65 protein-coding genes, 1 tRNA gene and 1 other annotated feature (1 of these 67 running past the window's edge) are annotated in these 56,942 nt (G+C 41.3%); of the genes, 58 read left to right on the forward strand and 8 right to left on the reverse strand.

Features of this window, described 5'->3' with window-relative positions; all coding sequences use genetic code 11:
- A protein-coding gene (gene asd, locus CSV75_RS01400) for an archaetidylserine decarboxylase (RefSeq protein ID WP_099674429.1) crosses the window boundary here: on the reverse strand, positions 1-723 show its 5' portion. It extends 57 nt beyond the left edge of the window; 723 of the gene's 780 nt are visible here — the first part of the coding sequence; the start codon lies at positions 721-723; the stop codon falls past the left edge of the window.
- 56 nt (positions 724-779) lie between these two features.
- On the opposite strand from asd, the gene pssA reads away from it, so the two are divergent.
- From pssA to recQ, 3 genes are all read left to right on the forward strand, one after another.
- Entirely contained in the window at positions 780-1,313 is a 534-nt protein-coding gene (pssA, locus tag CSV75_RS01405; RefSeq protein ID WP_099674430.1) for a CDP-diacylglycerol--serine O-phosphatidyltransferase, read from the forward strand.
- Between the two features lie 107 nt (positions 1,314-1,420).
- Positions 1,421-1,840 (forward strand): hemerythrin domain-containing protein, encoded by a 420-nt coding sequence (locus CSV75_RS01410; RefSeq protein ID WP_099674431.1) that lies wholly within the window; start codon positions 1,421-1,423, stop codon positions 1,838-1,840.
- Positions 1,841-1,867: 27 nt separating this feature from the next.
- Positions 1,868-3,640 carry a DNA helicase RecQ gene (gene recQ, locus CSV75_RS01415; RefSeq protein WP_233191607.1) on the forward strand — a complete coding sequence of 591 codons (1,773 nt, stop codon included), beginning with the start codon at positions 1,868-1,870 and terminating at the stop codon, positions 3,638-3,640.
- A 183-nt stretch (positions 3,641-3,823) separates the two neighbouring features.
- Here recQ and CSV75_RS01420 read toward each other — a convergent pair whose 3' ends face one another.
- Complete coding sequence (locus CSV75_RS01420; RefSeq protein ID WP_099674433.1) at positions 3,824-4,975, reverse strand: MFS transporter; 1,152 nt, start codon at positions 4,973-4,975, stop codon at positions 3,824-3,826.
- Positions 4,976-5,132: 157 nt separating this feature from the next.
- On the opposite strand from CSV75_RS01420, the gene CSV75_RS01425 reads away from it, so the two are divergent.
- The 5 genes from CSV75_RS01425 to CSV75_RS01445 all read left to right on the forward strand — a co-directional run bounded on the left by CSV75_RS01425 (position 5,133) and on the right by CSV75_RS01445 (position 10,773).
- Complete coding sequence (locus tag CSV75_RS01425; RefSeq protein WP_099674434.1) at positions 5,133-6,119, forward strand: diaminopimelate dehydrogenase; 987 nt, start codon at positions 5,133-5,135, stop codon at positions 6,117-6,119.
- Between the two features lie 48 nt (positions 6,120-6,167).
- On the forward strand, positions 6,168-7,253 hold the full coding sequence (locus CSV75_RS01430) for a M42 family metallopeptidase (protein ID WP_099674435.1): 1,086 nt from the start codon (positions 6,168-6,170) through the stop codon (positions 7,251-7,253).
- Between the two features lie 144 nt (positions 7,254-7,397).
- Positions 7,398-8,363, forward strand: coding sequence for an ornithine carbamoyltransferase (gene argF / locus CSV75_RS01435; RefSeq protein ID WP_233191562.1), 966 nt, complete (start codon positions 7,398-7,400; stop codon positions 8,361-8,363).
- Between the two features lie 105 nt (positions 8,364-8,468).
- Positions 8,469-8,927, forward strand: a complete 459-nt coding sequence (locus CSV75_RS01440) for a small multi-drug export protein (protein WP_099674437.1) — start codon at positions 8,469-8,471, stop codon at positions 8,925-8,927.
- A gap of 223 nt (positions 8,928-9,150) precedes the next feature.
- A complete protein-coding gene (locus CSV75_RS01445; RefSeq protein ID WP_099674438.1) occupies positions 9,151-10,773 on the forward strand; it encodes a long-chain fatty acid--CoA ligase in 1,623 nt (540 codons plus the stop codon).
- 246 nt (positions 10,774-11,019) lie between these two features.
- On the opposite strand, the gene sspI is transcribed toward CSV75_RS01445, so the two are convergent.
- Complete coding sequence (gene sspI, locus CSV75_RS01450) at positions 11,020-11,235, reverse strand: small acid-soluble spore protein SspI (protein WP_099674439.1); 216 nt, start codon at positions 11,233-11,235, stop codon at positions 11,020-11,022.
- Between the two features lie 83 nt (positions 11,236-11,318).
- On the opposite strand from sspI, the gene CSV75_RS01455 reads away from it, so the two are divergent.
- From CSV75_RS01455 to pheT, 3 genes are all read left to right on the forward strand, one after another.
- Complete coding sequence (locus tag CSV75_RS01455; protein ID WP_099674440.1) at positions 11,319-12,089, forward strand: TrmH family RNA methyltransferase; 771 nt, start codon at positions 11,319-11,321, stop codon at positions 12,087-12,089.
- A 53-nt stretch (positions 12,090-12,142) separates the two neighbouring features.
- Positions 12,143-12,377: a binding site (T-box leader), on the forward strand.
- Positions 12,378-12,452: 75 nt separating this feature from the next.
- Positions 12,453-13,490 (forward strand): phenylalanine--tRNA ligase subunit alpha, encoded by a 1,038-nt coding sequence (pheS, locus tag CSV75_RS01460; protein WP_099674441.1) that lies wholly within the window; start codon positions 12,453-12,455, stop codon positions 13,488-13,490.
- Positions 13,491-13,502: 12 nt separating this feature from the next.
- Positions 13,503-15,914: a phenylalanine--tRNA ligase subunit beta gene (gene pheT, locus CSV75_RS01465; protein WP_099674442.1), complete on the forward strand. Its 2,412-nt coding sequence runs from the start codon at positions 13,503-13,505 to the stop codon at positions 15,912-15,914.
- A 63-nt stretch (positions 15,915-15,977) separates the two neighbouring features.
- Here pheT and rnhC read toward each other — a convergent pair whose 3' ends face one another.
- Positions 15,978-16,898, reverse strand: a complete 921-nt coding sequence (gene rnhC / locus CSV75_RS01470) for a ribonuclease HIII (RefSeq protein ID WP_099674443.1) — start codon at positions 16,896-16,898, stop codon at positions 15,978-15,980.
- A gap of 173 nt (positions 16,899-17,071) precedes the next feature.
- On the opposite strand from rnhC, the gene zapA reads away from it, so the two are divergent.
- The 23 genes from zapA to CSV75_RS01585 all read left to right on the forward strand — a co-directional run bounded on the left by zapA (position 17,072) and on the right by CSV75_RS01585 (position 38,312).
- A complete protein-coding gene (gene zapA / locus CSV75_RS01475; protein WP_099629713.1) occupies positions 17,072-17,332 on the forward strand; it encodes a cell division protein ZapA in 261 nt (86 codons plus the stop codon).
- Positions 17,333-17,342: 10 nt separating this feature from the next.
- A complete protein-coding gene (locus CSV75_RS01480; RefSeq protein ID WP_099674444.1) occupies positions 17,343-17,882 on the forward strand; it encodes a CvpA family protein in 540 nt (179 codons plus the stop codon).
- Between the two features lie 85 nt (positions 17,883-17,967).
- Entirely contained in the window at positions 17,968-19,674 is a 1,707-nt protein-coding gene (polX, locus tag CSV75_RS01485) for a DNA polymerase/3'-5' exonuclease PolX (RefSeq protein WP_099674445.1), read from the forward strand.
- A 16-nt stretch (positions 19,675-19,690) separates the two neighbouring features.
- Positions 19,691-22,048, forward strand: a complete 2,358-nt coding sequence (locus CSV75_RS01490) for an endonuclease MutS2 (RefSeq protein WP_099674446.1) — start codon at positions 19,691-19,693, stop codon at positions 22,046-22,048.
- 63 nt (positions 22,049-22,111) lie between these two features.
- On the forward strand, positions 22,112-22,525 hold the full coding sequence (locus tag CSV75_RS01495) for a DUF350 domain-containing protein (RefSeq protein ID WP_099674447.1): 414 nt from the start codon (positions 22,112-22,114) through the stop codon (positions 22,523-22,525).
- A 407-nt stretch (positions 22,526-22,932) separates the two neighbouring features.
- Complete coding sequence (locus CSV75_RS01500) at positions 22,933-24,636, forward strand: long-chain-fatty-acid--CoA ligase (RefSeq protein WP_099674448.1); 1,704 nt, start codon at positions 22,933-22,935, stop codon at positions 24,634-24,636.
- Between the two features lie 89 nt (positions 24,637-24,725).
- On the forward strand, positions 24,726-25,310 hold the full coding sequence (locus CSV75_RS01505; protein ID WP_099674449.1) for a fatty acid metabolism transcriptional regulator FadR: 585 nt from the start codon (positions 24,726-24,728) through the stop codon (positions 25,308-25,310).
- Positions 25,311-25,336: 26 nt separating this feature from the next.
- Positions 25,337-26,110 carry an enoyl-CoA hydratase gene (locus CSV75_RS01510; protein ID WP_099674450.1) on the forward strand — a complete coding sequence of 258 codons (774 nt, stop codon included), beginning with the start codon at positions 25,337-25,339 and terminating at the stop codon, positions 26,108-26,110.
- Positions 26,111-26,134: 24 nt separating this feature from the next.
- On the forward strand, positions 26,135-26,908 hold the full coding sequence (locus CSV75_RS01515) for an electron transfer flavoprotein subunit beta/FixA family protein (RefSeq protein ID WP_099674451.1): 774 nt from the start codon (positions 26,135-26,137) through the stop codon (positions 26,906-26,908).
- A gap of 36 nt (positions 26,909-26,944) precedes the next feature.
- Positions 26,945-27,919 carry an electron transfer flavoprotein subunit alpha/FixB family protein gene (locus tag CSV75_RS01520; protein ID WP_099636481.1) on the forward strand — a complete coding sequence of 325 codons (975 nt, stop codon included), beginning with the start codon at positions 26,945-26,947 and terminating at the stop codon, positions 27,917-27,919.
- Between the two features lie 85 nt (positions 27,920-28,004).
- Positions 28,005-28,319, forward strand: coding sequence for a thioredoxin (trxA, locus tag CSV75_RS01525; RefSeq protein WP_099629723.1), 315 nt, complete (start codon positions 28,005-28,007; stop codon positions 28,317-28,319).
- Between the two features lie 51 nt (positions 28,320-28,370).
- Entirely contained in the window at positions 28,371-30,170 is a 1,800-nt protein-coding gene (uvrC, locus tag CSV75_RS01530) for an excinuclease ABC subunit UvrC (protein WP_099674452.1), read from the forward strand.
- 421 nt (positions 30,171-30,591) lie between these two features.
- A complete protein-coding gene (locus CSV75_RS01535) occupies positions 30,592-31,200 on the forward strand; it encodes a succinate dehydrogenase cytochrome b558 subunit (RefSeq protein ID WP_099674453.1) in 609 nt (202 codons plus the stop codon).
- 49 nt (positions 31,201-31,249) lie between these two features.
- Complete coding sequence (sdhA, locus tag CSV75_RS01540) at positions 31,250-33,004, forward strand: succinate dehydrogenase flavoprotein subunit (protein ID WP_099672814.1); 1,755 nt, start codon at positions 31,250-31,252, stop codon at positions 33,002-33,004.
- Complete coding sequence (gene sdhB / locus CSV75_RS01545; RefSeq protein WP_198166058.1) at positions 33,001-33,795, forward strand: succinate dehydrogenase iron-sulfur subunit; 795 nt, start codon at positions 33,001-33,003, stop codon at positions 33,793-33,795. Before sdhA ends, sdhB begins: the two co-directional genes overlap by 4 nt.
- Before the next feature lie 250 nt (positions 33,796-34,045).
- On the forward strand, positions 34,046-34,495 hold the full coding sequence (locus CSV75_RS01550; RefSeq protein WP_099674454.1) for an acyl-CoA thioesterase: 450 nt from the start codon (positions 34,046-34,048) through the stop codon (positions 34,493-34,495).
- A 75-nt stretch (positions 34,496-34,570) separates the two neighbouring features.
- A complete protein-coding gene (locus CSV75_RS01555) occupies positions 34,571-34,783 on the forward strand; it encodes a helix-turn-helix domain-containing protein (RefSeq protein ID WP_085428963.1) in 213 nt (70 codons plus the stop codon).
- Between the two features lie 192 nt (positions 34,784-34,975).
- A complete protein-coding gene (locus tag CSV75_RS01560; RefSeq protein WP_099630006.1) occupies positions 34,976-35,383 on the forward strand; it encodes a MarR family winged helix-turn-helix transcriptional regulator in 408 nt (135 codons plus the stop codon).
- 9 nt (positions 35,384-35,392) lie between these two features.
- Positions 35,393-36,181, forward strand: a complete 789-nt coding sequence (racE, locus tag CSV75_RS01565; protein ID WP_099674455.1) for a glutamate racemase — start codon at positions 35,393-35,395, stop codon at positions 36,179-36,181.
- Positions 36,182-36,307: 126 nt separating this feature from the next.
- The gene (rph, locus tag CSV75_RS01570; RefSeq protein ID WP_099674456.1) at positions 36,308-37,066 is read left to right on the forward strand and encodes a ribonuclease PH; all 759 of its coding nucleotides are present in this window, start codon (positions 36,308-36,310) and stop codon (positions 37,064-37,066) included.
- Positions 37,063-37,677, forward strand: coding sequence for an XTP/dITP diphosphatase (locus CSV75_RS01575; RefSeq protein WP_099674457.1), 615 nt, complete (start codon positions 37,063-37,065; stop codon positions 37,675-37,677). The genes rph and CSV75_RS01575 overlap by 4 nt, the downstream gene beginning before the upstream one ends.
- Positions 37,674-38,165, forward strand: a complete 492-nt coding sequence (locus tag CSV75_RS01580) for a metallophosphoesterase (protein WP_099674458.1) — start codon at positions 37,674-37,676, stop codon at positions 38,163-38,165. The genes CSV75_RS01575 and CSV75_RS01580 overlap by 4 nt, the downstream gene beginning before the upstream one ends.
- A 73-nt stretch (positions 38,166-38,238) precedes the next feature.
- Positions 38,239-38,312, forward strand: a tRNA-Arg gene (locus tag CSV75_RS01585).
- 148 nt (positions 38,313-38,460) lie between these two features.
- On the opposite strand, the gene CSV75_RS01590 is transcribed toward CSV75_RS01585, so the two are convergent.
- The 3 genes from CSV75_RS01590 to CSV75_RS01600 all read right to left on the reverse strand — a co-directional run bounded on the left by CSV75_RS01590 (position 38,461) and on the right by CSV75_RS01600 (position 40,496).
- Positions 38,461-39,573, reverse strand: coding sequence for a site-specific integrase (locus CSV75_RS01590; protein WP_099674459.1), 1,113 nt, complete (start codon positions 39,571-39,573; stop codon positions 38,461-38,463).
- A gap of 167 nt (positions 39,574-39,740) precedes the next feature.
- Positions 39,741-39,965 (reverse strand): helix-turn-helix transcriptional regulator, encoded by a 225-nt coding sequence (locus CSV75_RS01595; RefSeq protein ID WP_099674460.1) that lies wholly within the window; start codon positions 39,963-39,965, stop codon positions 39,741-39,743.
- Positions 39,966-40,091: 126 nt separating this feature from the next.
- On the reverse strand, positions 40,092-40,496 hold the full coding sequence (locus CSV75_RS01600; RefSeq protein ID WP_099674461.1) for a helix-turn-helix transcriptional regulator: 405 nt from the start codon (positions 40,494-40,496) through the stop codon (positions 40,092-40,094).
- 144 nt (positions 40,497-40,640) lie between these two features.
- Here CSV75_RS01600 and CSV75_RS01605 point away from each other — a divergent pair, with 144 nt between their 5' ends.
- From CSV75_RS01605 to CSV75_RS01705, 24 genes are all read left to right on the forward strand, one after another.
- Entirely contained in the window at positions 40,641-40,886 is a 246-nt protein-coding gene (locus tag CSV75_RS01605; protein ID WP_099674462.1) for a helix-turn-helix transcriptional regulator, read from the forward strand.
- Between the two features lie 76 nt (positions 40,887-40,962).
- On the forward strand, positions 40,963-41,286 hold the full coding sequence (locus CSV75_RS01610) for a DUF771 domain-containing protein (RefSeq protein ID WP_099674463.1): 324 nt from the start codon (positions 40,963-40,965) through the stop codon (positions 41,284-41,286).
- A gap of 5 nt (positions 41,287-41,291) precedes the next feature.
- On the forward strand, positions 41,292-41,420 hold the full coding sequence (locus tag CSV75_RS16620; protein WP_255406626.1) for a hypothetical protein: 129 nt from the start codon (positions 41,292-41,294) through the stop codon (positions 41,418-41,420).
- Positions 41,410-42,168 carry a hypothetical protein gene (locus CSV75_RS01615; RefSeq protein WP_099674464.1) on the forward strand — a complete coding sequence of 253 codons (759 nt, stop codon included), beginning with the start codon at positions 41,410-41,412 and terminating at the stop codon, positions 42,166-42,168. Before CSV75_RS16620 ends, CSV75_RS01615 begins: the two co-directional genes overlap by 11 nt.
- Positions 42,165-42,446: a hypothetical protein gene (locus CSV75_RS01620; protein ID WP_099674465.1), complete on the forward strand. Its 282-nt coding sequence runs from the start codon at positions 42,165-42,167 to the stop codon at positions 42,444-42,446. The genes CSV75_RS01615 and CSV75_RS01620 overlap by 4 nt, the downstream gene beginning before the upstream one ends.
- Positions 42,447-42,728 carry a hypothetical protein gene (locus CSV75_RS16085; protein ID WP_144034755.1) on the forward strand — a complete coding sequence of 94 codons (282 nt, stop codon included), beginning with the start codon at positions 42,447-42,449 and terminating at the stop codon, positions 42,726-42,728. It abuts the gene before it with no gap.
- Between the two features lie 5 nt (positions 42,729-42,733).
- Positions 42,734-42,898: a hypothetical protein gene (locus tag CSV75_RS16175; RefSeq protein WP_158231558.1), complete on the forward strand. Its 165-nt coding sequence runs from the start codon at positions 42,734-42,736 to the stop codon at positions 42,896-42,898.
- 139 nt (positions 42,899-43,037) lie between these two features.
- Entirely contained in the window at positions 43,038-44,555 is a 1,518-nt protein-coding gene (locus CSV75_RS01625) for an AAA family ATPase (protein ID WP_099675313.1), read from the forward strand.
- Positions 44,556-45,152 (forward strand): hypothetical protein, encoded by a 597-nt coding sequence (locus tag CSV75_RS01630; protein WP_099674466.1) that lies wholly within the window; start codon positions 44,556-44,558, stop codon positions 45,150-45,152.
- Entirely contained in the window at positions 45,149-45,415 is a 267-nt protein-coding gene (locus CSV75_RS01635) for an AbrB/MazE/SpoVT family DNA-binding domain-containing protein (protein WP_099674467.1), read from the forward strand. The genes CSV75_RS01630 and CSV75_RS01635 overlap by 4 nt, the downstream gene beginning before the upstream one ends.
- Positions 45,416-45,417: 2 nt before the next feature.
- The gene (locus CSV75_RS01640; protein ID WP_099674468.1) at positions 45,418-45,615 is read left to right on the forward strand and encodes a hypothetical protein; all 198 of its coding nucleotides are present in this window, start codon (positions 45,418-45,420) and stop codon (positions 45,613-45,615) included.
- A complete protein-coding gene (locus CSV75_RS01645) occupies positions 45,615-46,508 on the forward strand; it encodes a RecT family recombinase (protein ID WP_099674469.1) in 894 nt (297 codons plus the stop codon). Before CSV75_RS01640 ends, CSV75_RS01645 begins: the two co-directional genes overlap by 1 nt.
- Positions 46,509-46,564: 56 nt before the next feature.
- Positions 46,565-47,323, forward strand: coding sequence for an MBL fold metallo-hydrolase (locus CSV75_RS01650; protein ID WP_099674470.1), 759 nt, complete (start codon positions 46,565-46,567; stop codon positions 47,321-47,323).
- On the forward strand, positions 47,324-47,569 hold the full coding sequence (locus CSV75_RS01655; protein WP_099674471.1) for a hypothetical protein: 246 nt from the start codon (positions 47,324-47,326) through the stop codon (positions 47,567-47,569).
- 15 nt (positions 47,570-47,584) lie between these two features.
- Positions 47,585-48,439 (forward strand): replication protein, encoded by an 855-nt coding sequence (locus CSV75_RS01660; RefSeq protein WP_099674472.1) that lies wholly within the window; start codon positions 47,585-47,587, stop codon positions 48,437-48,439.
- The gene (locus CSV75_RS01665) at positions 48,417-49,697 is read left to right on the forward strand and encodes a replicative DNA helicase (protein ID WP_099674473.1); all 1,281 of its coding nucleotides are present in this window, start codon (positions 48,417-48,419) and stop codon (positions 49,695-49,697) included. Before CSV75_RS01660 ends, CSV75_RS01665 begins: the two co-directional genes overlap by 23 nt.
- 477 nt (positions 49,698-50,174) lie before the next feature.
- Positions 50,175-50,549 carry a MazG-like family protein gene (locus CSV75_RS01670; RefSeq protein WP_099674474.1) on the forward strand — a complete coding sequence of 125 codons (375 nt, stop codon included), beginning with the start codon at positions 50,175-50,177 and terminating at the stop codon, positions 50,547-50,549.
- Positions 50,546-51,103: a RuvC family protein gene (locus CSV75_RS01675; RefSeq protein WP_099674475.1), complete on the forward strand. Its 558-nt coding sequence runs from the start codon at positions 50,546-50,548 to the stop codon at positions 51,101-51,103. The genes CSV75_RS01670 and CSV75_RS01675 overlap by 4 nt, the downstream gene beginning before the upstream one ends.
- A 2-nt stretch (positions 51,104-51,105) precedes the next feature.
- Complete coding sequence (locus tag CSV75_RS01680; protein WP_099674476.1) at positions 51,106-51,552, forward strand: hypothetical protein; 447 nt, start codon at positions 51,106-51,108, stop codon at positions 51,550-51,552.
- 38 nt (positions 51,553-51,590) lie between these two features.
- Entirely contained in the window at positions 51,591-51,992 is a 402-nt protein-coding gene (locus tag CSV75_RS01685) for a sigma factor-like helix-turn-helix DNA-binding protein (RefSeq protein ID WP_099675314.1), read from the forward strand.
- 213 nt (positions 51,993-52,205) lie between these two features.
- On the forward strand, positions 52,206-52,439 hold the full coding sequence (locus tag CSV75_RS01690; RefSeq protein ID WP_099674477.1) for a hypothetical protein: 234 nt from the start codon (positions 52,206-52,208) through the stop codon (positions 52,437-52,439).
- 110 nt (positions 52,440-52,549) lie between these two features.
- Entirely contained in the window at positions 52,550-53,389 is an 840-nt protein-coding gene (locus tag CSV75_RS01695; RefSeq protein WP_099674478.1) for a hypothetical protein, read from the forward strand.
- 357 nt (positions 53,390-53,746) lie between these two features.
- Positions 53,747-54,259: a hypothetical protein gene (locus tag CSV75_RS01700; protein WP_099674479.1), complete on the forward strand. Its 513-nt coding sequence runs from the start codon at positions 53,747-53,749 to the stop codon at positions 54,257-54,259.
- Positions 54,243-56,063, forward strand: coding sequence for a phage terminase large subunit family protein (locus tag CSV75_RS01705; RefSeq protein WP_099675315.1), 1,821 nt, complete (start codon positions 54,243-54,245; stop codon positions 56,061-56,063). The genes CSV75_RS01700 and CSV75_RS01705 overlap by 17 nt, the downstream gene beginning before the upstream one ends.
- A gap of 84 nt (positions 56,064-56,147) precedes the next feature.
- Here CSV75_RS01705 and CSV75_RS01710 read toward each other — a convergent pair whose 3' ends face one another.
- A complete protein-coding gene (locus CSV75_RS01710) occupies positions 56,148-56,927 on the reverse strand; it encodes a hypothetical protein (protein WP_099674480.1) in 780 nt (259 codons plus the stop codon).
- Positions 56,928-56,942 lie beyond the last annotated feature (15 nt).

The following is a 56,942-nucleotide window of genomic DNA, read 5'->3' on the forward strand; positions in this document are numbered from 1 at the left end:
TTCTGGTCGGAATGCCTCATGGTGTTCGATAAATAAAATAACAGTGGACCCAAATGCAAAATGACCAAAATTTTGCCCTTTTACACAAGTAGTTTCAGAATTGGCAATGCGGATACTGTTTACATTTAAGGCGCCCACCTTGACGATTGCTATATGTCCGAAATCAGTCGAGAGTTCCGAAATAACTCTATGGTTGGAAGAAAACACATCGTCACGCATGCGAATTCCTAGATCATTAACAGGATACGAGGTAGAACCTAATGCATAGCGATTCACAAGTGTTCCGGAAATAGGATAATGGAAATGATGGTAATGTCTCGGTGAAAGATAGAATAGATAATAATAGCCATTCGTATAGCGTGCGGCTTTTTCCGAATCGCCAAGCAATGCATGTAGACTGTATGTTTTATCTTTTACATTAAATTGTTGGTGTGGATCGATGTTGCCTGAATCGCTTAATACACCGTCGACTGGCGAGATTACGTTCATTGGATTGCTATCGATCGGTCTTTTGCCCGCCTGTAATGAGCGAGTGAAAAAGTCATTGAGACTGGAATATTGCTCTTTTGGGTATTCCGCTTCGTCTACTTGAATATGGTAGAATGATGCAAAGGGCTTAATTAGCGGCTTGCTAATTCGAGAAGTTGTCAATTTTTTTAGTAGTGCTGAACTAACTGGCGAACCTGTTAGTTCTACAAATGATTTAAAAATACGTGTTTTCATCTTTTCTTCCTTTCATTAAAAGCATATACTAAAGAAGTATACGAGGAGGTCGTAACTTGTTTTCATTCAGATATTTTGATTATACTAAACTAAAATCACAATTGGCGAATATCATCACACTTTTTAATTTAAGTTTAGGGATTATAGCGATATTACTTGTGCTTCAAGGCCATGCACATATGAGTCTAATGTTCATATTCTTCGCTGCATTATTTGATCGGTTCGACGGTATGGTAGCTAGGCATTATCATGCAGAGTCGGCATTTGGGAAAGAACTCGATTCACTTAGCGATTTAGTTTCATTTGGTGTAGCACCTGCTATTCTACTCTATGATACAGCGTTGACTGATACGATGTGGATTGGTTTGTCCGCTGTGATTTTTTATATTTTAGCAGGCGCTGTCCGTTTAGCCCGTTATAACGTAGAAGAGTTTGATGGTTCCTATTATGGCCTGCCTATAACAGCAGCGGGTGTTTTACTTACATTAAGTTACTTTGTCGTCCCTTATTTGATTGCACCTTACTTTGTGATTTATATGTGCATACTCGCATGGCTGATGGTCAGTCGTATTCGTATAGCGAAAGTGTAAAAAGTGTCTTACAGAGAATTTTTCTGTAAGGCTCTTTTCATTGTAGGAAGCTATCACTGACCTAGAAATTCTGTTATGCTTAAGAAAAACTAGAAGGAGTGGTCGGCATGTCAGGACCTGCATTAAGACAGCTTCATTCACATAAAGCGATTCATGAAGGTGGACTATCTGGTGCCATAATGAAAACAGATGAATTAATAGAATATGTAGAACAAGGTGAAACGGAAATGGTTCAGCAAGCCTGTGATCATTTACTGGATTATTGGAAGACGCGTGTCATCAGTCATGCAGATGCCGAAGAAGAAGGTTTTTATAAACAAGTAATGGAAGAAAAGCCCGAACTGGAGCGAGATATTATCCAGCTTACACGCGACCATGATTTGATGCGAATTCTCGTTGCAGACATCGAGTCGTTACGTGAGGAAGATCCAACTGTGACGCCTGAAATCCTTCAAAAATTTAACGGCTTGATCGTAGTGAATGAGCTACATAGTCGAGAAGAAGAGCGCTTATTGTTTCAATCATAAAAACTAATAATGAGGGAGGTGGTAGCGATCATTCAAAATCCGTTAGATATATTGGATAAGTATTTTGGTTATTCAGCATTTCGGGAAGGGCAACAACGAGTGATTGAACAAGTATTACAAGGTGATGACTCACTTTGCGTAATGCCGACAGGTGGCGGTAAGTCTGTCTGCTATCAAGTACCGGCATTGGCAATGGAAGGAACGGTTCTTGTCATTTCACCGTTGATCTCCTTGATGAAGGACCAAGTCGATGCATTGCATCAGTTGGGTATACCAGCGGCGTATATTAACAGTACATTATCGTCAGAGGAATACTTTGGCACGATGGATAACGCACTCGAAGGAAAGTATAAGCTGTTGTACGTAGCACCTGAGCGATTGGATTCCGAATCCTTTCTCAATCAATTGCAAAAAATGACGATTCCGCTGATTGCGATCGATGAAGCCCATTGTATTTCACAATGGGGACATGATTTCCGTCCAAGCTACCGTAATATACACCGAGTTTTTGATTATTTACGTAATCGACCGATTATTCTTGCATTGACTGCAACAGCTACGCCTGAAGTACAGGATGATATATGCCAGCAATTACATATACCTCCTGTTAGCTGTGTTGTAACTGGTTTTGAGCGGAGTAATCTACTATTTTCGGTAGTAAAAGGTCAAAATCGGGATCAATTCGTTAAAGAGTACACACAGAAAAATAAAAATGAATCAGGTATCATTTATGCTGCAACGAGAAAAGCGGTCGAGCAAGTATATTTGTTACTTGAGAAAAGTGGTATTCCGGTTGCTAAATATCATGCAGGATTACCCGACTATGAACGTCAACATCAACAAGATCGTTTCATCATGGAAGACGCACGCGTGATGGTCGCGACGAACGCGTTTGGTATGGGGATCGATAAATCGAATATACGCTACGTCATTCATTATCAAATGCCGAAGAATATGGAAAGTTATTATCAGGAAGCTGGGAGAGCGGGGCGTGACGGGCTCGACAGCGATTGTTATTTGTTATTCTCTTCGCAAGATGTCTTAACGCAACGCTTCCTCATCGAACAATCTCCAGATCCTTCCCGTGTATCAAATGAAATCAAAAAGATGCAAGTGATGGTTGATTACTGCCATACGGAAGGCTGTCTGCAAAAACACATTATCAAGTATTTTGGCGAAGAGGATGTCGAAGAATGTGGTCGTTGCGGTAACTGCACTGACACGCGTGAACAGTTTGATGTAACAGTCGATACACAAAAAGTACTTTCCTGTGTTATTCGTATGGGGCAACGTTTCGGTAAGACGATGGTTGCGCAAGTACTTACAGGATCCAGAAACAAAAAGTTGAAAGAATTGAACTTCGATGAGCTATCGACATATGGATTGATGAAAGGGCGCAATGCCAAAGATGTAGCCGATTTTATTGAATTTTTGATTTCAAAGAATTATTTACAAGTGGAAAGTGGACCCTATCCGACTATTTTCGTCAGCGAAGACGGGAAAGATGTGTTGTTAGGAAAAGTAAAAGTCTGGCGTAAAGGCGAGATGGTAACAACTGTCGTCGCAACAGATGATCCGTTATTCAATGAATTACGGGCGGTGCGCTTAAAACTAGCACAGGAAGCTGGTGTCCCGCCTTTCGTTATTTTCTCGGACAAGACATTACGGGATATGGTAACTAAAATGCCTGCCACTAATGAAGAGTTATTGTCCGTGCAAGGGGTAGGCGAAACGAAGCTTGAACGTTATGGGGAAGTGTTCCTCGAGATTATCCATTCGTTCTCTACACAGCAAGCGTAAAAACAGGAGATGTCCGGAAAGTCGTGTAGCAACGACTTCTTGTGGCATCTCCTTTTCATTCCCAATCACTTAGTCATACGCACTACATGTAGGAACTTGAACCATACAAAAAAGGTATGTCCGTTAACGTCTTTTGACCTCGATGGACATACCTTTACATATAATTTATTGGGGAATTCGATATTAGTTTGTAGGTCGGATATCTTTTCGCAGACCGATGAATGTAAAAATGGCCGCGATCAACAAAATTGCACTTGCAAGCATAAAAGCATGATGGAAATCTAAATCTAATATACCGATAGTGCCAGACCCCACTACAACGCCAAAGGAGAAGAATGCGTAGAAGAACCCGTACGCTTTCCCTCTTGTTTCAGGTTCTGTGGAATCAATTAGCAACGAGTTGATAGAAGGAAACAGGAATGCGAACCCAGTTCCATAGACAACCATTGCCAACATCATCCACGATAGTTCGTCAACTTGCGATAAGAACAACATACTGCCACTCATCAATAGCAAGCCGATTGCCAATGTGACCATCGGACGGGCGATATCAAAAATACGGTTGATCGGTAAAACAAAAATCAACACAGCAACTAGACCGAACACACTCAACAGCATTCCGGTCATTTTTGCATCAAAGTGAAGGTGTTCTACTTTTAGTGGAAGCACTAATGCCAATACGCCTTGTGAGAACATTAAGAAGAACGCTCCAAGGAGTGCCCGGACGATACCAGGGTGGCGGAAAAAAGCTAACGGCTTTACCGCTTTTTGTTTCGCTGACTTCACTTTTCTTACGTATGTAAAGGAACGTAAAAATAGTATAGCGCCAATCGTCAATAGAATCATAAAGGCGCCATTGATGGCCATAATGGTCGCGACGCTTGTCTTAACGGAAACAATTCCACTATATGCAGGTCCGAAAATGGCCGCGAGCCCGACAAATGCACCCGATATTGCAGCATTCCTTCCACGCTTGGAACGTTCGGAGCCATTAGCGAGAAACGTGAAGGCGGCAGGAATGATCAAGCCTTCCGTCAAGCCGTGTAAAAATCGAATGCCAATTAGTGAAACAGAACCAGAAATCAATCCATATGAGAACAACGACAAAGCCGACGTGAACAAACCAAGTAATAGAATATAAAATGGTCCTCTGCGATCTGTCAAAATACCTGAAATGATATTACCGAAAACATTCGCAAACGAGTAAATACCAACAGATAATCCGACGATGAAAGCGGAAACGCCAAGACCTGTAGCAAACGGACTAATGACCGGCAACTGTGAAAATAAATCAAAAAACGAGAAGAACACAATTAGATAGACAAAAAAACGCATAAAAGATCCTCACTTTACAAAGAATTGACCTACTATCTATTTTACCATGAAACATTTCTAATTGAACCGAACTGCTCAAAAGATAAATATTCGCAATCTATCACCCTTAAAGGTAAAATGAGAAACGTAAACAGAAAGAAAAAGGGGATGAGTGATCTTGACGAAAGAAATTCGAGTAGGAATCGCTGGTTACGGTAATTTGGGGCGTGGAGTAGAGTCAGCCATTAGTCAAAATAAAGATATGACATTAGTTGGTGTATTCACACGCAGAGAGCCGAAAGACGTACAATTACTCTCGGAGCAAGTAGCGGTCTATAAGCTGGATGAAATTGAATCTTTTAAAGAAGATATTGATGTATTGATTTTATGCGGTGGATCTAAAAATGACTTGCCTGAACAAGGGCCAGCACTTGCGAAACACTTTACAACAGTAGATAGCTTTGACACGCATGCAAAGATTCCCGAGTACTTCGCGGCTGTTGATGAAGCAGCTAAAGAAGCAGGGACGACAGCAATCATTTCTGTTGGGTGGGACCCGGGTTTATTTTCAATCAATCGCTTAATGGGAGAATCCATTTTGCCTGAAGGGGAAACCTATACATTCTGGGGTAAAGGATTAAGCCAAGGTCACTCCGATGCAGTGCGCCGTGTTGATGGTGTCAAAGCAGGCGTTCAGTACACTTTACCCGCGGAGGATGCGATCAATCGTGTGCGTAACGGTGAGCATCCTGAGCTTTCAACTAAAGATAAACATACACGTGAATGTTATGTCGTTCTTGAAGAAGGAGCAAGTGAAGATCAAGTTCGTGAAACGATTGTCACCATGCCTGACTACTTTGCAGACTACGATACAATGGTTCATTTTATTACGGAAGAAGAACTTCGTATGGATCATGCAAAGATGCCGCATGGTGGTTTCGTCATTCGAAGCGGCAATACAGGTAAACACACGGATCAAGTCATTGAGTTTTCACTCAAACTAGACAGTAATCCCGAATTCACGTCAAGTGTCTTAGTCGCATATGCGAGAGCAGCTTATAAATTGCAGCAAAAAGGCGAGACTGGGGCGAAGACAGTCTATGACATCGCACCAGGATTGTTATCACCTAAATCACCTGCAGCTATTCGTAAAGAACTATTGTAAGACCGAAGCCATTACGTTTGGATATAGAATGAGGAGGCAGAATATTTTATGAAACTAGATGAGACGTTAGAGATGCTAAAAGATTTAACGGACGCACGAGGAATCCCTGGCAATGAGCGCGAAGCGCGTGACGTCATGACGAAACACATCAAACCCTATGCAGATGAAATCGATCATGACGGACTAGGTTCACTGATCGCTAGCAAAGAAGGCGATGCAAACGGACCGAAAATTATGATCGCGGGACACTTGGATGAAGTAGGCTTTATGTTGACGCGAATCGATGACAAAGGCTTCATTTACTTTCAGACAGTAGGTGGATGGTGGTCACAAGTCATGTTGGCACAACGTGTTTCCATCGTTACACGTTCTGGCGAGACGATTACAGGAGTGATTGGTTCAAAGCCGCCACATATTTTGCCTCCCGAAGCTCGTAAGAAACCTGTTGATATTAAAGACATGTTCATTGATGTAGGCGCAGAGTCAAAAGAAGAAGTTCTATCATGGGGCGTTCTTCCAGGCGACATGATTGTGCCGTACTTCGAATTCACGGTCATGAAAAACGAAAATTACTTATTAGCAAAAGCATGGGATAATCGTATCGGCTGTGCCATCGCTATTGAAGTGATGAAGCAGCTAAAAGGTGAAAAGCACCCGAATCGTTTGTATAGTGTAGGTGCTATTCAAGAAGAAGTTGGTTTGCGTGGAGCGAAAACAGCGACGAATAAAATTCAACCGGATATCGGTTTCGCAGTAGACGTAGGAATTGCTGGAGATACACCAGGTATTACAGCAAAAGAATCAGTTGGTACAATGGGTGAAGGTCCGCAGATCTTGTTGTATGACGCTTCGATGGTTTCCCATAGAGGATTACGCAATTTTGTAGTCGATACAGCAGAAGAGCTGAATATTCCGTATCAATTTGCGACAATGGCCGGTGGTGGAACAGATGGCGGATCAATCCACTTAAGTGGAACAGGAATCCCTACATTGGCTATCTGCATTCCGACTCGCTACATCCATAGTCATGCGGCCATGCTTCACCGTAAAGATTTTGAGAATACAGTTAAACTGTTAGTTGAAATTGTTAAACGCCTTGATGCAAATACAGTAAAAAACATCACATTTGAATAATTTATACACACACAGCGGTGCCCAAAAAGCATCGCTGTTTTTAATGAAATACTATGAATATTTATAAAGATTCATTTGACTTCATAAATATACAATTGTATACTAGTTTATACATACTTCAAATGGATGGTAGGGGATCAACAAATGGTAAAAACAAATCAAACAACTACAGGCATAGATAAGGATAGCTTAAAAGGACGCGACTTTTTAACATTACTCGATTATTCTAGTGAGGAAATCGCGTATCTCATACAACTGGCATATGACATGAAGCAAGATACATTGGCTGGTAAAACACCTGACATTTTGGCAGGCAAAACACTAGGTATGATTTTTGAGAAGAACTCCACTCGTACACGTATTTCATTCGAAGTAGGCATGATTCAATTGGGTGGACATGGTCTATTCATGAATGCACGGGATTTACAGATTGGACGTGGAGAATCTGTTTCAGATACAGGTAAAGTATTATCCGAGTTTTTAGATGGTGTGATGATTCGTGCGAAATCTCATAAAATGGTGGAGGAATTGGCAGAACATACTTCAGTTCCAGTCATTAACGGATTAACCGATCTATTTCACCCGTGCCAAGCAATGGCGGATTTACTGACTATCAAAGAAGTAAAAGGCGATTTGAAAGGCTTAAAACTTTCCTATATTGGAGACGGCAACAATGTTGCGCATTCATTAGTGATTGCGGGTGCCCATATGGGTATGCATGTTTCTGTGGCGACACCTAAAGGTTATGAATACCACTCAGGTTTACTTGAAAAAGCGAAGAAAATTGCTGAGTCAAATGGTGGAAGCGTGACGTCGACGTACGATCCGATTGAATCCTCCACAGATGCAGATGCAATTTATACGGATGTTTGGACAAGTATGGGGCAGGAAGAAGAAGCGGCGAAGCGTCTAGTCGATTTCAAAGATTTCCAAATCAATGATCAATTGGTCAGTCATGCGAAAAAGGATTATGTGTTCTTGCATTGTCTACCAGCACACCGTGAAGAAGAGGTATCGACTTCCGTAATCGATGGTTCTAACTCGTATGTATTCCAGCAAGCAGGAAATCGTCTGCATGCACAAAAAGCGATCCTCGCATCTTTATTATAATAAATCATTCAACTGCTTTCCTGTGAATTCGGAAAGCAGTTTTTTTATGTTTTGCACTCTTTCATTTGATATACTGAATGGAATCGAAATGGGGGAGGAAACTAGTTGATTACGTATTTACTTGTATTTCTTGCGGGTGCAACACCGGGGTTTGAAGTATTAGTGGCGGTTCCTTTGGGGATTTTACGTGGTATGTCTCTGCCGGCTGCTATTGTGATTGGTTTTGCAGGAAATGCTTTAACTATAGTGCTTGAAATTTTGGTTTTTCAGAAATTGAAAAACTGGTGGGATAGCAAAAAGAAAACCGATGTAAAACCTCCGTCAAAGCGTACAGCTCGTGCAGAGAAAATTTGGCAGCGCTACGGTGTTCCAGGTCTAGCATTGCTAGGTCCAATTCTGATTGGCTCTCATTTGGCAGCGTTCTTGGCACTTGCTCTAGGCTCTTCCAAATCAAAGACTGCTAGTTGGTTGCTAATTAGCCTTGCTATATGGTCAATCGTATTCGGTGCACTAACCGTTCTTGGTGTGGATGCATTCTTTTGGACGCGTCAAAAATTGGTGTGAACTACATTCTACCGATTTATGTAGACAGAATAGTCAGTCAATGTATATACTATATTTAGAAAGTAACAGTAGTGAATATTCATAGAGTTAGTTGTTTGCGCGTAGAGTACATCCTAGGAATCATTCCATCTGCGCATCGATTTCATTGAAATGATAGTACATGCTTTGGATCGTGTTAGACGGATCGATAACTTGATTTCTAACGAAAGAGGAGCGGATGAATATGATGCAAACACCATTGATTCTATCTACATTTATCACACGTGCAGAACGTTTTTTTCCAAACAAAATGATTATTTCACGAACTGGTGAACAGAGTATACAGCGTTTTACGTATCGTGAATGGGCAAAGAGAACACGTAAACTGTCAAATGCACTGACACAGTTAGGGATGGAGCATGGAACAAAAGTCGGTACGTTCGCTTGGAACCATCACCGTCATCTAGAAGCGTATTTCGCAGTGCCTTGTACGGGTGCAATCTTGCATATGATTAATATACGACTATCGCCTGAGCATATTATGTATATTATCAATCACGCGGAAGACGAAATTTTGCTAGTGGATGCAGAATTTTTCCCTCATCTTGAAAAAATGGCACCCATGCTGAAGACGGTAAAACATTTTGTAGTCATGGGCGATAGTAAAGATATTCCCGAGACTACGTTAGAAAATGTCCATTCTTACGAAGCGTTAGTGGAAAACGCCTCAGATGAATATGAATATCCGGAAGATTTAGATGAGAATACTCCAGCAGGCTTATGCTATACATCTGCTACCACGGGGCAACCGAAAGGAGTTATTTATACACATCGTGGATTGGTGTTGCATAGCTACGCACTCGGACTGGCGGATTCTATGGCACTGTGTGAACGCGATATTGCAATGTCTGTTGTGCCGATGTTCCATGTCAATGCATGGGGAGTGCCATTTGCCGCAGTTTTCTTTGGGACAACCCAAGTTTTACCGGGGCCAGGATTCAATCCGACAGTCTTACTCGACTTGATTGAGAGTGAAAAAGTGACCATTACGGCCGGTGTTCCGACGATTTGGCTGGCTGTATTAAGAGTGCTTGAGCAAAAACCACGTGATATTTCATCGTTACGTGTCATCGTGTGTGGTGGATCTGCGTCTCCTAAAGGCTTAATTAAGACATTTGAAGAAAAATACAAAATACCATTTGTTATCGGCTATGGCATGACGGAAACCTCACCGCTTGTCAGTTTATCTGTGCTAACCTCTTCTATGGATAATTTGACAATAGATGAGAGAATTGATATTCGGTCTTTGCAAGGCTTGGTCATGCCGGGGCTGGATATTCGTGTAGTCAATGAAGACGGAGAAGTACCGTGGGACGGCCAGACGATGGGTGAGTTGACCGTCAGAGGTCCATGGATTGCAAGTGAATATTATAAAGATGAGCGTACCGAAGAAGCGTTTAAAGATGGTTGGCTATATACGGGAGATATTGCGGTGATGACAGAGGACGGCTATCTGAAGTTGACGGATCGTACGAAGGATCTGATCAAGAGTGGTGGAGAATGGATTTCTTCTGTTGATTTGGAGAATGCATTGATGTCACATAATGATGTGTATGAGGCTGCAGTGATTGCGGTTCCGCATGAGAAGTGGATGGAGCGTCCGCTAGCATGTGTAGTGTTGAATGAGAATGTGGCGGAGAGTGACGCGAAGGTACAGGAGTTGAAGAATTCGCTAAAGGGACAGTTTGCAAGTTGGTGGATTCCAGATGATATTTTGTTTGTCAAGGAGATTCCTAAGACGTCTGTCGGGAAGTTTTTGAAGGCTGCTTTGCGTGATCAGTTAAAAGAACACTTTACGAAGAAGTAAAAAGACGTAGGTGTGCATCTTTTCCCTGCGTTCTAGGATGCGGTCGAGAGGGCTGGCGATGAGCCAACTAGGTCGCAAGCTCCCTTTACTTGTCTCACCTGTCGAGCTGATCCTCCCCGAGTCGCCGCCTTACACTCCAGTACACTAGTGTTTTCCACTAACCAGTATGCCGTAATAAAAATGTTCAAAAGACAAACCCGTCACGCTCAATCAGTGTGAAGGGTTTGTCTTTGTTTTAATGATCTTTTATTGTGCTTGGGCGAATGCTTGAGCTAGTTCATTAGTGATTTCTGTTTTTTCTTTTTCATCGGAACGTTTCCATAGTTGCTCGAAAAACACACCTAATCCCGGCAATAAATGTTCTTCGCCTCGTTGGATGGCATCGTCGATCACGCTTCGTACGTCAGTGGAGCTATTGTTTGTCATGTTTGCTGAAATTGCATCGCGTATTTGGAAATTCATATTCTTCAGCCTCCTTTATTCTCATCTTTTCCACAAAAGTCGCTAAATATACGCTGGTTTGATACACTAAAAAGAAAAAAAGGATGTTCAGCCTCTTGAATAAACGAATTGAATCAACTCAGAACTCATTAGTGAAACATTGGAAGAAACTAGTTACGACTAGAAAGGAACGAGATCAGACGAAAGAGTTCCTTGTGGAAGGTGTCCATCTTGTCGAAGAAGCCATTAAACAGCCAGATGTAGTTCTTCAATTACTTGTACGCGAGGATATTGAAATTCCGGTACATTGGACAGCGCCAATTATTGAACTGACAGCTGCAGTTGCTAAGGAGATTTCCGAAACAGAGCAGACACAAGGTGTTTTTGCCTATTGTAGACAGCCTCAATATGAAGAAACAGATCAACATCAGTGGAAGCGGGTGTTGTTAATTGATGCTGTACAAGATCCAGGAAATATCGGCACAATGATTCGTACTGCAGACGCGGCAGGTTTGGATGCAGTCATTTTAGGTAAAGGATGTGCAGATCCATTCAATCCGAAAACGGTTCGTTCTGCGCAAGGTTCTCATTTCCATATTCCAGTAGTACGCGAAGAGTTGTCCGTTTGGATCGATCGTTTGAAAAGCCATCATGTCCCGATTATCGGTACAGGTTTGCAGCAAGCTGTTTCCCTCGATGAACTGCAAACACACACCTCATTTGCACTACTTGTAGGAAATGAAGGAAGTGGCGTTGATAGCGAATTACTATCTCAGGCCGATCATGTAGTGAAAATTCCGTTATACGGCCAAGCTGAATCACTGAATGTGGCAGTTGCAACAGGTATCTTGTTGTACACGCTTCGTCAGCCATGACATCTCTATTGAAGGCGTAATCGATTTACGGTATACTAGAAGTCGAATCAAAGAAAATAGCAATGACCGGGAAAAGTAAATGGGTAGATGCGTTATCAGGGATTTCACACCTTGACTGAAAGTGTGAAAAACGATGCTCCATTGAAGTTCACCCCGCGAGCTGCGCGCTTGGACCAGACATGTAAAGGCGTGCCGGCATAGGACCGTTATTCCAATTCAAGTGATTTTGCATCGTTTTTTGATGCAAACTAATCAGGGTGGTACCGCGAAATCGACCTCGTCCCTTTTATAGGGGCGAGTTTTTTGTTTTCCGGAAAGTTTAGCTAAGCAATACTACCGAAATAGAGAGAGGAGCAAGTAAACATGAAAGAACAGTTGCATGAACTGAAAGAACAGGTAATGCTGAAAATTAAAGAATCCAATACTGTCAAAGATTTGAATGATGTGCGCGTAGCGTATCTAGGGAAAAAAGGACCGATTACCGACCTGTTAAAAGGGATGGGTAAACTGCCTGCTGAAGAACGCCCAAAGATGGGTGCGCTCGTCAACGAAATTCGTGAAAGTGTTACAGAAATTCTTGAGGAACGGAAAGAAACCCTTGAACAGCAAGCGATCCAGGAGCAATTGGAAAATGAATCGATTGATGTTACATTACCAGGCCGTCCAGTAGAACTAGGTAATCATCACCCATTAACACGGGTAGTAGAGGAAATTGAAGACTTTTTCATTAGCATGGGCTATGAAATCGCAGAAGGTCCCGAAGTGGAAAAAGATTATTACAACTTTGAAGCGTTGAATTTGCCAAAAGGTCACCCAGCCCGTGATATGCAAGATTCTTTCTATATTACAGAGGACATTTTATTGCGCACACACACTTCTCCTGTTCAAGCTCGTACGATGGAAGCGAAAGATGGGGCTGCAATCAAAATCATTTGTCCAGGTAAAGTATACCGCCGAGACTCAGATGATGCGACGCATTCTCATCAATTCACACAGATAGAAGGACTTGTTGTGGGTGAAAACATCCGCATGAGCGACTTGAAAGGCACGCTTGATTTATTGGCAAAGAAATTATTCGGTGCTGAGCGTGAAATTCGTTTGCGTCCAAGCTTCTTCCCGTTCACTGAGCCTTCAGTTGAAATGGATATTTCTTGTTTTAAGTGTGGCGGAACAGGCTGTAACGTTTGTAAGAAAACAGGCTGGATCGAAATTTTAGGAGCGGGTATGGTCCATCCAAACGTTTTAGAAATGGCTGGCTATAACCCCGAAGAAGTTACAGGATTTGCATTCGGCATGGGGCCGGAAAGAATTGCGATGTTAAAATACGGAGTGGAAGATATTCGTCATTTCTATACAAATGACATTCGGTTTATTTCACAATTCCACCGTTCAGAGGCATAAGGAGGAATATTGATGTTAGTATCAACGAATTGGTTAAGTAATTACGTAGATTGGAACGAACTGTCTGTAGAAGAACTGGCAGAAAAAATTACTCGTGCTGGTATTGAAGTAGACGGCATCATAGATCGTTCATTCGGTATGGATAATATCGTCATTGGATACGTGAATAACTGTGTAAAACATCCTGAAGCGGATAAATTACACATATGTCAAGTCGATGTAGGTGGAGAAATTTCGCAAATTATTTGTGGAGCTCCAAATATCGCAGAGGGGCAACATGTCATTGTCGCACGTCCAGGGGCTATCTTGCCTGGCGGAATGAAAATCAAGAAAGCGAAACTTCGTGGGGAAGAATCTAACGGTATGATCTGTTCCCTGCAAGAACTCGGTATAGAAGGAAAATTAGTTCCAAAAGTGTATGCTGAAGGAATCTATGTGTTACCGAATGATGTCCGTGCTGGAGATAGTGCATTGACGCATCTTGGTTTGTACGATCGTATTTTAGAATTTGATTTAACGCCAAACCGTTCTGATGCATTAAGTATGCTTGGTGTTGCTTATGAAGTAGGAGCGATTTTATCTAAAGATATTAAACTGCCGGAAATTTCTTATTCAGCGTCTGCAGAAAAAGCTCAAAGCGTTTTGAAGCTTTCCGTAGAAGCAACTGAAGACAATCCCATGTACGTAGCAAAAGTAGTGAAGAACGTGAAAGTTGCGGAATCACCTCAGTGGTTGCAAAACACGTTAATGTCAGCGGGTATTCGACCGCATAATAACGTGGTGGATATCACGAACTATGTATTGATGGAATACGGACAGCCTCTTCACGCATTTGACTATGACCGTCTTGAAACGAAAGAGATCGTCGTGCGTCATGCTCGTGAAGGTGAAAAAATGGTGACGCTTGATCAAGTGGAGCGTACATTGAATGACCAGCAACTAGTAATAACGAATGGTAAAGAGCCGGTCGCGCTTGCGGGTGTAATGGGCGGTGCGAATTCAGAAGTGCACGAAGGTACCACAACGGTCGTTATCGAATCCGCTTATTTTGCACCAAGTTCTGTTCGACAAACATCCAAAGAAGTGGGCTTGCGCAGTGATGCAAGCACACGTTTTGAAAAAGGCGTTGACCCGAATCGTGTAGCAGAAGCAGCAGAACGAGCGGCACAAATGATGGCGGAACTTGCAGGCGGAGAAGTTCTTGAAGGATCCGTTACCTTTGACGAACTCGACAAAACACCCCAGAAAATCATTCTTTCGCCGGACTACGTGAATAATCGTCTAGGTATGAAGATTGCTATGGATGAAATGAAAACGATTATGGATCGTTTGCAGATCCCGACGGACTTAATCAATGGCCAACTCGTGATGGATATTCCGACAAGACGTCAAGATTTGAAAATCAAAGAAGATATGATTGAAGAAATCGCGCGCCTATATGGTTATGATGAAATACCGAAAACATTACCGATCGTGGAAAGTACACCAGGCGGATTGACACCGTATCAGGCGAAGCGTCGCATTGTTCGCAGATACCTTGAAGCGGCAGGTCTATCGCAAGCTTTGACGTATTCATTGGCTTCACCAAAAGATGCGCAAGCTTTCGCGTTAGAGACCGCTCCTGTGACGAAATTGCTTATGCCGATGAGTGAAGAGCGCAGTATTCTTCGCCAAAGCATCATTCCGCACCTTCTTGATGCAACAACATATAACGTGGCTCGTCGAAATGAGTCGATTGCACTTTACGAAACAGGATCTGTTTTTCTTGGTATCGAAGAGGATGGTTTACCGAAAGAAGTGGAACATGTTGCAGCAGCCTTGACTGGCAAATGGGTTCACCATGCATGGCAAGGCGAAACGAAGAAAGTCGACTTCTTCGTTATGAAGGGAATTGTAGAAGGATTGTTTGAGCAGTTAGGTTTGCATGAACGACTGCAGTTTACAAAAGCGACAGTGGATCAAATGCACCCAGGTCGTACAGCGACAGTATGGTTAGACGATCAGTCAGTGGGTATCATCGGTCAAGTACACCCAACCGTTCAAAAACAACGTGACTTGCAGGAGACGTATGTCATGGAAATGAACTTGCAGGCTATTATGCAAACTGCAATAGAAGAGCTGTTGTATGAAGCTGTTCCACGCTATCCTTCCATCTCCCGTGATATTGCCTTAGTTGTCGATCGAGACACAACTGCAGCGAACTTGGAGAAAATAATCCAGCAAGCAGGCGGTAAATTACTGAAGAAGGTTCAGCTGTTTGATTTATATGAAGGGAAGAACGTAGATGAAGGAACAAAATCCGTGGCGTTCTCTCTGACATACTTCGATCCCGAACGTACGTTGACGGATGAAGACGTCGTTAAGGCGCACAGTAAAGTACTGGATGCGTTAACTGTACAAGCAAACGCACAACTTCGATCATAAAAAATAAGCAGGCTACCTATCAGTTTTCTGACAGGTAGCCTACTTTATTTCACCGCAACCATATTATTTTTTATATGCGAGATTCAATGCCTTTTGTGTATTGGCGAAATGTACTTTCGTGATGCTGTGTAGGAATGGTTCTCCTTTTTTACGGATGATTTGACAAGCTATTTGATCAACTTTGGGTCCAGCCCCTTTAGGTAATGTGACACCAGCTTTTGTACTTAATTGATCCATTGCTTCAAGGAATGCGACTCGTGCCAATATAGAGGCAATGGCTACTGAGACGTGGAGGTTTTCAGCTTTTGTCGAGAAAAATACTTTGTCTCGAATAATAGAAGATTCATCTTTTAAATAATTATAGTAAACACGTCGTTCCGCGAACTGATCAATAAGAATATGTTCTGGTAAAACAGGATGCATCTGATCCAGTACTTGCTGAAGTGCTTGGTTATGAAGAATAGCTTTGATCTTACCTTGCGACCATCCTCTACTTTGGATTTCATTATATTTGATAGTATCGAGCGTCAGTACGGAGTAAGTTACAACTCGTTTCAAATCCTCCGCGATGTGTTGCATATACGCATCTGTAAGTTGTTTGGAATCTTTTACGCCTAGTTCTTTTACCAATTCAATTTGGTCACTACGAACAAAACAAGCAGCTACAGTAACCGGACCGAAGAAATCGCCTGTACCTGTCTCATCTGAGCCGAGAACGGATAGCGATGCAAAATTTGCAGGTAATGTATCTCCTTTTGCTCCAGATGGTGTCACTTTCGTTACAGTCCCCCAGCGTGCAGCTTCTCTGTCTGCACCTGCACCTTGAAACAACACTTTTCCGGACCGGTAAGCAGTAATGGACGTATCGGCAATCTTAGCTGCAAAAATGACACCTGGTGCATTACGGGTAACTTTATTTGTTTCATAGAAGCGAAGTACTTTCGGTAATTCTTGTTCAGACAGGACAATGACCTGATTACTCATTTATTTATCCACCTCTCGGAATAATCTATTCCTTAGTATACCTGAAATTAGAGTCCCTTATGAAAGATCATGTCTGAATTTTGAACCTCGTGTCAATATGAGGCGTAATTGATTCACAAGTAATTGATTTTCATGGTATGATTATGTGAGGGTTTTTAGGGGGAGGGCATAAAATGGCGGACAATAAAAAAGCAAGAGTGACAGTTGAAATCTACGGACAAACATATACGGTTGTTGGTACGGAACCTTCTTCACATGTGCGTTATGTAGCCTCGCTCGTTGACGAAAAAATGCGCGAAATCAGTAAGCATAATCGACATCTCGACAGTAAAAGGATTGCTGTCCTGACGGCGGTAAATAATGTGCATGAATTTCTAAAATTACAAGAAAGAGTAAAAGAATTAGAAGATGAAGTGAAAAAAATGAAGGGTTGAGGTTCAAAACATGGTAGATTTACTCATTATTTTACTGCTTATAGGGGGCTTAATAGCGGGCTTTAGACGCGGGTTCATCGTACAGCTCATCCATATGTTAGGATTGATTGTATCGGTAATCGTAGCGTATAAGTTTTACAAGCCATTTGCAGAAAAATTAATATTATGGATACCCTATCCGGGGGCGACTGCAGCAGATACGCTGAGCTGGACGTTCGAAAACTTGGATATGGATATGACGTTTTATCGGTTGATCGCATTTGTTTTAATTTTTGTCGGAATGAAGCTGGTTTTGCAATTAGTTGGTTCTATGTTGGACTTCATAAAGCATATTCCGATTCTAGGTTTCGGCGCGCGCCTAGTTGGCGCGGGACTAGGCTTCATTGAATTCTACGTAATCATCTTTTTTGTATTATCTTTACTTGCGATGCTTCCCGTTGAAGTCATTCAAAACTCAGTAGGTCATTCATTGCTGGCAAAAGCGATATTCGAACATACGCCAATTATTTCCTCGGCAATAAAAAATTGGTGGTTCGTTTATATAGGCTAACGCTCGTAAATAATGTACTGTACATATGAACCAAAAGCTTCCCGAACGCGTGGAAGCTTTTTTAACAGAGTGGGAGGATACGAACTTGAATAAAAAGACTATAATTCGTACGTTTGAAAAAATTGCATTATATATGGAGTTACTTGGAGAAAACCATTTTAAGGTAGCAGCATTCAGGAAAGCCGCTTCGATTCTGGAATTGGACACGAGAAGTCTCGCTGAGATGGATGATATCCTATCGTTGAAAGGAATCGGTAAAGGAACCGGTGCGGTTATTACTGATTTAATGGAAAAAGGAACTTCAGATGTATTAATGGAGCTTGAGGAGAAGGTGCCAAAAGGTTTGATTCCTCTCTTAAATATTCCTGGATTGGGTGGAAAGAAAATTGCCAAACTACGGGAAGCGTTGAATATAGATTCGGTCGAATCACTTCAAGCAGCTTGCGAAAGACAAGAGGTAAGCAAAGTTCCGGGATTCGGCAAAAAGACAGAGGAAAACTTATTGCGTGAAATAGAAATACTCGCAAATCGTTCCGGCAAGACACCCATTTGGCAAGTGGCAAAAATCGTTGATATAGTTCAGGCTGAATTACAGTTGATTGAGGAAATTCAGAAGTATCAAGTAGCCGGGAGTTATCGTAGGCGCGAAGAAGAAAGTTCAGATGTAGACTGGATTCTTGTAACTGAAGAACCACAAATTGTTCGTGAAAAAATATTGGCTGCGTTACCGATCGAAAAAGTGATTGCAGCGGGCGATGCTAAACTGTCAATTTCGCTTGATACAGTAAGTCCAATCGATGCAGATTTCCGCTTTGTAACTGAAGATCAATTTGCGACGGCACTACATCACTTTACCGGCTCTGCCGCGCATAATATACGGATGCGCCAGTTGGCTAAAAACCGTAAAGAGAAAATCAGTGAGTACGGCGTGGAGGATGAAGCAGGACATGTGCAGACGTTTGCTAATGAAAAAGAATTTTTTGCTCATTTTGATTTGCCATTCATTCCGCCAAGTATTCGCAAGGACGGAACGGAGCTTGATCGTGTAAAGGAGATTTCTACACTTGTCACACCTGAACTTATCCGTTCCGATCTTCATATGCACACCACTTGGTCAGATGGTGGACATTCTATAGAAGAGATGGTGGAGGCTTGCCGTGCAAAAGGCTATTCACATCTGGTCATTACCGATCATTCGCATTATTTAAAAGTAGCAAATGGTTTAACACCTGAGCGTTTATTGAAGCAAATTGAGGAAATTCGTGAAGTGAATGCATTGTATGATGACATTGAGGTATTCTGTGGAACAGAGATGGATATTCTTCCGGACGGGACATTAGATTTTGAAGATGAGATTCTAAAGCAACTGGACTTTGTTATTGCGTCTATTCACTCTAGTTTTAATCAACCGCAGGAGCAGATTATGGAGCGTCTGCATGCTGCATGTAAAAATCCACACGTGCACATGATCGCCCATCCAACAGGTCGTATTATTGGTCAACGTGAAGGATATAATCCGGATATCGAGCAGCTCATCAAGTGGGCGAGTGAATATGGTAAAATTCTTGAAGTGAACGCAAGTCCATATCGTTTAGATTTGCGCACAGAACACGTAATACAAGCAATGGAAGCGGGCGTCAATATTGCAATCAATACAGATGCGCACGCGACAGAACAACTGGATATTATGCCGATTGGCGTGGAATATGCACAAAAAGCTTGGCTTCCTGCTGAGCAGGTAGTTAACACATGGCCGCTTGAAACATTTATTGAGAAAGTGATTCGTAAATGAAAGGGAGTGTAAGACATTGGAAAAGCGTGTCTTAAAAACACTTGAATTTGATAAAATTATACAACAAGTAGCGGCACAATGTACGTCCATTGCAGGCCGTGCAAATATAGAGCAATTGGTACCTTCAAAAAATCTCGAAGATGTCACTCGGTTACTTGAGGAAACAGATGAAGGGTTGGCACTTTTACGTATCCGAGGGAATGTCCCAATGGGTGGAATCCATGATATTCGATCCCATGCTAAACGCGCACAAATTGGTGGAATGTTAAGCGCAATGGAGCTAGTGGAAATTGCAGATACGATCCGTGCCAGCAGAATTCTTCGTCAGTTTTTTGAAGCTGTTGCGACTGAAGGCGAGATCTCTATTCCTCATTTAATCGCGCGTAAAGAAGCGATGCCGATCTTGACAGCGATTGAACATGAAATCAATGCAGCAATCGATGATAATGGTCGCGTGATGGACAGTGCTTCATCCGCGTTACGTTCGACTCGTCAAGGCTTACGAATCCAAGAAAGTCGCGTGCGTGAACGTCTTGAAAGTTATACAAGAGGGAAGAACGCGTCGAAAATGCTATCTGACGCAATCGTTACGATGCGTAATGATCGTTACTGTATTCCTGTTAAAGCAGAATATCGATCCCATTATGGCGGTGTAATTCACGATATGTCATCATCTGGTCAAACACTATTCATCGAGCCAGATGCAGTCGTTCAGGCAAATAACGAGATTCGTGAACTGAAAATTAAAGAGCGGGAAGAAATCGAAAAGATTTTACTTGCCTTATCGGCCAGTGTGCAAGAAATCGCTCATGAGCTATTCACATTAGTGCAGCTATTGGCAGAAGTGGATGTTATTTTAGCGAAAGCTAAGTACGGTACTGCCAATAAATGCACGAAACCAGCAGTTAACGCAGATGGCTATATGCGCCTCTCTAAAGCGCGTCACCCGCTTCTGCCAATTAATGAAGCGGTAGCGAATACGATTGAATTTGGCAACGACATCACAACGATTGTAATCACCGGTCCGAATACAGGTGGTAAGACAGTAACGCTGAAAACAGTGGGACTTTGCACGTTAATGGCACAATCAGGCCTGCCAATACCTGTTCTTGATGGTTCTGAAATTGCCGTCTTTGATTCGATTTATGCGGATATCGGGGATGAGCAATCGATTGAACAGAGTTTGAGTACATTTTCCTCCCATATGGTCAACATCGTGAATATATTGAAGAAGTTCGATGATCGTTCTCTGTTGTTATTCGATGAATTAGGCTCAGGGACGGATCCTCAAGAAGGTGCTGCTCTTGCTATATCCATTCTCGATGAAGTACATGGTACTGGCGCACGTGTAATGGCGACAACTCATTATCCGGAATTAAAAGCGTATAGTTTTAACCGGGCAGGTGTTGCCAATGCGAGTGTTGAATTCGACATTGATACGTTGAGTCCGACGTATCGTTTACTGATCGGTGTACCGGGACGAAGTAATGCGTTTGAAATTTCCAAACGATTAGGTTTACAAAGTCATGTAATAGATCGTGCAAAGAGTTTTACAGGAGAAAATCGTGGAGAAGTAGATTCGATGATCGCCTCTCTTGAAACGAGCCGCGTACAATCCGAAAAAGATGCTGAACGTACACATGACGTACTTTTGGAAACAGAGAAGTTGAAAAAAGAATTACACGATAAACTCCAAGAATTCGAAGAGCAAAAAGACCGTTTAACAGAAGCAGCCAAAGAAAAAGCGAAAAAAATTGTGGATCAAGCCAAAACGGAGTCCGAAGCGGTTATTTCAGACTTACGTGCTCTACGGTTGAATGCAGGAGCCAGTGTTAAGGAGCATGAGTTAATTGAAGCTCGTAAACGATTGGAAGACGCTAGGCCTGAAGAAAAGAAAAAGAAAGCTATTAAAGCGCAAGCAGGACCTCGTCCGTTACAACAAGGGGACGAAGTAAAAGTACTCGCGTATGGACAAAAAGGGACTCTTGTTGAAAAAGTATCAGATAACGAGTGGATTGTTCAAATTGGTATTTTGAAGATGAAATTACCTGAGTCTGGATTGCAATATACGAAACCTGAAAAAGAAAAGAAACATGTCACAGTGTCAGCAGTAAAAGGTCGTTCTGAGCATGTGAAAATGGAGCTCGATTTACGTGGTGAACGATATGAAGATGCTCTTGCACGCACAGAGAAGTATATTGATGATGCATTATTGTCCAACTACCATCAAGTGAATATTATTCATGGTAAAGGCACAGGGGCACTTCGACAGGGTGTTCAACAATACTTAAAAAAACATTCCCGCGTGAAATCCTATCGCTTTGGTGAAGCAGGTGAAGGTGGGAGCGGCGTTACTGTAGTAGAATTAAAATAAATGAAACCTTTCAGCTGTTTGAATCGTATGACTAGCAAAAGAACATAAAGAAGGTGTAGCGTTGTGAATCATACGGGATTTTGGAGTCATCCATTAGTTGAGACGGCGGGGTATTTCAGTGTCGTTACACTGTGCTTGATTGTATCAATGGTGCTATTTGAAATTGTAACAAAATATAAAAACTGGGAAGAGATTCGTAAAGGAAACTTGTCAGTGGCGATGGCAACAGGCGGAAAGATATTTGGTGTCGCAAATATTTTCCGCTATTCTATCGAGCAGCACAATAGTCTATCGCAGATGATGGGCTGGGGCTTATTCGGCTTCTTGCTTCTTGTCTTTGCCTATTTGCTGTTCGAATTCCTGACACCGAAGTTTAAAGTAGACGAGGAGATCCAAGCGGACAACCGCTCCGTCGGTTTCATCTCGCTCTGCATTTCTGTCGGTCTGTCATTCGTCATCGGCGCCAGTATTTCATAGGAGACCGCATATTATGGAAAGATTAATTAAAATATTATTAGTAGTCTGTGTACTCTTCGTCCTAATCGGAGTATACTGGCTTGTCACCAACACACCTTGACCTTGGTCTTGGTGTGTTTTTTAGTGGTTGAAATGTAGAAGAGCAAGACCAAACGGAGGATAATTTAGTAGTATTTGCGAGGGGATTGAAGCGTCCCCTCCGAAGCGTAAATCCCCTCCCGTATCCCACGTCCAGCCTCTCCATCTCTTGAAAATGTATAATAGCAATCACACTCACATAGACTAAGAGGCATGTATATAGATAAATAAAGCGCTTTCATATTTATCTTGTAAACTAATTAGTTTATCGATATACTAATGAACAAGGAATATTCAAACAATTATATCACGATAAAGGAGTTGTAAAGATGACGAAAAAACCTTGGCTTTCTGTATATCCAAGAGAAATTCCGACTACTTTAGCATATGAAAATATTCCATTGCAAGACTATCTAACCAGATCCAGTAAAAAATATTCAAATAACACAGCGATGCATTTTATGGGGAAAGACATCACGTTCAAAGAATTTCATGAGTCCGCTCTAAAATTTGCTACCTATTTGCAAAAATTAGGAGTCGTAAAAGGTGATCGCGTAGCCATTATGTTACCAAACTGTCCGCAGGGCGCTATCGCTTACTATGGAATTCTATATGCAGGAGCCATTGTGGTTCAGACAAATCCACTGTATACAGAGCGCGAATTGCACTATCAACTCTCTGATTCGGGTGCAAAAGTGATTATATCACTTGATATTTTGTTCCCTCGTGTCACGAAAGCTATGAACGGAACTGCGCTTGAAAATATTATTATTACGGGGATCAAAGATTATCTCCCGTTCCCAAAAAATCTAGTCTATCCATTCATTCAGAAAAAAGAACATAAGTTAACGGTAAAAGTAGAGCATCGTGGTATGCATCATGTATATACCGAAATCATGAAAACAACAAAACCCGATCCGATTCATGTAGCGTATGAGAACGGTGATATTGCACTATTGCAGTATACCGGAGGAACTACGGGACCGCCAAAAGGTGTAGAGTTGACCCATTCCAATTTAATTAGTAATACGGAAATGTGTAGTGCGTGGTTATACAAAACGACTGATGGCGAAGAAACGATTATGGGCATTCTACCGTTTTTCCATGTTTATGGTATGACGACCGTTTTGATTTTCGCTGTAATGAAAGGTCATAAAATGGTGTTGATACCTAAATTTGATTTCAAGACCGCATTGAAAGATATTGACAAACAAAAACCAACCATATTTCCTGGGGCACCCACGATCTATATTGGTCTGTTAAATCATCCCGATTTGGAAAAATATGATCTATCTTCTATAAAAGCTTGTATCAGTGGATCTGCTGCATTACCAGTTGAAGTGAAAGAAAAATTTGAAGCGGTAACCGGTGGAAAACTTGTGGAAGGATATGGCTTAACAGAGACGTCTCCAGTCGCTATGGCTAACTTTATTTGGGATGGATTGGAAAAGCGTGGCTCGGTTGGCGTTCCGTGGCCTGATACGGATGGATGTGTGCTTGGTCCCGGCTCATCAGAACCATTACCAGTAGGAGAAATAGGGGAGATTGCGGTAAAAGGGCCACAAGTAATGAAAGGTTATTGGAATAGACCTGAAGACACACAGGAATCATTCCGCGATGGATGGTTTTTGACAGGAGATTTAGGGTATATGGATGAGGATGGATACTTCTATGTGGTCGACCGTAAAAAAGATATGATTATCGCAAGCGGATTCAATGTTTATCCACGCGAGGTTGAAGAAGTCCTATATGAACATCCAGCTATTCAAGAATGTATCGTAGCAGGTGTACCGGATCCATATCGTGGTGAAACAGTTAAAGCGTATATTGTTTTAAAAGAAGGATATTCCATAACGGAAACAGAATTAGATACGTATTGCAGAAAACAGCTTGCTGCATTTAAAGTTCCAAAGCATTATGATTTCCGCGAAGATCTACCTAAAACAGCAGTAGGTAAAATACTGCGCAGAACATTAGTGGAAGAAGAACGAAAGAAATTAACGGAAGTTCAGAATTCATTAAAAAGTTCGTAACAAAATGCTTGACTATAAACCAAAAGAATATTAACATGAAAATATGAATGAATAGTCATTCATATTTTCTTTTTGGTGGTGAATCATTGATGAAGCGAACTAAACCTAAATATAAACAAATAGTAGACGCTGCGGTAATTGTTATTGCGGAGAACGGTTACCATCAAGCGCAAGTCTCAAAAATAGCTAAAGAAGCTGGAGTGGCGGATGGGACCATTTATTTGTACTTTAAAAATAAAGAAGACATCCTAATATCTGTATTCAGAGAAAAAATGGCGATTTTCGTAGAAAATATTAAAGAAATATTAAAAACAGATCTTCCAATTGCACAAAAACTGGAATTAGTTGTGGAAAATCACTTCAAAGTACTGCAAGAAGATCCTCATTTAGCGATCGTCACACAATTGGAACTCAGACAGTCAAATAAAGAACTGCGATTCCAAATCAATAATGTGTTGAAAGAATATATGGTTTTGTTGGATACTTTGCTTGAAGAAGGGGTAGAGAATGGAGAGTTATCTCCCGATCTAGACCTTAGACTAGCAAGGCAGATGCTATTTGGCACTATGGACGAAACGATTACCTCTTGGGTGATGAACGAACAGAAGTTTAATTTAGTCAGCCTAGCACCTAAAGTTAGCAATATGCTATTGCATGGCTACGAACAACAGTAAGCATTGTATTAAAGGAGAGATAGTAGATGACATTGATTAACTTGGAAAAGGATGGACATGTCGCATTAGCAAAAATTGATCACCCGCCAGCTAATGCTTTATCTTCAAAATTGATTGAGGAAGTGGATCAGTTGTTAACTAGCGTAGAGCACGACGACGATGTTCGTGTTGTGGTTCTATATGGTGAAGGCCGATTCTTCTCAGCAGGTGCAGACATTAAAGAATTCACAACAATTGACACTGGAGCAGCGTTCTCGCAGCTTTCTAGTAAAGGACAAGAAGTTTTCGAGCGTCTTGAAAATTTCCCTAAACCTGTAATCGCTTCCATTCATGGAGCCGCACTTGGTGGCGGTTTAGAGCTTGCTATGGCTTGCCATATCCGTTTAGTTACGAAGAGTGCAAAACTGGGATTGCCTGAATTGCAATTAGGTCTCATTCCTGGATTTGCAGGAACGCAGCGTTTACCACGTTTGGTCGGTGTAGCCAAAGCAGCAGAAATGATGTTGACGAGTGATCCGATCACAGGAGAAGACGCAGTACAGTGGGGGCTTGCGAATCATGCATATTCAGAAGAAGAACTTTCGGCAGAAACATTGAAGTTTGCGAAGAAGATTTCAGCAAAGAGCCCGATTGCAATGAAACATGCATTACGCATGCTTTCCTTCTCAAAAGACCCGTCGTTCTATGAAGGTGTGGAAGAAGAAGCTAAGTCATTTGGAGCAGTATTCGTCTCTGAAGATGCAAAAGAAGGTATTCAAGCATTTATTGAAAAGCGTCAACCTACATTTACTGGGAAGTAATTATCAAAAAAGGAGGTTCTATTAATGAACATTTATGCATTAGTAAAAAGAACATTTGATACGGAGGAAAAAATTTCAATCTCAAACGGTGCCATTGCTGAAGATGGCGCAGAATTCATCATAAATCCATACGATGAGTACGCAGTGGAAGAAGCTATTAAACTACGTGATGAACACGGTGGGGAAGTAACTGTACTATCAATCGGTAACGAAGATTCCGAGAAACAATTGCGAACTGCATTGGCAATGGGGGCAGATAAAGCAGTACTCATCAATATTGAGGACGACATTGATGATATCGACGAATACACTTCTGCAAGAGTCATTGCGGATTACTTAAAAGATAAAGATGCTGATCTAATTCTGGCGGGTAACGTAGCAATCGATGGCGGTTCAGGACAAGTGGGACCACGTGTTGCAGAATTATTAGGCATTAACTATGTCACGACAATTACTGAATTAACGATAGATGGAACGAACGCAACAGTTGTACGAGACGTAGAAGGGGATTCAGAAACTATTGAAACATCCTTGCCGATTCTCGTAACAGCACAACAAGGTCTAAACGAACCACGCTATCCTTCATTGCCAGGTATTATGAAAGCAAAGAAAAAACCTCTTGAAGACCTAGAGTTCGATGATCTGGACCTAGAGGAAGAGGATGTAGAAGCGAAGACGGAAACAAAAGAAGTCTTTTTACCACCTGCGAAATCAGCGGGGCGTGTACTTGAAGGTGAGCCAGCAGATCAGGCAGCTGAACTTATAAAATTATTGCGTAACGAAGCGAAAGTAATTTAATTCATATAGAGAACCGTACTTAGGAGGGACTACATTATGTCAAAGAAAATGTTGGTTTTAGGTGAAGCGCGTGATGGAGAACTACGTAACGTATCATTTGAAACAATTGCAGCAGCAAAGAATATTTCAGGCGGCGGAGAAGTTGTCGCTGTTCTTATAGGGGATCAAGTTCAGTCGCTTGGCGAAGAAATGATTCATTATGGAGCAGACCGTGTAGTAACGGTTGAACATCCGCATTTGAAGCACTATACACCAGATGGATTTGGCCAAGCGTTCCTTGCAGTGTACGAAGAAGAATCCCCAGACGGTGTCGTATTTGGACATACAGCCATGGGGAAAGACTTATCACCGAAAATTGCAAGTAAGCTTGGAACTGGATTAATTTCAGATGTTACAAAAATCGAAGGAGAAGGCGACGATGCAGAATTCATCCGCCCGATCTATTCTGGTAAAGCATTTGAACGAGTGGAAATTAAAGAAGGGTTGCAATTTATCACAATCCGGCCGAACAACATCGAGCCATTAGCGCATGATGCTAGCCGCTCAGGTGACGTAACAGCGAAAAGCGTGGAAATCACGAATCTTCGCTCTGTCATCAAAGACGTAGTACGTAAATCAACAGAAGGCGTTGATTTATCTGAAGCGAAAGTAATCGTAGCAGGCGGCCGTGGCGTCAAAGGACCTGAAGGATTTGAGCCTTTAAAAGAATTGGCAAATCTTCTAGGTGGTGCAGTCGGTGCTTCACGTGGGGCATGTGACGCAGACTACTGCGACTATTCACTACAGATTGGTCAAACGGGTAAAGTCGTTACACCGGACTTGTATATTGCAGCTGGAATTTCTGGAGCCATCCAGCACGTAGCAGGTATGTCCAACTCGAAAGTCATTGTGGCAATCAATAAAGATCCAGAAGCGAACATCTTTAAAATTGCGGACTACGGTATCGTAGGTGACATCTTCGAGATTATCCCCATCATGATCGAAGAAATTAAAAAGATTAAAGTCAGCTAATGAATGGGTACAGGCATTTTTTTAGCCCCTTCTATACCTCCATGATATAATACGAATATAGTTAAAGACTAAGGAGGAAATAAGAATGGCAATTATTAATGCAACTGATTCGAACTTTGCTGAAAATGTAAAAGAAGGCGTAGTACTAGTGGACTTTTGGGCACCTTGGTGTGGTCCTTGTAAAATGATCGCTCCTGTACTAGAAGAACTTTCAGGTGAACTAGAAGGAAAAGCGAACATCGTAAAAGTAAACGTGGACGATAACCAAGAAACTGCTAGCCAGTTTGGTATCATGTCGATCCCAACACTTCTTCTCTTTAAAGACGGGGAAGTAGCTGAGAAAGTAGTAGGCTTCCAACCGAAAGAAGCACTTGCACAACTAGTCGAAAAACACGCATAAATACAAGAGACCGGGCCGCAGAGCAGCCCGGTTTTTTAGTAGGTGAAAATAATGAATGAAATAATTGAACATAAACTTTCGATCCTCCCCGAATTGCCGGGTTGCTATTTAATGAAGGATCGTCAAGGTACAGTCATTTATGTAGGGAAAGCAAAAGTATTGAAAAACCGTGTGCGTAGCTATTTCACGGGTTCCCATGATGGCAAGACACAGCGATTGGTCGGAGAAATAGAGGATTTTGAATATATAGTTACCAATTCTGAAATTGAAGCATTAATTTTGGAATTAAACATGATAAAGAAATACGATCCAAAATATAATATCATGCTAAAAGATGACAAAACATATCCTTACTTGAAAATCACGAACGAACGTCATCCGAAATTGATCATTACACGAAAAGTTAATAAAAAATCAGGTAAATATTTTGGACCCTATCCAAACGCTAGCGCAGCCCATGAAACGAAAAAATTACTGGACCGCTTATATCCGTATCGTAAATGTCAAAGTATTCCTACACGCGCGTGTTTGTATTATCATATCGGTCAATGTCTGGCGCCTTGCATTAAAGAGGTACCTGCTGATGCGTATACTGAAATGATTGCAGACATTACACGATTCCTTAATGGCGGCTATAAAGAAGTCAAAAAGGAACTTCAGCAAAAAATGAACAAAGCTGCGGAAGAATTAGAATTTGAACGTGCGAAGGAATATCGTGATCAAATTACCAATATTGAAACCGTTATGGAAAAGCAGAATATGAATGCGAATGATTTTACAGATCGTGATATTTTTGGCTATGCAGTGGATAAAGGTTGGATGTGTGTGCAGGTGTTCTTCGTTAGACAAGGTAAGATGATAGAACGGGATGTCTCTATTTTTCCGGCCTATCGAGATCCGGAAGAGGAATTACTAACATATCTGGGTCGTTTCTATGGAGAAGCTCAACATTTATTGCCAAAAGAAGTACTTCTGCCGGAAACTGTTGATTTTGCATTAGCAGATCAACTACTCGATACGAATGTGTTGATACCACAACGTGGAAAGAAAAAAGAACTTGTCAAACTGGCCGTCAAGAATGCGTCTATTGCATTGAATGCTAAATTCCAAATTATTGAACGCCAAGAAGAACGTACAATTGGTGCCTGTGAAGAACTTGGGGAAGCGATGAACATCAGTACACCTCTTCGCATCGAAGCTTTCGATAACTCGCATACACATGGCGTGGAACCAGTATCCGCGATGATATCATTTGTAGATGGAAGACCCAATCGAAAAGATTACAGAAAATATAAAACTAAAACTGCTGCAGCGCATGATGACTATGGTGCGATGCGTGAAGTGGTTAGGCGACGCTATACACGTGTTTTAAAAGATCAGTTGCCTTTACCCGATTTAATTGTCATTGATGGTGGGAAAGGACAGATGGAAATCGCACGTGAAGTGCTAGAAGATGAACTCGGACTTTCCATCCCGATAGCCGGACTGGCAAAAGATGATAAACATAATACAGCGCAGTTGCTGTACGGTCATCCGCCGCAGATTGTCCCGTTGAAGAAAACGAGTGAAGCTTTTTACTTGCTTCAACGCGTCCAAGATGAAGTCCATCGATTTGCTATTACGTTCCATAGACAGAGGCGGGGGGCATCTTCACTGACTTCATCACTTGATGGAATTGAAGGTGTAGGACCAAAACGTAAACAGCAATTATTGAAACATTTTAAAACAGTGAAAGCCATACGCGAGGCAACACCCGAACAATTAAAAGAAGCAGGTATGCCAAAGAAAGTAGCGGAAGAGCTGCTCGCTCATTTCCAACAACCTGAGGAGTCTGAAAAAGCCCTTGACTGAATAAAGTCAAGGGGCTTTTATTAGTATGTAGTGTTAAGTTATCAGATTACGGATAGATGTTTGATTTTCGCCACAATTTATCCGAATAGTCAGTAATTTTTTCGGGGACGGAAAATGCATAAATAAATGAGTGGTGTAATGGAGACAAAAGATAGGAAAAACTCTCAAACCCTAACTCCTGTAGGATTCATGCAATGTCAAGCATTGTCGGATCATAGGAGAAAGTGATGTGTTATTCGACGTTTTTAGAAAAATCATAATCTACTATGAAAAGTACACAGCGTCTTGACCTGTCCAATACAGAGGAGTACAATATACATGTTATCATATTGTACCATGAAGAGAGGTACTGGTGAATGTGGACTAGATAGAGAACCGCATCACTACAGTATAATCTCAGAAATAAGGGAGGGTAAAAGACTTGTCGAAAGAAACAGATTTTTTCTTACGCCGTCTACATTCGTTGCTTGGTGTAATTCCAGTTGGACTTTTTGTTGCCCAACACTTAGTAATTAACCATTTTGCAACGCGCGGTGAGGAAGCATTCAACACAGCATCTAATTTTATGGGGAACTTGCCGTTTGTATTTTTCCTGGAATGGTTTATTATTTACATTCCACTCATGTTCCACGCGTTTTACGGAGTGTACATAGCTTTCTCAGCAAAATACAACGTGGGACATTACAGTACTTTCCGTAACTGGATGTTCACGCTCCAACGGTTCACGGGCGTATTCCTTGTCATCTTCATTGCATGGCATGTATACGAAACTCGTATTCAAAAAGCTCTTGGAGCCGAAGTAGACTTCAACATGATGGTCGATATTTTGTCGAATCCACTTATGCTTGTATTCTATATCCTAGGTGTTGTATCTGCTACTTTCCACTTAGCAAACGGATTATGGTCTTTCTGTGTTACGTGGGGAATTGCACAATCACCACAATCACAAAAAATCGTATCTTACATCACAATCGTTATATTCTTAATACTTTCTGTAATTGGAATTCAAGCACTTCTAGCTTTTGTGTAAAAAACTAACTAACTAATGAAATTATGTATAATTGAGGAGTGACACAATAATGGCAAAAGGCAGATTGATTGTCGTCGGTGGAGGACTAGCTGGACTAATGGCTACCATCAAATCAGCGGAAGCTGGTGTACCGGTTGACTTGTTCTCGCTAGTACCAGTAAAACGTTCCCACTCCGTATGTGCCCAAGGCGGCATTAACGGTGCTGTAAATACGAAAGGTGAAGGCGACTCCGTCGACATTCACTTTGATGATACAGTTTATGGTGGGGACTTCCTAGCGAATCAAAAACCAGTACAAGCAATGACGGCAGCAGCTCCTGGAATTATCCACTTATTGGATCGTATGGGTGTTATGTTTAACCGCACGCCAGAAGGTCTATTGGATTTCCGTCGTTTCGGTGGTACACTTCACCACCGTACAGCGTATGCAGGTGCAACAACTGGACAACAGTTACTTTATGCTCTTGATGAACAAGTGCGTTCTCACGAGGTATCAGGACTTGTACAAAAATACGAGCACTGGGAATTCCTTGGAATTATTAAAGATGAAGAAGGTACGTGCCGTGGGATCAAAGCTCAAAACTTGAAGACGATGGAAATTCAAGCGTTCAAAGCGGATGCTGTCATCATGGCAACAGGCGGCCCTGGTATTATTTTCGGTAAGTCCACAAACTCTGTGATCAATACAGGTTCTGCGGCTTCCATCGTATACCAACAAGGTGCAAAATATGCAAACGGAGAATTTATTCAAATTCACCCAACAGCGATTCCAGGAGACGACAAGCTTCGTCTAATGAGTGAATCTGCACGTGGTGAAGGTGGACGAGTGTGGACGTATAAAGATGGAAAACCATGGTACTTCTTGGAAGAAAAATATCCGGACTATGGTAACCTAGTTCCACGGGATATTGCGACACGTGAAATCTTTGACGTGTGTGTAAACCAAAAACTAGGTATCAACGGTGAAAACATGGTGTATTTGGATCTGTCCCATAAGGACCCGAAAGAACTTGACATTAAACTTGGTGGAATCATCGAGATTTATGAAAAGTTCACGGGAGATGATCCGCGTAAATTGCCGATGAAAATCTTCCCGGCTGTTCACTACTCAATGGGTGGACTATGGGTTGACGATCACCAGCAAACAAGCATCCCAGGCCTATTCGCAGCAGGCGAATGTGATTACTCACAGCATGGTGCAAACCGTCTAGGTGCTAACTCTTTGCTATCTGCTATCTACGGCGGAATGGTCGCAGGACCAAACGCAATCGATTATATGAAGCATCTAAAGCGTACAGCTGATGAACTTCCTGCAACGATCTTCGAAGATGCAGTGAAAGAAGAGCAACAAAAATGGGAAGACACTCTTAAGATGGATGGTACAGAGAATGCGTACATTCTTCACAGAGAGCTTGGCGAATGGATGACTGACAACGTAACGGTTGTTCGTTTCAATGATAAATTGAAGCAGACAGACGAGAAAATTGTCGAGTTACTTGAGCGTTATGAAAATATTAATATTACGGATACACAGCAATGGTCTAACCAAGGAGCTATTTTCACACGTCAGTTGAAAAACATGCTATATCTAGCACGTGTTATCACTTTAGGTGCATTGAATCGTGATGAGAGTCGTGGCGCGCACTACAAGCCGGACTTCCCGAATCGTGACGATGAGAACTTCTTGAAAACAACAATTGCGGAATTCGATGGAGTCTCTGCACCAATTATTTCATATGAAGAGGTAGATACATCTATCATTCCTCCACGTATCCGTGATTATTCAGCGAAGAAAGGAGATTGACAAAAGTGAGCGAACAACAAACAGCAACTGCTACAAAAACTGTCGTGTTTGACATTCATCGTCAAGATACTGCCACTTCAAGCCCATATGTGGAAAGATTTGAAGTTCCATATCGCCCGAATATGAACGTAATTTCGGCTCTAATGGAAATCAGACGTAACCCAGTAAATGCCAAAGGTGAAAAAACGACGCCTATTAACTGGGATATGAACTGTTTGGAAGAAGTCTGTGGTGCATGTTCAATGGTTATAAACGGTCGCCCTCGTCAGTCATGTACTGCGCTGGTTGATCAGTTAACACAACCTATTAAACTTGAGCCTATGCGTACATTCCCAGTCGTTCGTGACTTAGTTGTTGACCGTGAATTCATGTTCGATTCGTTAAAGCGTATTAAAGCATGGGTTCCGATCGATGGTACGTATGATCTTGGTGAAGGTCCTCGTATGCCTGAGCGCAAGCGTCAATGGGCATATGAATTGTCTAAATGTATGACTTGCGGGGTATGTCTAGAAGCTTGTCCGAACGTAAACGACAAGACGAACTTCATGGGTCCTGCATTAATGTCACAAGTACGTCTATTCAATGCCCATCCGACGGGTGCAATGAACAAAGATGAGCGTTTGGCTACTGTTATGGGAGACGGAGGAATCACTGAGTGCGGTAACTCACAAAACTGTGTAGTTGCTTGCCCTAAAGGAATTCCATTGACGACTTCAATCGGTGCAATTGGTAGAGCAACGACGATCCAAATGTTCAAAAACTTCTTCGGAAGTGACCACCAAGTAGATTAATTTCTATAAACGAAGCTGTCCAAGAAGTCTATGACTTCCTGGACAGTTTTTTTGATGTTTATAGCTCGTAGACTATGTAAGAAAGCTTCAGATTTCTTCTTTGGAAAATGTCCATCACCAATCTTCAATCCCTAGTAGTCATAAATTGAATTTGCGCCGTCAGAATTATAATAAATGTTATTTGACGTAAATGTATATTTTGATATACTGAAGAAATGAATAATCATTCATTATGAAGGGGTGCATGTAAATGAGAGAGAGTTATATTGATAATTTAGAGGAATGGATAGAAGGTTTTCATTTTCATGCGGAAGTTACAGTCCGTTTTTCTGAGACGGATATGTATGGACATTTAAACAACACAAAAGTCTTTGCATATTTTGAGTATGCTAGAATTGAATTTTTGAAACATCTACACCATATGGACAAGTGGGTGGATCCAAAGGGCAAAACTATTCCAATAGTGGCGGATTTACAATGTGATTTTGCGAAGCAAGTGTACTTTGACGAAAAGCTACAGATCTATGTAAAGGCTAATTCCATGGGCACGAGTTCAGTTGATTTGCATTATATGGCTAAGAATGAACGCAATGAAATGGTCTTCACAGGTAGAGGTGCTATCGTTCAAGTTGGAAAAGGTGATGGAATGCCTGTTGCATGGACAGAAGAAGAAAAACAGATGTTTCTCGAAAACTCGTAAAAGCCTACACAGCCGCCCCTATCCTTACATATCCTAAGGGGAAAGCGTAAAGAGGAGGGGCGCATCTTGGATGAAATGCAAAACCGTTCTTTATTAACAAATCGGGAACGACAAATTTTCACTTTGCTGGTAGACGATTTTACAACAAAAGAAATTGCTGGACAGCTGACCATTAGTGAGAAAACCGTACGAAATCATATTTCGAATACGATTCAAAAATTGGGCGTGTCAGGCAGAGCACAGGCTATCGTTGAATTATTGCGATTGGGAGAATTACAGCTAAACTAAAAATGATAGCTTGCTTACGATAGTAGATTAATTTTGTGCAATTGGTGTCAATTACTTCTTTTCTAGCCTATAACCGAAGGAAAAAATGTTGCGTTCATCAATGAAAACGGTACAATGAAAAGATAGGACTCATTTCAGGGAGCTGATTTTTTGTTGAATGAACAGAAAAACGTACCAACTGATATCGTAACGATGGAAAAAGACTTGCGATACATTGCGTCCATCATTAAAGAACAAGGTCGGAAAATATTAAAGAACTCTACTATTACACCTCCTCAATTCAGCGCTCTTCAATGGTTGTTGGAACATGGTGATATGACCATCGGTGATCTATCCAATAGAATGTTCCTAGCTTTCAGCACCACGACGGATTTAGTAGACAGAATGGAAAATAGTCAACTAGTGAAGCGAGTGCGGGATGAAAAGGATCGTCGGGTGGTCCGTGTCCATTTATTACCTGAAGGGATACGGATTATTGAAGAGGTCATACAGAAGAGACAAGAGTATTTACAAGATGTTCTTGCCGATTCAAATGAGCAAGAAATTCAGCGGTTTTCAGAATTGCTGGCTACACTACATGAACAGATGACAAGAGATTGAGGGATTACATTGAATGCACCTATTGGAGTAATTGATTCGGGGGTCGGTGGACTGACAGTTGTAAGAGAGTTACGCCACCACTTACCGAATGAACCTATTATTTATATTGGCGATGATGCACGTTGTCCGTATGGTCCTCGACCTGCGGAAGAAGTGTTGCAATTTACGATGGATATGGTCAACAGTCTGGCACAAATGGGTATAAAATTGCTGGTGATTGCGTGTAACACTGCGACTGCTATAGCGCTAGAAGACGTACGGAAGAAATTTGATTTTCCTATTGTCGGTGTTATTAAGCCCGGGGCCAGAGCAGCTGTCAACGCGTCGCAAACAGGTGAAATTGCCGTGCTTGGTACAGAAGGCACCGTGAACAGTAAAGCATATGATCAGGCGATACAAGCTCTAAAAAAGGAAGCGAAAGTCTATTCACTTGCGTGTCCGGAATTCGTGCCAATCGTTGAAAGTGGAGAATATCGCGCACAGGCGGCAAGGGATATAGTCGATAAGACATTACAGCCTTTGCATAACTACTCGTTTGATTCTGTAATACTTGGCTGTACGCATTATCCATTATTGCAAGAACATATTGAAGCGCATTTCTCCAATCAAAAGAATGTTATTTCTTCAGCGGCGGAGACTGTGATTGACGTTGAAGGGATTCTTAAAGCTAAGCAATTACAATCTGTTTATGCTAAAGAGCCAATATTTTATACAACAGGCTCAACAGAAAAATTTCAGGCCATCGTTGAGGATTGGCTTGCCATTCCCCAGCCAGACGTACGCAAGTTGACTTTTTAGTATATGGCAGTGCCCGAAAACTGTACATTGTTTTCGGGTTTTTGCTGTGAATATGGTAAGATGGATTGATTGTAGACTTGATGAGCAGGTCACACCAAATAGATGAGTCAAAACGGAGGAAATTGTATGCGACATGATGGAAGAGCAATAGAAGATATTCGTACAGTAACGATAGAGAAAGATTATTTGATACACCCAGAGGGTTCCGTACTGATTTCAGTAGGCAATACTAAAGTGATTTGTACAGCGACGATTGAAGATCGAGTACCGCCGTTTATGCGTAATAGTGGAAAAGGGTGGATATCCGCTGAGTACTCCATGTTGCCACGCGCCACAGGACAACGGACAATCCGTGAATCATCCCGCGGTAAAGTAGGTGGTCGTACAATGGAAATCCAGCGTTTGATTGGACGGGCTTTGCGTGCAGTCGTTGATTTGGATGCTATTGGAGAGCGTACGATTTGGATTGACTGTGATGTCATTCAAGCAGACGGTGGAACGCGAACATCATCCATTACAGGTGCATTCGTTGCGTTAGTCATCGCTGCGAATAAATTGCAAATCGAAAAGCAACTGCCCGTTTTCCCAGTTCGTGATTTCCTAGCAGCTACAAGTGTGGGGAAATTGGCTGACGGTCAATTGATCACAGATCTCGATTATGTAGAAGATTCTTCGGCAGATGTGGATATGAATGTTGTCATGACGGGACAAGGCCAATTCGTTGAACTCCAAGGGACAGGCGAAGAAGCTACTTTTTCTCGTGCGGAAATGAATGATTTATTGACATTAGCTGAATCGGGAATCGAACAACTGATTGCCATTCAAAGAGAAGTATTAGGTGAGTTAGCAGATAAGATTGGACAACAGGCAGGCGAAGCACAATGAAAGAAGTGTTAATCGCAACGAATAATAAAGGGAAGGCAAAAGACTTTGAAGTTCTCTTTCGTCCTTTAGGTATTACCGTGATGACGTTGCAAGATATCGGAGAATCAATTGATGTAGAAGAAACCGGTACCACTTTCGTTGACAATGCCATACTGAAAGCCGAGACCGTTGCAAATTTACTGGGGAAAATAGTAATTGCGGATGACAGTGGGCTGGAAGTGGATGCATTAAATGGTGAGCCAGGTGTCTACTCTGCGCGCTATGCAGGCGAGCCTTCGGACGATGAAGCGAATATCGATAAGTTGCTAGCTAAACTTTCAGGAGTACCTAAAACAGCGCGTCAGGCACGTTTTCGATGCATTCTGGCAATTGCAGGATCAGGTGTCGAGACAACTACTTATTCTGGTAGCTGTGAAGGTTTTATTACAGAACAACGACAAGGAACGAATGGGTTCGGCTATGATCCGATATTTTATGTGCCTAGTAAAGAAAAAACAATGGCAGAATTATCTGCAGAAGAGAAAAGTGCGGTCTCTCATCGAGGGGCAGCTTTAGCTGAGTTAAAAGAACAGCTACCAAAATTTATTACGCGGATTGGTGAGATAAAATGAAGCTAATTGTTTTAAGTGATTCACATGGCGACGTAAATACAGTGGAGCAAGTTACATCATTGCAAGCGGACGCAATATTCCATTGTGGCGACAGCGAATTATCGGCAAAAGATCCATTGCTCAATGGAATCCATATTGTTCGTGGTAACTGTGATCGAGATGATCTATTCCCAGCGTCCATTGTTCAGAAAGTGGACGATGAGACTGTATTTGTCGTCCACGGCCATGAACACGACGTTAAGCGCTCTATGCTGACTCTTTCCTACGCAGCAGCTGAACAGCAAGCCACCATTGTATTATTCGGACATTCCCATTTGTATGGGGCGGAGATGATCGACGATGTGCTTTTTGTTAATCCGGGAAGCACGACGCAACCACGTGGCGGTAGGAAAGCTACCTACGCAGTCATCGAAATAGCCGATGCTCATACTGTGAGTTTTCACAGTATGAATCACGACTTACTAGACCAAATCATTTTAAATAAATAGTTTTAAGAAATAGTGTTGACTTTTGTTTAGGTTATGCATATAATAGTTCTTGTGCCTGTGGTTGCAGGTGTTTGTCTCAGTAGCTCAGCTGGATAGAGCAATGCCCTTCTAAGGCATCGGTCGGGGGTTCGAATCCCTCCTGGGACGTAATATGCATGTTTTTAAACAACATAATAACATTAAGAAACCTCTTCAAACGTTGATGCGACAATGTTTGAGGGGGTTTTCTTTTTCATGAAGCGTAGCATTGAATACATGTGAATATATAAATTTACAACACAAACGCTACACATTACTACACCGCATTTGATTGCATTTCCGTTATGATCCGTACAGATTTTTCTTCTTCTTCTTTTCTCATTTCTTTTAAAACATGTGAGTAATATTTGAGCGTCGTTTCCACATCTTTATGGCCTGCACGTTCAGAAACAAATTGAACCGATACACCTTTATATAGTAAAACAGAAATATGAGTATGTCGTAATCCGTGAATAGTGATCGGGTCGATCTTTAAACTTTTCAGTGTGTTTCGTAATAATTTGTTAATCGCTTCATTGGACAATGTGCCTTTGCTGGATTGTGGATTGAAAAATACTGCACCGTGTACATTGGTTGGTAACTTTTGAAAAAGGTTTTTGAATATTTCCATTGTCACTTTATCCACTGCAACATCTCGTTTAGATTGCGTATTTTTAAGTGGAGCAAAACCCGTACCCTTTTTGTAATCCCAGGCTTGCCGAACGTGAATGACACCCTTTTTAAAATCAAAATCAGATCGTTTCAATCCACATAATTCAGCGAATCGCATTCCTGTTGTTGCCGCCAGTAATAAAATGTAATAGCCTAAACTTTTATCTAGCCGTTTCTTTAATTCTTTAATCAACATAACGCTTTCCTCGTAATTCAAATGTCTTTCTTCAGATGTTTTGGATTCCACTTTACTATTAAACTCCACACCGCGTGTGAAATCTACTCGTATTCGTCCTTCATCCACAGCATCTTTCACACAAGCGCGAATATGCGTGTTCAATTTGCGTATCGTCGCATAGGCGCGAGTCTCACCGTATTCATTCAGAAAACGTTGATATTTCCGCTTAGTCATATCTTGTAAGGTAATCCCGCCTAATTCTTCTACAATCGTTTTATGGGTGTTCAGGTAGCGATTATAAGTGACTTCGGCCTTTGCAGATTTTAAATCTTTTACCCACACTTCGAAATAATCCGCGAAAATATCTTTATTGAGGACTGGGGAGACACCTTGGGCCAGTTCTCCTTCTATTATGTCAGCAGCTTTCTTCGCTTCTCCTTTTGTGCGGAATCCGCCTTTGCGTATAGGGGTATACTTACCTTCTGTATAACTGCTTATTGTATATTGCCAGGTCTTCCCACGTTGCTGAAATGTAGCCATATTAGTTTCTCCTTTCCTACTAAATGATTGGAACATTCGTTCTACTTATGATATATTAGCATTACCTAAAATGTCAAAATTTAAAAATATACATATTTTTGGGTGAAAGTAGGGTATAATTACAGTAAGCTATTCGGCTGACAGTCGGATACGAGCAGACCTTAGATCTACTCGTTATTGCTCACTTCGTTCCATTGGTATAAATCTTCGATCTGGCAATCTAAAATAACCGCGATGTTTTTGGCGACTTCCAATGACATCCCTTGCTTGTTTGTTACATATTTATTTACCTGTTGCTTGGTCACACTTAACTTAATTGCCAAATCATGCTGATTCATACCTTTACTTTCTAGGATTTCTCGAAGCAAGCATCTTCCGACTTTGTAAGCCAAATAGACACCCCACAAAAAATATTAAAGGCGGCGCTGTTATGAACAACGATGCGTTACAAACACTGGTGAGTTTCGTCCAACTTCTTAAAAATAAGAAATGTAAACCGCCTAGCCAAAGTTCAAAAATTAATCCTGATTCATCTTCTCGTAATACTCCACAGTAAAGCGTATGCTTTCCAAAAACTTTTCTCGATCCTCTCCCTGCATGGAGAGGGTTTTTTCTATTAAATCTTTTAGGAAATTCATTTCGTTTAATTCTAATCCGTCAGCCATTTGTAACGCACGTTCGAAATTATTGTTTTGATCTTCCACATTCATTTCAGGAAATAAATCATCTACTCTAATATCTAACGCTTTTGCAATGGCAAATAAAGCATCTTGTTCAGGTGAGATTGTGCCTGTTTCATAATTCGATATGGTGTTATTTTTTTTGCCTATCAACTCCCCGAGATCGTTTTGAGTAAGTTTCTTCTTTTTTCGGTAGTGTTTTATTTTACCGCCTACAAACTTCGCTAAATCATCTTCCTTCATTAGTACATCCTCCTTTCGGAATTAATTATACCATAGTATTATGCTGTTTAAAGAGATTTATTCCTTAAAAACGAAATAAATCGTTGACAGCTTCGGTAATAACGAATATAGTAGATTCATAGCAAACAGAGAGGAGGAAAGAACATGAAACAGTGGAACTTGATTCGCTTACGCAACGAAAGAGGTTTAAAGCAGAAAGACATGGCAAAGCTGTTGGATATAACGGTTGAATCGTATGGTTTGAAGGAACGCGGTCAGCATCAGTTCCGGATGGATGAAATGTTTTCAATCAGTCATTTTTTTCATATACCAATTGAAGATATTTTTTTACCTAGGAACTTCGGTAATAACGAAGTTTGTGGACCGTCAGAAAGTCAATGTTCACTTTGAACAAAACAACCATCAAAGGTTGCACTGAAAATATGGGCTAGAAAATTTCAGTAAATTACAGAATGGGGGTACAGCGATGCAACAACTTAACGTCAATCTCTCTATTGATATTCCATCAGATTACGTATTAATTTCAAAAATCGAATTGGAAGATTTGCAAAAAGAACAACTACTAGGAACCTACTGGACAATGAAAGACTTGGAGGTTCGGACAAGCAAAAAACAAGTATGGCTGAAAGAAAATCTACTCTATGTACCAAGATTAAAAGAGTCGTTAGATGTGAAGAATGGCGGTTTTGTTTATTACCCTAGTAAGTCGGGTGAAAAGTGGAGTTTTCAGGCTAGTGAAATGGCGAAGTTTCTGGACAAAAACTTTTGTTTGATATTCGGAGGGAAGTGATCTGAATGACGGATTATGAATATCTACTAATCTGCACGATCATGCTTCCAATTGTTGCGTTCATGATTGGTCGTCTGTGGGAACACGCAGGACACGAAATTAAAAATGAGGAGGATTTATCTAATGGAAAATAAACAAGGTCGTAAATCAATGCAAGACTGGCAGGAAATGACGGATGCGTTAACAGCTCGTGTATATAAAAGTGGGTTTAATGCAGGGTATGACGCGGCAAAGGATGAGACACCGGATGTAGCGACGGTTGTAACTAATCTGGTTAATCATTACACAAATCACGAGTTGTCCGCGATTGTAGATGATCTTCAAACTGCCTTGCATTACAGATGGGAGAAAACGCAGAACGAACAACGCGCGGAATTGATTCAGCGGGCTAGGGAGTTTGTGGAGGGACAGAGGGTGGTTCGGAAAGGAAAGAAAGTTTATATCTCACCTGGTTACGTAGGATTTTGGTGCAGTGCCGACTTCGTTGTAAATGCAGATAAAAGAACTGTCGTCTGTTTGCTGAAAAGTGCAAGTGACAACGTCAGAAGTAAAGGCATCGCCAAATGCATGCCAGGCGAAGTATTCAACGCTGAAATCGGTAAAGCTATCGCACTAGCAAGAGCATTGGAGATTGATGTTCCAAAAGAGTTTATGCAAGCGGTACAACCAGATGAATGGGCTGTAGGTCAAATTGTGACGTTCCCAGCAGGCGACAGCAATCATATGAAATTAAATTATCAAATTGATTCTGTTTCCGAGACAGTAAACAACCTAATTAAATTATTTGAACGTGGTAAAGCAAGCGCAGATTTAACGGATTCTATGATTCATGAGCTACCAATCATCGACGATACCAACGCTCAATACGAGGTGACAACATGATAACCAGTATCTGCATAGCGCCAGTAGATAAACCGGAAATCGCATTTGCCGAATTACATGAAACTTGGACAAGCGAAGGTGGGGCATGGCGTGTGGAGGCAAAAGTAGAGAGTGTGGAAAGCTTGCCAAAATATAAAGTCCGTACCGTGACTATTTACAAGCGTAATAAACACACATTGCAATATACGCGGTTACGTCCAGACAGTGATATACGCATACCACAGACGGTGCTTAATAAATATGACGAGTTTGTGAGTTTAGCAAGTGAGGTGAGATAGATGTTTGACACATCCAATAGACCGTTTATCAACGGCAATCCAGAGTTCTGGACAACAGGTATTAAAATCGAGCCTGACGGCAGAAAACGATACAAATGCAGCTACATTTGCGAGTGTGGACATAGAGGGAAGCGTTATATTCCGCTCGGCACGGATCACGTCACTTGTCACTCGTGCGAATATCATAATCATGTTGAGCCGGCCGGACCTATTGATCTCTATGGTCTTCCGAAAAGAGATCGTCACGGAAACTTTTATACAGCTATTTCTAGGAGGTGGTGAGGAAAATGGAAATCATGAACGCGAAGGACATGCAGAAAATTACGGAGTTCGGGAAAGAGGAATTCGAAAAGGCTGTAATTAGTGGTTTGTTATTCAAAGATATTGTTTCTTTTGTAGAAAATTCAGCGCTCGAAGGTTATCAAGCTTGCGTATGGACATTTGAAGCATAACACGAAAGAGAAATAAGAGTTATTGCGAAAAAACTTGAATCACTTGGTTACATTTGCGAATTCAAGAGCGAAAAGAAGAAAATTTTATTGGGATATTGTTTTCAACACAGTCTGGAAATCGAATGGAGAGATGAAAAAGATGAAGATTAAATTCAAAGACTTACAACTCAAAAACTTTAAAAGTCACCAGGATCTATCCGTAAACTTTGGCGAGCGCACGGAAATCACTGGTGACAATGCAAAAGGTAAAAGTTCCATTACGGAAGCTATTACATGGCTATTATACGGCACGGACGCAGTGGGTAGCAAACTGGATCCAACGCCAGTGACGTATGAAGCGGACTCGATCGGTGTCTATCTGACGATGTTGAAAGACGAAGAACTATTGACGTTTGGCCGAGAAGCCAACGGCACACGCAACAAATTCATTTTAGATGATGTACCGTCAAAAGCTACCGAATTCAATGAAGTGATAAACGAAATGCTTCCGAAAGATTTATTCCTTTCACTATATAACCCGAATCATTTTTTTACACTTCATTGGGAAAAGCAGCGGGAAATGCTTTTAAGCTACACGATTCCACCTGCAAATAAAGAAGTTTTTGCCCAGTTGCCAAAACCACAAGCAGAGAAATTAGCCGTTTTGGTTAAAAAACACTCACTGGAAGACATCAACAAGATTCATCGTGACAATAAAAATAAAAAAGATAAAGCCTATATTGCTGCACAAAGCCGGACGAAAACATTACAAGAACAATTGCAACAATACGGCTCTATGATCCCACTTGAATCGTTAAAGGTGGAAGTAGCGCAGTTAATCAAAGAACGTAATGAAAAAGAAAAACATACCGATGCAGCTGGCGATACAAACGGACGGATACGCGTTTTGCAAAGTCAAATTGACGGTTTAACAAAACAAATCGATAACGGCCGTTTAAATCATACAAATTTGAAACAAAGAGAAATCGACATGAGTTGTCATGCATGCGGTCAGGATTTAACCGCAGAATCAAAATCGACAGCAGAAGAAAATAAAGAAGCACAGTTGAAATCTATCGCGGCTAGTGTAAATCCACTGATCCAACAACGGAAAGAATTACGTGAAGAATTGGCAACCTTAACCCCAGTCGACGTATCTGCTGAACTCAAAGAAGGCATACAGACCCTTCAATCTAAAATCGTAGAAATCGAACGGCAGATTGACAAACATAAGCAACTTGAATATTTGGAAGCCGATATTGAGGCGGCCAAGACATCCGAAAAAGAAACGAAAGAATCGCTCAATGAATCCATCTTTATTTTAGATGCAATCAAAGCTTTTCATGCAAAAGAGGCCGAATTGCAAGCAGAAAAAGTACAAGGTCTATTCAAAAACTTGTCTATCAAACTATTTGATGTTGTGAAATCTTCTGGCGAACTAAAGCCGACATTCGAGATCCAAATGGACGGTAAAGACTACCGCAAACTATCACTGTCTGAATCTATTCGCGCAGGTCTTGAATTGCGTGACGTTTTATCGGAGCAGAGTGGCATTACAGCACCTTGCTTTGTTGATAACGCGGAATCTATTACGAAGTTTGACGAACCGAATGGGCAGCTTATTATCAGTCGGGTTGTCGCTGGACAAGAATTGAAAATTGAAAGTGAGGGAAAATAAATGGCGAAATTCACAGTGGAAGTTGAACTAGATTGGATAAATGAAGAAAACGTTGATGAGGAAATCAAGAAAGAAGTTATCGCAGGGTTGCAAAACCGCATTACTCGTAATATTGAAAGCAAAATCGAAGAGGAAATGAACGAACGTATTAAGGGAGAAGTTGAGAAAATCGTCGATTCATTTTTGAAACAAGTCACTACTGATAAAATATCAGAAATTCAGATTCCACATAAAGAAAGCTCATATAGTTCAAAGGTTGAAATGATACCTATATCGGTGTTTATCGGAAAACGCTTCGAAAGTGCTTTAACAGAAAAAACTCTTAATGAAAGAGGCGGAAAATACGATAGATACGACGATAGAGGCGGGAAATACTCCATCCTTGAATATTTAACAAAGGGATATATTGCAGAAGAACTGAACGGAAAAATAATTGGCATGATCCAGCAGGCGAAAAATCAAGCAGAAGAATCTTTGGTTAAAAATTTGGAACAGAACTTACAACAGCAGCTAAACGCGGATATGATCAAGCGATTGAATATCCCTCAATTACTACAAAATCTTCAAAGCACTATTGAACAGGAGGGGATCGAATGAAAGCACTAGGAATCATTCGTAAAATCGACAATCTTGGAAGATTAGTCATCCCTATGGAAGTAAGAAAAACACAAGGCTGGGAAGAAGGACAAGCAATAGAGTTTTTCATGAACGGCAATAAACTCGTCATCCAGTCTTACGAAGGTGAACGCAAGAAGGAGGAGGCGATCGGCAAGCTTGAAAAATTGCGCGACAGCATAGAGGTCGGCATTGGTCGGCAGGAAATGGATTCAGTCATTGATTATTTGAAAGGTGTGGATTGAATATGGAAATTAAGGAAATCCAAGTGGGCTTCACCTACACGAAAAACTTAGGAAACTTCGAAAATGTGAAAGTAGATGCTGGCGCTCGTTTCACAGTTGAGCCTGGCCAAGATATTGATCAATTGTATTCCAAGGCCTACCGCGAAATGAAACAACAAATAAAATTCGGACTCAATGAGTTTGGAAAGGGTGTATTTTAATGCAACAAAATCAACTAACTACTCAACAATCATTAACACCAGAAATTAACGAGGCATTCCAACCACAAGTATTAGACGTGATCCGCAACTCGTTTGCCCCAACGGCAAGTGATTCAGAATTTCTTTTGTTCGCTCACAAAGCAGCTTCATACAATTTGGATCCATTTAAAAATGAAATCTTCTTTATTAAATATGGAAATACAGCGCGTATACAATTTGCCGCAGAAGCGTACTTGGCTAAAGCGCGTGAGCAAGAAGGTTTTCAGCCACCAGATACCCAGATGGTCCATGAAAACGACGAATTCAAAATTTCGATGAACAAGGAAACAAAAGATATGGAGGTAGAGCTTCATGAGATTGGGTTCCCCCGTGGAAAGATCATCGGTGCTTACTCTATCGCGTACCGTGATGGCCATCGTCCGGTGACTATCGTAATGGACATTAACGAGGTCTCACACATGTTCACGGGCCAGAATAAAGACAACTGGAATAAATGGACAAGCGACATGTTTGGTAAGCATGTGCAACAACGTGCGTTAAAACGTCAGTACGGTCTTGAATTCGACGATATTACTATTCCGCAAAATCAAGGTGTCGTTACTCCTGGAAATCGACAACCAAAAGATGTTACGCCTAAACAGGAAGTAATTGATCAACCGCAACCGGATCAAAAAACAGAAAGTGATCATCTACGCGATGAGATCAATGCGAAATTTAAACAACTTGGCATCAACAGTAATAAAGAGGCTTCTGATTGGTTGCAACTAAACGCACCGAATATCAATCCAAAGACCGCGACAGAATCCGAAATGCTTGGCTTGATTCAGTTGCTTGTTATGAATATTGAAATGGCAGAGGTGCAGCAGGCACAGGAAGACGATGCAATGCTGTGATTCATAAAACGTGCCGCGGGCTTTTATGTTCGCGGTCCAGTAAGGAGTTGAAAGTTTTGAAAATAGATATTCTGGCAAGTGGATCTGCAGGCAACTGCATTGCAATAACAGTCGGGGAGAAAACTATTCTGATCGATGCCGGAATTGCGAAGACGAAGATTGAAAAAGCATTGATGAATGTCAATATCAGGCCGGATCAAGTAGAAGCTGTTTTTATTACACATGCACATGGTGATCATGTTAAAGGTTTGCCATTCGCTAATAAATACGGGATTCCGGTTTATGCTGGGGCGGATGAATGGGAAAGTATCAAAAGCGTTGACGATGATTTGAAGTGTTCGGCTTTTAAGGAAAACGGTGTTTATGAATCTTTTATGTTTGATATGGGTGAAATGGCAGTCATCCCATTCGGGGTGCATCATGACGCTCGTGAGCCATTAGGCTATAAGGTGTTGGCAGGCAATAAACAGGTCTCGATCTGTTTAGATACCGGGCACGTAGATGCTGCCATGCTGTCAGCAATGGCAGACAGCGATATTTATGTCATAGAATCAAATCACGAGCCGCGAATGGTTGAAGCGTCATCCTACCCAAACAGCGTCAAAGCTCGGATCATTTCGCACATCGGACACTTGAGCAACCATCAGACCGCGGAAGCACTTTCCAAACTTGTCCAGGGCAACGGCGAACAAATTTACCTGGTCCATTTAAGTGATAAAAACAATATGCCAGCACTTGCTGCAATGACAGTAAAGCGTGAACTGCTAAAAAAAGGACTGACAGTCGGCAAACACTACGAATTGGAGGTCGTTTAAATGTATCTACAAATACACACGGATGACATGAAAAATATTTCACAAGCACTTGCAAAATTACAGGAAGAAAATAAAGCGCTAAAAAGTATGATTGACGCTGAACGACTGCATAACACGATAAGTGAGGTTGCTGACCGTATTGACCGATGGCTTGAACGTCCGTATCAAGGCGTAAGCGAGCAACAGGATATAGAAAGGTTTGCAGAGGAAATCACCAGATACATTGACAGCCAATTGAGAACTTGAACAGGGTGAGTGATTATGGCAAATCCACAAACAGAATACGGTTATACACGGATTGCCAATGAAATCCTCGAAGAGATCATGAAATTAAATCTCAACGGCACACAGTTCCGACTGGTCATGGCAATCTGGCGTTATACCTACGGATTCCAAAGAAAAAGTCATGAGTTGTCGTATGCTTTTCTTTCCCAAGCAATCGGTGTTAAAGATAGAAAAACTATTTTTAGAGAATTGAAAAGCTTGATTGAAAGGAAAGTTATTTATGTCGCAGGAAACGGAAAAAGAGGAGTGAATATATTGTCTTTCAATAAAAATTATACAGAATGGACGGACTGTCCCCCAATTAGCCAACAGTCAGCACTGTCGGCTAATACACCAACAGAACTGTTGGCTACGTCGCCTACAGAACTGTTGGCTAATCTGCCACCTAAGAAAGAAAGAACTAAAGAAAAGAATAAAGATACTCGTCAAACCCAAAAGTATGACGAGGACAACACTTATTTTAAAATGGCAATCTACTTCCACAAACGAGTTTCCCAGGTAGCAAATGATGCAGGAATTGCCCATCTTATTAAAAAGTCGAATATGCAGACATGGGCAGACGATATGAGAAAGCTTGTCGAGATCGATATGGTGGACAAGCAGTTGGCCAGGAAAGTTATGGATTGGGTAACGGAAGATTCTTTTTGGCGAACCAATGTATTATCCGCTAAAAAGCTACGTGAGAAATTCATGGACTTGGCAATAAAAATGAATGCAGAAAAACAACCTATGCAACCAAAGAATATCTATGATCCGCGAGATAAAGAGATAGCTTTCCAACAGCACTTACAAAATGGAGGCGATCCGAATGAATTTGACTGGAGTCGATGAAATGTCAGACGCGGAACAGTCCGTATTAGGTGCTATCTTTCTGGACCCTAACGTGCTGGACGATATTCATTTTATCGAAGACCGTGATTTTCTCGATGTACGTCATCAACAAATCTTTCGGGTTGTTAAATGGCTTGATCAGCGCAGCAAACCAATCGACGTGACAACGGTAGCTGAAATGTATATCCAACATAATAGGAAGAGCGATTTGAGTATCAGTTATATTACACAACTTGCAGCAGGTGTACCTACTACTTCTAACATTGTTCATTATGCAAATATCATTCGTTCTAAAGCCATTAGAAGACGTGGCATGGTTGTCGCTGATCAGATAAAAGAATTAATCCATGAGGATTTCGATTCTGACGAACAATATTTCGCGAAAGTAGAATCTTTAATTACTGATATGCGACCAGAAGACAATGGAAAAATGCAGAACTTTGCAGAAACCAGACGAGCGTATTTTGAACATTTACGTTCTCAAAACATTGACTACATGGAAACGAAATTCCCTAAATTCGATGGGTGGGCGCATGGATTATGGAGAGGTTGGCTATTTGTAAGTGCTGGCCGTCCATCCGTTGGTAAAACAGCTATGTTGTTGCAACGAGTAATAGGTGTAGCGCAATCTGGTCCAGTCCTTATCTGGTCACAAGAAATGGATGATAACGATTTAAAAGATCGGATGATCTCAAATATAACCGGAATTCCTTACGCAGCTATAACCAATAAAAGTCTGACGCCGAAACAATTAGGTTTTGTCGAAGAAGCCTATAACCAATTAGAGCGCCTGCCGCTTTATATACAAGATTCAAGTGGAGTGTCGATTGACGAAATTCGCGCAACGGCTAGAAGATTTAAACGACAATACGGTGAATTGGCCATGATTGCGGTGGATTACTTGCAAATCATGCATATCCCGCAAAAGAGCAATGAGACACGCGCTCAAGCAATCGGGAATGTAACAGGTGCAGCCAAACAAATCGCTAGGGATATGGGCTGTTGCTTTATGATGCTCTCTCAAATGACGCGAGACAGCGAGAATTTTAAGAAGCCGACACTGGCCCACTTGAAAGAATCAAGCTCTATTGAACAAGATGCTGATGTCGTTGAATTCTTATGGCACGATCAAAACGATTTGGATTCACAAGGCAAGGTGATCCAGCAGTTTATTGCGAAAGGTCGAAATATCGGGATCAATGAATTCCGCTTGTTATTCCGGGGATGGAAGCAACAGTTTGTGGAGCTTGATAAATAGTTGACGAATAATGCATAGTAATCGAATGCATATGTATAGAGCTAATCTCAAGTATACCCAAGCGAGGTGAACTATAAGAAAGTTAAATAAAGGCGATGAATTTCAGCATTATTTTTAACTTTCTTTTTGATCCGGACCAACCTATCCCCTTTTGGAGTAAGTTGGCTCTCTTTCATATCATCAAATCAAGAAGAAATTCAATGATTAGCAAGAGCAGTTTTTTTAGAAACCTTTTTTTATCCAGATCCATAAAAGTCACCTCGCTCTATTCAATTGTTTATTAGTATGTGCGCAAAACAGTTTTAAATGTGCTCAAAGAAAGAAGAATTGTTATGACTAAAGCGATAATCATAAATACAACTCCATCCGTCACGGTAACTAAACGTAAAACGATAAACCAACAATTCTCCAATATAAGGGTTTGCGGTTTGTACAGGATGATAGACCAATTAAACATAAAAAGGGAGATGGAAAGTGATGTTAAATTTTGAAGACTTAACGCCTGCGGGCAAACGAGCCGCGTTAGGTGATTGGACAAATAATATAAATATCCAAGACACAACTGACCGTATACGTACCTGGGCGGTCATGAGAGGGCTGGATGATGCAGATCCAGTTAAACAAATGCTAAAGCTGATGGAAGAAGTCGGAGAAGTTGCCGCAGCGCTCGCCCGTGGAGATATGGCAGCCGTGAAGGATGGCATCGGTGATGTGTATGTTGTTCAAACCATTTTATCTATGCAGCTAGGCACAAGTGTAGAAGAATGCGCTAGTATTGCTTACGAAGAAATTAAGGACCGTAAAGGTGACATGGTAAATGGAGTTTTTGTGAAAGAATCCGATCTAGTATGAGATTTGTAGGCATTGACCCTTCTACTAAAACTGGATTCGTTGCTCTCGATGAATATGGCCAGATTTTAAGAGTCAAAGAATTAATGGGCATTGGCGATAAGGATCCCGTTCGTATGATTACGTTAATCGATGAAGTTATGAGACACGTTGGAAAAGATGACTTGATTGTGATAGAGGGCTTCGGCTTTGCATCTCAGCAAGCTATACAATCCGGTGGTATCGGCTGGGGTATAAGAATGGCATTAACCAGGCGCGGCATGAAATATGTAGAAGTCGCTCCAAACGCGTTGAAGAAGTTTGTTAATGTAACCGGATGGAAAGGCGAAGCAGGCGACAAACAAAGGCTGCAAGGCGCAGAAAAGAAGAACGCTGTTATGGATTCAGTCAAGGAACATTTTGGATTTGTTCATAGTAGCGATAACGTAGTTGATGCATATGTCTTGGCTCAGATTGCTAAGTCGATTAAAAATAAATCGGTAAATTACCAATACCAAAAAGAAGTAATTGAAACAATTCTCACACCACCAAAAACCAAAAAGAAGGGTAGGAAATAATTATGAAAAAAATCGAATTGCACGTTTTATTTAAGAAGATTCAGAAGGATGACAAAAAGGAAGTTTTGGAGTTTCATATTTTGAGTGATGAGATCCCGCACAAATCAGAACTGATCAGCATGGCAGGCGGAATTGCAATTATTGAAGTGGAGGGTACGGATAAACTGACCGCCGAATTTAAGAGCGTTCAGAGGGATTCCAAGAAAGCCGCTTTGAAATTTGAAGTGAAAGGCGATAACAATGAAAAGATCGTGCAGCTGTATCGATTGGCCGGAAGCAATGTGAAGTTGACGTTGGAAGAAAGCCAGATGTCCGCTGAAGAGTTTTATGACGAAAATGAGCATGAGGGAATTGAATATAATCTTGATAAGAATGGAACAGTTGAAGTCGTAGACGGCCAGATTACTTCTGATGAAGTGCTTGCAGATGATGAACCGTTATTGCAGTAAGCTATAAGTAAATTAGGGACTCGGGGTAGGTGAGCATGTTGTATGAATGGCTACGAGATTATCAAAAAATAGAAGATGAATTATCTTATCTCGAATTTAATTTAGAACGTTCAGAATGCGAGTTGAAACGTTGGGTAAGCGGTGATTTAGCAGGCGTTAAATTATCTGCTGAATCAGATGGGGCGAAATTAGAAGAGCGCATTGAGCGAATACGAAATGAATTGTCCATCAAACAAAATGAACGATCTAACTTCATTAAATTGGTCAGTAAATTTAAAGGACTGGAACATAAAATACTCATGATGAAGTATGTGGAAGGATTAACCCTTGAAGAGATCGCGGAAGAATTAAGTTACAGTGCCAGCTATATTTATCAAAAGCATGCAGAGGTAGCTAAGATGATCCGGTTTGCTCATGAAATAAAACTTTCACTTTACTAACAGTAAGTAGTGAGTATGTTATCTATTGAAAATCCGCGATATAGTAAGAACATAAAGAACTGACAACACGGGCCTGGTTGGTACTGAGTTGTTAAGCTTTATCATTCAATCCTCCGATTCCATCCAGTTGTTCCGACTGGGTGGTATTCTTTTGTAAATAAAGAAGGACTTCGTACTTATTATGTCGAATAGGCATGATGGGGGGTGAGATATGTGACTTCGAAAGTAATAAGCTTCACGGATGATAAGGGTGAAACGGCTTGCGAATGCGGTGGTAAGCTTGTTTATCAAGAGAGATGGGACAAACTTTTTGATTCTTACGATTCAACGGTGCCAGCCTTCGATATGATTTACACTCGTATTTATCGAGATGGTCAACCTAAGTTTGTATGCGACAAATGCAAATTAGAAGTATTTGTGTTACCTGACTATGCTATGAAGAAATAATTGTGGAAGCCTCATCCATCAGGGTTTGGCTTTTTCTATGCTTATTTTACTATGAGTGGTTCTCTTTTCCTCCTGATTTGGTTACAATATCCAATAGGAGGTGAATGACTATGAAAAAACTATTAACACTTTTATTAGCTGCTGGTTTGTTGGCAGCTTGCAATGATGACAATCCAAAAGCTGAGCCTGAACAAGAACCAATCAAAGAGGAACTGCCAACTAAGGAAGAAGCGCAGCCGATTGAAGTTGAAGTCAATGCAGAACCGGTGATTGATGAGGATAACAAAGTGGTCATCAAAGGCGAGACCAATATACCAGATGGTGGAGAGTTGATGTTTACCGTTAGTGGTACTGGCTATGACGGTCAAACCAAGCAAGTTATAGCATACGGGAAGTTTCAAACGGAACCGTTTAGCAAAGAAGGAAAAGGATTGCCAGTCGGAGATTATACACTCTCTATTTCATTGTCCGTCGCTTCTACACAGGACGCCAAGTTTATTGAAGAAACCGGGGAGGAATATGAATTATTAACAGGAAACCTTATGGATGATGGAGATCTAGGAAAATCAATGAATTACGAAACTTCTTTCACGATTGAAGAAACAGTTCAAGAACCAGAAGACCAGTCGATGACAGAGGAAGAAGCCTCTGAGATTGTGGACTATTTCGGTTTAGGTGAGAGCGACGAGTTGGTTAGTGTGAATGTAAAGGATAATGAAATCAAAGCTGTTGTCAAACTAGGTGAGAATCAATTACTGACACTAGATCAATTGGCAGTCACCACATATAGTCAAGCATCTGATGAATTTCTCAACCATGAAGGATGGAATGTGTTAACCATGGAGTTTGTTGGAGTAGGTTCCATCAGTATGAACCGCGATCAGAAAGAAACTAATGAGGCTGGAGATTTCTTCCCAACAGTTGAGATTGAGAAGAAACTTAATGATTGATTAGGATGAAGCTGATGAAGCCTGAGCATTGTCATCCGATACGGTAACTGAAGTCACATCCATTAAGGGTGTGGCTTTTACTTTTACCTTGAAGACTATACACCATACAGTTACATAACAATCGTGTGCTAGTGGGTAGCAACTTACACCGAGTGTAGTGTGCATGTTGCTAGCTATCAGTAGAGCTTGCTATGGTGTGTAGTCTTGAGAGTAAAAGGAGGCTTGTCATATGCGCTCATAACAAGTCGCTGGGTCCTTCCCGGGGGTGTGACCCTATGCGGGGCTAACGACTCGCGCGGATTGCCTGTTTTTATTTAAAAAAAATTAGTTCGGAACTTCGGAGAGGGGATGAGTGACTTGGACGGATATAAGCGGGTAGATGACAAGGTGCTCATCTCCACTAAAGAACTGTGGAAGCTGCTAGGAATCAGCGACAGGACGCTCACCGACTGGAAGCGACAAGGGCTGACGCAGCATAGCCGCGGTTGGTGGGACTTGCAACATGTCCTGAAATGGCGAGGCGAAATTTACAACGGAGATTCCGAAGCGAGTAAGTCTGTAAACCTTCAACAAAAGAAGCTGGAAGCGGAAGTTGCGTTCAAGGAATCCCAGACGGAATTGTCGCGGTTGAAAGTAGATATTGCGGAAGGGAAATATATCGAAACAGAAATCGTAGAAGCGGAACTCACCCGCTTCTTTTTGATTTTCAAGAAGTCGGCCATGATGCTACCGCGCAAACTGATTGGTTTCATCACAGGATATATGGAGCCTATGGAATTGCGTAAAGTAGAGACACAGATGTCAGAACTGATAAACGAAGCGTTGGATCAGATGAGTGTGGACGGTGTTTATCGTGCCAAGAAAAAGTAAGGTTGAGCTGTCTCCATATTTAAGGAATGCATTGCGGAATTTGCGGCCACCTGAAAATCTGACGGTCAGTGAATGGGCTGAAAAACATCGGGTTCTTGACAGTAAAACAAGTGCGATACCCGGTAGGTGGTCGAATGACATTACACCTTATCTGAAAGACATTATGGACGAATTCAACAATCCAGAAACGGAAGAGATTGTATTCGTCAAACCTACACAAGTAGGCGGCACGGAGGCATTACAAAATATGCTGGGATATGTAGTGATGCAAGATCCTAACCCGGCTATGATTGTTTATCCGACTGATGACTTAGCAGAGTCGGTATCTGAAAACCGAGTGCAGCCGATGATGACAATTGTCCCCGAATTGAAAAGGAGATTCAACAAACAAGGTTCAAACCGTTTGGAATTACAGTTCGATGGCATGTATTTGTCTTTGACAGGCGCAAACTCTCCTGCATCTTTGTCCTCAAAGGCGATTCGCTATTTATTTATGGATGAAGTAGACAAGTACCCAGGGGCTTCGAAAAAGGAAGCGGACCCGGTACGGCTAGCCCGTGAAAGAACCAAAACGTTTTCTAACAGCAAGATCTTCATCACTTCCACCCCGACTGTGAAAAACGGACACATTTGGAAAGCGAAAGAGTCAGCGGACATCGAAAAACATTATAAGTTACCTTGTGTACACTGTGGAGATTTTATTGAATTAAAATTTCAGCAAGTCAAATGGCCAAAAGAAGAAGGGATGAGCAATGCAGACCGTGCAGAATTTGCAAACTATTGCTGTCAGGAATGTGGATGCATTATTACGGATCAGCACAAAATGCAGATGTTGAAATATGGCCGTTGGGAAGTTGTGAAGCAAAAAACACAATTTCCACGCAAGGTTGCCTACTGGATGAACACGCTGTATTCACCATTTGTTACATTCGCAGAAATCGCAAAAGAATTCATGGCGACGAAAGATGATCCGGAAGCGTTTCAAAACTTTGTCAACTCGTGGCTAGGTGAAGCATGGGAAGATACGAAACTGAAAACAAATTCTGATATGGTTCGTGAACGGCAGACAGACATTCCGGAATTTACTGTACCAGAATGGGCTGCTTTCCTTACCGGGGGTGTGGATGTGCAAGAAACAAGTTTGTACTATACAATTCGTGCTTGGGGCGAATATATGACATCGCAATTAGTGGCTAAGGGTCAAGTATCCAGCTTTACGGATATTGAACGAATAATGAATTCTGAATTTCAAAAGGAAAACGGTGAAAAGATGTTGGTCATGGCAACTGGCATCGACTCCGGTGATCAAACTGATGAAGTGTATGATTTCTGTTCCCGCAATAGCGAATGGGCAATTCCAGTCAAAGGTGTGGGTGATGGCTTACACCATTTCCGAATATCTAAAGTAAATCGTACTTCTTCTTCTGCGTATGGTATGCAGTTAATTTTGGTTGACGGTGGAAAATATAAGGACATGATAGCTTCCCGAATGCGCAAAAAGAATGGTACAGGATCGTGGATGGTTTACAAAGATATTGATGATGATTATTCGGAACAAGTAACTGCTGAACACAAAATCAATGAGAAGCGTAGCGGTCGCACTGTTCAAGTATGGGTACCCAAAACATCACATGCTGATAACCATTACCTGGACTGCGAGGTTTATAATTTTGCGATGGCAGATGTTCTTGGGATTCGGACGTTGCATTTATTGCAAGAAGAGTTACCAGAACAGGAAGATGTGAATGATCAAGCAGAGGGGTTCAATAATAGTTGGCTTGGTGACGTGAAAAAGTGGGTTTAGGAGTAGAAGGACAACCAGCAGATAATAAAGGTCAAACTCCACTTGGGCAAGTTGTTTCGACCTTTATTTTTCATACTGATGTCATTAATCGGTTATATTAGTGTCTTGATCAGTTGGATTCTCTGTGACTGAATCGAGGGATTCTTTTAGCAAGAGATCTAGTTTTTCGTTAATAACTTGATATTGTTCTTCTGATATTTGATTTACATTAGTTTTAGTTTGATTTTCAATCAAGATTTGTTCTTGAATGTGAATACTTCGTTCCTGTAATTCAGTTTGCTTACGTTCTTCAACCATTATCTCTTCATGACGCATTTGCTCGACGTTCATTCTCTCCTCATGGCGTTCTTGCTCTGTGATTCCATCTTGAAATTGCATCATCAACTGGATAATCATTAACATTATCGTGATGAAGCTTTCCCAAGTTATATTATTTTTGCTAACAGTATTGTACGTTTGACTTGGAACAGAAACTTCAGAAAGAATGTCTGAATTACCGGATTGATAGATTGTACTATCAATATTAGAGGTTAAATCAGCCAAAGAATCAAAGAGTGAATCAGGTATTAGATTGTTGAGATTCAAGGTTTGTGAGTCGATCAACCGACTAATATTTGTTTGCCAATTACTAAAACTCTTTATCTGACTAGCAACAGTTGCTTGGTCATTGATCATTTTTAACATTGGATCAAACATTGAGCTGTCAATTACATTTTTATTTAAGATACCTAAAGCATTCTGATTGATTTTAGACAAAGCGCTCATTTGATTAGCAATTTGATTAGTTACTGGATTTGAAACTTGCGACATTAATCTTTGAAATTTTGCTTGCTGTTTAAAAAAATCATCCATACCATTATTCATATTATTACCCCCCTC

Source organism: Sporosarcina sp. P18a, from assembly GCF_002743135.1.
Lineage (GTDB): Bacteria > Bacillota > Bacilli > Bacillales_A > Planococcaceae > Sporosarcina.

What these genes read in the sequence shown, in the direction of transcription:
- CSV75_RS01420 (WP_099674433.1), bottom strand. Translation starts at nt 4,975, where the DNA reads ATGCGTTTTTTTGTCTATCTAATTGTGTTCTTCTCGTTTTTTGATTTA.
- CSV75_RS01580 (WP_099674458.1), top strand. Translation starts at nt 37,674, where the DNA reads ATGAAGCTAATTGTTTTAAGTGATTCACATGGCGACGTAAATACAGTG.
- pheS (WP_099674441.1), top strand. Translation starts at nt 12,453, where the DNA reads ATGAAAGAACAGTTGCATGAACTGAAAGAACAGGTAATGCTGAAAATT.
- CSV75_RS01625 (WP_099675313.1), top strand. Translation starts at nt 43,038, where the DNA reads ATGAAGATTAAATTCAAAGACTTACAACTCAAAAACTTTAAAAGTCAC.
- CSV75_RS01515 (WP_099674451.1), top strand. Translation starts at nt 26,135, where the DNA reads ATGAACATTTATGCATTAGTAAAAAGAACATTTGATACGGAGGAAAAA.
- CSV75_RS01455 (WP_099674440.1), top strand. Translation starts at nt 11,319, where the DNA reads ATGTTCAGCCTCTTGAATAAACGAATTGAATCAACTCAGAACTCATTA.
- uvrC (WP_099674452.1), top strand. Translation starts at nt 28,371, where the DNA reads ATGAATGAAATAATTGAACATAAACTTTCGATCCTCCCCGAATTGCCG.
- CSV75_RS01620 (WP_099674465.1), top strand. Translation starts at nt 42,165, where the DNA reads ATGATAACCAGTATCTGCATAGCGCCAGTAGATAAACCGGAAATCGCA.
- CSV75_RS01645 (WP_099674469.1), top strand. Translation starts at nt 45,615, where the DNA reads ATGCAACAAAATCAACTAACTACTCAACAATCATTAACACCAGAAATT.
- CSV75_RS01430 (WP_099674435.1), top strand. Translation starts at nt 6,168, where the DNA reads ATGAAACTAGATGAGACGTTAGAGATGCTAAAAGATTTAACGGACGCA.
- CSV75_RS01640 (WP_099674468.1), top strand. Translation starts at nt 45,418, where the DNA reads ATGGAAATTAAGGAAATCCAAGTGGGCTTCACCTACACGAAAAACTTA.
- CSV75_RS01635 (WP_099674467.1), top strand. Translation starts at nt 45,149, where the DNA reads ATGAAAGCACTAGGAATCATTCGTAAAATCGACAATCTTGGAAGATTA.
- sdhA (WP_099672814.1), top strand. Translation starts at nt 31,250, where the DNA reads ATGGCAAAAGGCAGATTGATTGTCGTCGGTGGAGGACTAGCTGGACTA.
- CSV75_RS01590 (WP_099674459.1), bottom strand. Translation starts at nt 39,573, where the DNA reads ATGGCTACATTTCAGCAACGTGGGAAGACCTGGCAATATACAATAAGC.
- rph (WP_099674456.1), top strand. Translation starts at nt 36,308, where the DNA reads ATGCGACATGATGGAAGAGCAATAGAAGATATTCGTACAGTAACGATA.
- CSV75_RS01510 (WP_099674450.1), top strand. Translation starts at nt 25,337, where the DNA reads ATGACATTGATTAACTTGGAAAAGGATGGACATGTCGCATTAGCAAAA.
- zapA (WP_099629713.1), top strand. Translation starts at nt 17,072, where the DNA reads ATGGCGGACAATAAAAAAGCAAGAGTGACAGTTGAAATCTACGGACAA.
- CSV75_RS01480 (WP_099674444.1), top strand. Translation starts at nt 17,343, where the DNA reads ATGGTAGATTTACTCATTATTTTACTGCTTATAGGGGGCTTAATAGCG.
- CSV75_RS01710 (WP_099674480.1), bottom strand. Translation starts at nt 56,927, where the DNA reads ATGAATAATGGTATGGATGATTTTTTTAAACAGCAAGCAAAATTTCAA.
- CSV75_RS01680 (WP_099674476.1), top strand. Translation starts at nt 51,106, where the DNA reads ATGAAAAAAATCGAATTGCACGTTTTATTTAAGAAGATTCAGAAGGAT.
- CSV75_RS01550 (WP_099674454.1), top strand. Translation starts at nt 34,046, where the DNA reads ATGAGAGAGAGTTATATTGATAATTTAGAGGAATGGATAGAAGGTTTT.
- CSV75_RS01445 (WP_099674438.1), top strand. Translation starts at nt 9,151, where the DNA reads ATGATGCAAACACCATTGATTCTATCTACATTTATCACACGTGCAGAA.
- CSV75_RS16175 (WP_158231558.1), top strand. Translation starts at nt 42,734, where the DNA reads ATGGAAATCATGAACGCGAAGGACATGCAGAAAATTACGGAGTTCGGG.
- trxA (WP_099629723.1), top strand. Translation starts at nt 28,005, where the DNA reads ATGGCAATTATTAATGCAACTGATTCGAACTTTGCTGAAAATGTAAAA.
- CSV75_RS01655 (WP_099674471.1), top strand. Translation starts at nt 47,324, where the DNA reads ATGTATCTACAAATACACACGGATGACATGAAAAATATTTCACAAGCA.
- CSV75_RS01610 (WP_099674463.1), top strand. Translation starts at nt 40,963, where the DNA reads ATGCAACAACTTAACGTCAATCTCTCTATTGATATTCCATCAGATTAC.
- CSV75_RS01695 (WP_099674478.1), top strand. Translation starts at nt 52,550, where the DNA reads ATGAAAAAACTATTAACACTTTTATTAGCTGCTGGTTTGTTGGCAGCT.
- sspI (WP_099674439.1), bottom strand. Translation starts at nt 11,235, where the DNA reads ATGAATTTCCAAATACGCGATGCAATTTCAGCAAACATGACAAACAAT.
- CSV75_RS01615 (WP_099674464.1), top strand. Translation starts at nt 41,410, where the DNA reads ATGGAAAATAAACAAGGTCGTAAATCAATGCAAGACTGGCAGGAAATG.
- CSV75_RS01670 (WP_099674474.1), top strand. Translation starts at nt 50,175, where the DNA reads ATGTTAAATTTTGAAGACTTAACGCCTGCGGGCAAACGAGCCGCGTTA.
- CSV75_RS01520 (WP_099636481.1), top strand. Translation starts at nt 26,945, where the DNA reads ATGTCAAAGAAAATGTTGGTTTTAGGTGAAGCGCGTGATGGAGAACTA.
- CSV75_RS01605 (WP_099674462.1), top strand. Translation starts at nt 40,641, where the DNA reads ATGAAACAGTGGAACTTGATTCGCTTACGCAACGAAAGAGGTTTAAAG.
- CSV75_RS01500 (WP_099674448.1), top strand. Translation starts at nt 22,933, where the DNA reads ATGACGAAAAAACCTTGGCTTTCTGTATATCCAAGAGAAATTCCGACT.
- CSV75_RS01575 (WP_099674457.1), top strand. Translation starts at nt 37,063, where the DNA reads ATGAAAGAAGTGTTAATCGCAACGAATAATAAAGGGAAGGCAAAAGAC.
- CSV75_RS01560 (WP_099630006.1), top strand. Translation starts at nt 34,976, where the DNA reads ATGGAAAAAGACTTGCGATACATTGCGTCCATCATTAAAGAACAAGGT.
- pheT (WP_099674442.1), top strand. Translation starts at nt 13,503, where the DNA reads ATGTTAGTATCAACGAATTGGTTAAGTAATTACGTAGATTGGAACGAA.
- CSV75_RS01660 (WP_099674472.1), top strand. Translation starts at nt 47,585, where the DNA reads ATGGCAAATCCACAAACAGAATACGGTTATACACGGATTGCCAATGAA.
- CSV75_RS01675 (WP_099674475.1), top strand. Translation starts at nt 50,546, where the DNA reads ATGAGATTTGTAGGCATTGACCCTTCTACTAAAACTGGATTCGTTGCT.
- CSV75_RS01665 (WP_099674473.1), top strand. Translation starts at nt 48,417, where the DNA reads ATGAATTTGACTGGAGTCGATGAAATGTCAGACGCGGAACAGTCCGTA.
- CSV75_RS01410 (WP_099674431.1), top strand. Translation starts at nt 1,421, where the DNA reads ATGTCAGGACCTGCATTAAGACAGCTTCATTCACATAAAGCGATTCAT.
- CSV75_RS16085 (WP_144034755.1), top strand. Translation starts at nt 42,447, where the DNA reads ATGTTTGACACATCCAATAGACCGTTTATCAACGGCAATCCAGAGTTC.
- CSV75_RS01505 (WP_099674449.1), top strand. Translation starts at nt 24,726, where the DNA reads ATGAAGCGAACTAAACCTAAATATAAACAAATAGTAGACGCTGCGGTA.
- CSV75_RS01600 (WP_099674461.1), bottom strand. Translation starts at nt 40,496, where the DNA reads ATGAAGGAAGATGATTTAGCGAAGTTTGTAGGCGGTAAAATAAAACAC.
- rnhC (WP_099674443.1), bottom strand. Translation starts at nt 16,898, where the DNA reads ATGAGTAATCAGGTCATTGTCCTGTCTGAACAAGAATTACCGAAAGTA.
- CSV75_RS01630 (WP_099674466.1), top strand. Translation starts at nt 44,556, where the DNA reads ATGGCGAAATTCACAGTGGAAGTTGAACTAGATTGGATAAATGAAGAA.
- CSV75_RS01555 (WP_085428963.1), top strand. Translation starts at nt 34,571, where the DNA reads ATGCAAAACCGTTCTTTATTAACAAATCGGGAACGACAAATTTTCACT.
- argF (WP_233191562.1), top strand. Translation starts at nt 7,398, where the DNA reads ATGGTAAAAACAAATCAAACAACTACAGGCATAGATAAGGATAGCTTA.
- CSV75_RS16620 (WP_255406626.1), top strand. Translation starts at nt 41,292, where the DNA reads ATGACGGATTATGAATATCTACTAATCTGCACGATCATGCTTCCAATT.